Here is a 57,671-nt window from a genome sequence, read left to right as displayed (position 1 = left end):
TGCGCGAATTTAAGTAGTTGATGGCGTTTAGAGAATGAATACACAAGAACTGGCGAAACTGCGTTTAATCGTGCCCGAGATGCGTCGCGTCCGGCACATTCACTTTGTCGGCATTGGCGGTGCTGGCATGGGTGGTATTGCCGAAGTGCTGGCCAACGAAGGCTATCAGATCAGCGGTTCCGATCTGGCGCCCAATCCTGTGACGCAGCAATTAACATCCCTTGGTGCCACGATTTATTTCAACCACCGCCCGGAAAACGTCAGTGACGCCAGCGTCGTGGTAGTTTCCAGCGCGATTTCTGCCGATAACCCGGAAATCGTTGCGGCCCATGAAGCGCGCATTCCGGTGATTCGCCGCGCAGAGATGCTGGCGGAATTAATGCGTTTTCGCCACGGTATCGCGATTGCCGGCACCCATGGCAAAACCACCACTACCGCGATGGTGGCAAGTATTTACGCCGAAGCCGGGCTGGACCCGACATTTGTTAACGGCGGCCTGGTGAAAGCCGCTGGCGTGCATGCGCGCCTTGGTCACAGTCGTTATCTGATTGCCGAAGCGGACGAAAGCGATGCCTCTTTCCTGCATCTGCAGCCGATGGTCGCTATTGTGACCAATATCGAAGCCGACCATATGGATACCTACCAGGGCGACTTCGAGAATTTAAAAACGACGTTTATCAACTTCCTGCACAACCTGCCGTTTTATGGCCGTGCGGTGATGTGTGTAGACGATGCGGTGATCCGGGAACTGCTGCCGCGTGTTGGCCGCCAGATCACCACCTACGGTTTTAGTGATGATGCGGATGTCCGCGTAGAAAACTACCAGCAGGTTGGGCCACAGGGGCACTTCACGCTGGTGCGTCAGGATAAACCGGAACTGCGCGTCACGCTTAATGCGCCGGGTCGCCATAATGCTTTGAACGCGGCGGCGGCTGTGGCGGTGGCGACGGAAGAGGGGATTGAAGATGAAGCGATCCTACAAGCGCTGGAAAGCTTCCAGGGTACCGGCCGTCGTTTCGATTTCCTCGGCGAATACCCACTGGAAGAGGTGAATGGCAAAGCAGGCAGCGCGATGCTGGTTGACGACTATGGTCATCATCCAACGGAAGTGGATGCCACTATCAAAGCGGCGCGTGCGGGCTGGCCTGATAAAAATCTGGTGATGCTGTTTCAGCCGCACCGTTATACCCGTACCCGCGATCTGTATGACGATTTTGCCAACGTGTTGACCCAGGTGGACACGCTGCTGATGCTGGAAGTCTATCCGGCGGGGGAAGCAGCGATTCCGGGGGCGGACAGTCGTTCCCTGTGCCGCACGATACGCGGACGCGGCAAAATCGATCCGATTCTGGTGTCCGATCCGGCGCAGGTTGCCGCGATGCTGGCCCCGGTATTGACCGGCAACGACCTGATTCTGATTCAGGGCGCAGGTAATGTCGGCAAGATTGCGCGCAGCCTGGCGGATTGCAAATTGAAACCGCAAACCGGGGAGGAGGCGCGCCGTGGCTGAGAAAGTAGCGGTTCTGCTGGGCGGAACATCCGCCGAGCGTGACGTTTCGCTTAATTCCGGTGCAGCGGTGCTGGCAGGTTTGCGTGAAGGTGGCGTTGACGCGCACGGTATTGATCCGCGTGACGTGGACGTCACTCGCCTTAAAGAAATGGGTTTTAGTAAAGCGTTTATCGCCTTACATGGTCGTGGCGGTGAAGATGGTTCGCTGCAGGGGCTGCTGGAAACGATTTCGCTGCCCTACACCGGCAGCGGGGTGATGGCGTCGGCGATTTCAATGGATAAATTGCGCAGCAAATTGCTGTGGCAAGGCGCTGGTTTACCGGTCGCCCCGTGGGTCGCACTGTCGCGCGACGAGTTTGAATCAGGCCTAAAAAAGCATGATATTCAAAGGATTGAGTCGCTGGGCTTACCTGTTATTGTCAAACCCAGCCGGGAAGGCTCAAGCGTAGGAATGTCAAAAGTAGACAAAAATGAAGATTTGCATACGGCGTTAGTGCTTGCATTTCAACACGATGATGACATTTTGATTGAGAAATGGCTTAGTGGGCCTGAATTTACAGTCGCGTTGTTAGGAGATGAAATTTTACCGTCGATTCGTATTCAATCTGCGGGAATCTTCTATGATTATGAGGCGAAGTATCTCTCTGATGAGACGATCTATTTTTGCCCTTCAGGTCTCGAAGCGGACGATGAGGCTGCATTACAGTCATTAGTCCTTAAAGCCTGGCATATTTTAGGCTGCCGTGGTTGGGGTCGCATTGACGCCATGATGGACGATGATGGCCAGTTTTATTTGTTAGAAGCGAACACGTCGCCGGGGATGACCCGTCAGAGTCTGGTGCCGATGGCGGCGCGTCAGGCGGGGATGAGTTTCTCCCAGTCTGTTGTTCGCATCCTCGAGCTGGCGGAGTGATATGTCACAGGCTGCGCTGAACACGCGAAACCGCGAGACGGAAGCCGTAAAAGCCCCTCGCCGTAATAATGGAACGCGTCTTGCAGGGATTATGTTCCTGCTGACGGTGCTGTGCACCGTGTTAGTCAGTGGCTGGGTGGTGCTTGGCTGGATGGATGATGCGCAGCGTTTGCCATTATCGAAATTGGTATTAACGGGGGATCGCCACTACACCCGTAATGATGATATTCGTCAGTCTATTCTGGCCCTGGGCGCGCCCGGCACGTTTATGACGCAGGACGTTAACATCATTCAAAGTCAGATCGAACGTCTGCCGTGGATCAAGCAGGCGAGCGTAAGAAAACAGTGGCCGGACGAATTGAAGATTCATCTGGTTGAATATGTGCCCATAGCGCGGTGGAATGACCAGCATATGGTTGATGTCGACGGCAACGCCTTTAGCGTGCCGGCGGAACGCACCAGTAAACAGATTTTACCAATGTTATACGGTCCTGAAGGTAGCGAAAGCGAAGTATTACAAGGCTACCGCGATATGGGGCAAGTGCTAGCGAAGGATAAGTTCACGTTAAAAGAAGCGGCGATGACGGCCCGGCGGTCATGGCAGGTTACGCTGAATAACGACATCAAACTTAATCTCGGCCGCGGCGATACGATGAAACGTCTGGCGCGCTTTGTGGAGCTTTACCCGGTTCTTCAGCAGCAGGCGCAAACGGATGGCAAAGAGATAAGCTACGTGGATTTACGCTATGACTCAGGTGCGGCCGTAGGCTGGAAAGCGGCCCCTGTTCAGGAACTGAATCAGCAGCAAAATCAGGCACAACAGAATCAAGCACAGGCAGAGCGACAATGATCAAGGCGACGGACAGAAAGCTGGTAGTAGGACTGGAGATTGGCACCGCGAAGGTCGCCGCTTTAGTAGGGGAAGTTCTGCCCGACGGTATTGTGAATATCATTGGCGTAGGCAGTTGTCCGTCCCGTGGGATGGATAAAGGCGGAGTAAACGATCTTGAGTCGGTAGTGAAATGCGTACAGCGCGCTATCGACCAGGCTGAACTGATGGCTGATTGCCAAATTTCATCCGTCTACCTGGCTCTCTCGGGGAAGCATATTAGCTGCCAGAATGAAATTGGTATGGTGCCGATTTCAGAAGAAGAGGTGACGCAGGAAGATGTGGAAAACGTGGTGCATACGGCGAAATCCGTTCGCGTGCGCGATGAACACCGTGTATTGCATGTGATTCCGCAGGAGTACGCGATTGATTACCAGGAAGGGATCAAAAACCCGGTAGGCCTGTCCGGCGTGCGTATGCAGGCGAAGGTGCACTTAATTACCTGCCATAACGATATGGCGAAAAACATCGTCAAAGCCGTTGAACGATGTGGTTTGAAAGTTGACCAACTTATTTTTGCCGGACTGGCGTCAAGTTACTCAGTGTTGACCGAAGATGAACGTGAGCTGGGTGTCTGCGTGGTCGATATTGGCGGTGGTACAATGGATATGGCGGTCTATACCGGCGGCGCGCTGCGTCATACCAAAGTTATCCCTTATGCGGGGAACGTGGTTACCAGCGATATCGCTTATGCCTTTGGTACGCCGCCAAGCGATGCCGAGGCGATTAAAGTTCGTCACGGCTGTGCACTGGGTTCGCTGGTCGGTAAAGACGAAAGCGTTGAAGTCCCTAGCGTCGGCGGGCGTCCGCCGCGCAGCCTGCAGCGTCAGACGCTGGCAGATGTGATTGAGCCGCGTTATACCGAGCTGCTCAACCTGGTAAACGATGAGATTTTGCAGTTACAAGAACAGCTTCGCCAGCAGGGTGTGAAACATCACCTGGCGGCGGGGATTGTGTTGACCGGTGGCGCGGCGCAAATGGAAGGCCTGGCGGCCTGCGCCCAGCGCGTGTTCCATACGCAGGTGCGTATCGGTGCGCCGCTCAATATTACTGGTTTAACGGATTACGCCCAGGAGCCGTATTATTCAACGGCGGTGGGGTTGCTGCACTACGGGAAAGAGACCCATTTAAGTGGTGAAGCAGAAGTGGAAAAGCGCGCGTCAGTGGGTTCGTGGTTCAAACGAATCAACAGCTGGCTGCGAAAAGAGTTTTAATTTTTTTCAGAGACCGTAGAAAATTAACGGTCTCAGGCGAAAGGCACAACGGAGAGAGATCATGTTTGAACCAATGGAATTAACCAACGACGCGGTGATTAAAGTCATCGGCGTCGGTGGCGGCGGCGGTAACGCCGTAGAACATATGGTGCGCGAGCGCATCGAAGGGGTTGAGTTCTTCGCAGTCAATACCGACGCGCAGGCGTTGCGTAAAACGGCGGTGGGGCAAACCATTCAGATTGGCGGAGGCATCACCAAAGGTCTGGGCGCAGGGGCAAACCCTGAAGTCGGCCGTAACGCGGCGGAAGAAGATCGTGAAGCCCTGCGCGCTGCGCTGGAAGGTGCTGATATGGTCTTTATCGCAGCGGGTATGGGCGGCGGTACCGGTACCGGTGCGGCACCTGTTGTTGCTGAAGTGGCCAAAGATCTGGGCATTCTGACGGTAGCCGTCGTAACCAAGCCTTTCAATTTTGAAGGCAAGAAGCGTATGGCATTTGCCGAGCAGGGGATCACCGAGCTGTCGAAGCACGTTGACTCACTGATTACCATCCCGAACGACAAGCTGCTGAAAGTGCTGGGCCGCGGTATTTCGCTGCTGGATGCATTTGGCGCGGCGAACGACGTGCTTAAAGGCGCCGTTCAGGGTATCGCTGAACTGATTACCCGCCCGGGTCTGATGAACGTCGACTTTGCAGACGTGCGCACCGTGATGTCCGAAATGGGCTACGCGATGATGGGTTCCGGCGTTGCCAGCGGTGAAGATCGTGCAGAAGAAGCGGCCGAAATGGCGATTTCCAGCCCGCTGCTGGAAGATATCGACCTGTCGGGCGCGCGCGGCGTGCTGGTTAACATTACTGCGGGCTTCGACCTGCGTCTGGATGAGTTCGAAACCGTCGGTAACACCATTCGTGCATTCGCATCGGATAATGCTACCGTTGTTATCGGTACCTCTCTGGATCCTGATATGAACGACGAATTGCGCGTCACCGTTGTGGCGACCGGGATTGGTATGGACAAGCGTCCGGAAATCACCCTGGTGACCAATAAACAGGCGCAGCAGCCCGTGATGGATCGCTACCAGCAGCATGGCATGCAGCCGATGCAGCAGGAGCAAAAACCAGCGAAAGTGGTTAACGACAATACGCCGCAAACCACCAAAGAGCCTGATTATCTTGATATTCCGGCGTTCCTGCGTAAGCAGGCTGACTAAGAATTGACTGGAAGTTGGGCTTCGTCGCTCTTTGTGCTAAACTGCCCCTCCCATTGTGGTATACAATTGGGATGGATTGGTAATTAGGCGAGATTATACGATGATCAAACAAAGGACATTAAAACGTATCGTTCAGGCGACTGGCGTCGGTTTACATACCGGCAAGAAAGTCACGCTGACGTTGCGCCCTGCGCCGGCAAATACCGGGGTCATCTATCGTCGCACTGACTTGAATCCACCGGTAGATTTCCCGGCTGATGCTAAATCTGTGCGTGATACAATGCTCTGTACTTGTCTGGTGAACGAGCATGACGTACGGATTTCAACGGTTGAGCACCTTAACGCTGCTCTCGCCGGCCTGGGTATCGACAACATCGTTATCGAAGTTGACGCGCCGGAAATCCCGATTATGGACGGCAGTGCAGCACCGTTCGTTTATCTGCTGTTAGACGCAGGTATTGAAGAGCTGAACAGCGCCAAAAAATTTGTTCGCATCAAAGACACGGTACGTGTTCAGGACGGTGATAAGTGGGCTGAGTTTAAACCGCATAACGGTTTTACACTCGACTTCACCATCGACTTTAACCACCCGGCCATTGATGCCAGTACGCAACGCTATGCGATGAACTTCTCTGCCGACGCCTTTATGCGTCAGATTAGTCGTGCGCGTACTTTCGGTTTTATGCGTGATATCGAATACCTCCAGTCGCGTGGATTGTGCCTGGGCGGTAGCTTCGATTGTGCCATCGTAGTGGATGATTATCGCGTATTGAACGAAGACGGTCTGCGCTTTGAAGATGAATTCGTTCGTCACAAAATGCTGGATGCAATTGGTGACTTGTTCATGTGTGGTCACAACATTATTGGCGCGTTTACCGCCTATAAATCCGGCCATGCTTTGAACAACAAACTGTTGCAGGCAGTCCTGGCAAAACAGGAAGCCTGGGAATATGTGACGTTCGAAGACGAAGCAGAACTGCCGTTGGCGTTCAAAGCACCGTCTATGGTTCTGGCATAACGCCATAACCACTAAATCGACTGGTTTACCTGGCACTCTCTCCGGTCAGGCAAGCCAGTCGTTTTTATTTGTCTATTTCTTTAAAACATCCTGCGTAAGCACCCCTTCTAAAATCTGGCCGGGCTCTTTTCTGGCGCGACTGCTGTTTTCCTGACCAGTTTTCTCGTCTGCAACGCCCGAATACTGCTGTGGCGTGCTGGCTTTAGTGGTAAGATTTGGGGCGAAAAAAGACACATACCTACGCATTGTTATACACGCGTTATTTTTGGACGGAGCAAGTGAGCGGAATACTGACGCGCTGGCGACAAATTGGCAGACGCTATTTCTGGCCGCATCTCTTATTAGGGATGGTCGCGGCGAGTTTTGGCTTGCCTGCGCTTGCCAGTAATGCCGAAGCCTCACATCCTGCGCGCCAAACGAGCCAAAACCACAATAACGCCAGAACCGTTGATTTCACCAGTTTTGCCTTGCTGGAAGCTAAACGTCGGCCTAACTTCACCGTCGACTATTGGCATCAGCACGCCATTCGTACCGTTATCCGTCATCTTTCGTTCGTCATGGCGCCGCAAGCGCTGCCGGTGGCAACGGAAGTGCAGTTGCCGGGTCAGGCACATCATCTGGCTCTGCTTGACACCCTCAGCGCTCTGCTGACGCTGGAGAGTAAACCGCCAGCCATTGTCCGCCTGGCCGTGCCGACTCCTGTAACACCGCATACCGCGTTTCGTGTCTCCGCCTGGATAAGCCAGGTGCAAGGCATTCGCGCCGGACCTCAACGCCTGAGCTAAAAATCCCCTTTTGTTTATCCATTTTTTTAGCTCCGCAGAGCGGGGCGTTTGAGATTTTTAATATGCTTACCAATTTGTTAACGAAAGTATTCGGTAGTCGCAACGAACGCACCCTGCGTCGCATGCGTAAAACAGTTGTCCAGATCAATGCCATGGAACCGGCCATGGAAAAGCTCACGGATGATGAGCTGAAAGCGAAAACCGTAGAGTTCCGCGCGCGTCTGGAAAAAGGCGAAAGCGTGGATAGCCTGCTGCCAGAAGCTTTTGCGGTGGTGCGTGAAGCGAGTAAACGTGTCTTTGGTATGCGTCACTTCGACGTGCAGCTGCTCGGCGGTATGGTACTGAACGATCGCTGCATCGCGGAAATGCGTACCGGTGAAGGTAAAACCTTAACCGCAACCCTGCCGGCGTACCTCAATGCCCTCAGCGGTAAAGGTGTGCATGTCGTGACGGTGAACGACTATCTGGCGCAGCGTGACGCCGAAAATAACCGTCCGCTGTTTGAATTCCTCGGCCTGAGCGTGGGTATCAACCTGCCGGGTATGCCGTCTGTCGCCAAGCGCGAAGCCTATGCCGCCGATATTACTTACGGTACTAACAACGAATATGGCTTCGATTACCTGCGCGATAACATGGCGTTTAGCCCTGAAGAGCGTGTGCAGCGTAAACTTCATTACGCGCTGGTGGATGAGGTGGACTCCATCCTTATCGATGAAGCGCGTACGCCGCTGATCATCTCCGGTCCGGCGGAAGACAGCTCTGAGCTGTACAAAAAGGTCAATAAAATCATTCCGCACCTGATTCGTCAGGAGAAAGAGGACTCCGATACCTTCCAGGGCGAAGGCCACTTCTCCGTGGACGAAAAAGCGCGTCAGGTTACCCTGACCGAGCGCGGCCTGGTGCTGATTGAAGAGCTGCTGGTAAAAGAAGGCATCATGGAAGAGGGCGAGTCACTTTACTCGCCGGCAAACATTATGCTGATGCACCATGTTACCGCCGCACTGCGTGCACATGCGCTGTTTACTCGCGATGTGGACTACATCGTGAAAGACGGCGAAGTGATTATCGTCGACGAACATACCGGGCGTACCATGCAGGGCCGCCGCTGGTCCGATGGCCTGCACCAGGCCGTTGAAGCCAAAGAAGGGGTGGAGATCCAGAACGAAAACCAGACGCTGGCATCCATTACCTTCCAGAACTATTTCCGTCTGTATGAGAAACTGGCCGGGATGACCGGTACAGCCGATACGGAAGCGTTTGAATTTAGCTCGATTTACAAGCTGGATACGGTTGTCGTTCCGACGAACCGCCCGATGATCCGTAAGGATATGGCGGATCTGGTCTATATGACCGAAGCGGAAAAAATTCAGGCGATTATCGAAGACATTAAAGAGCGTACCGCAAATGGTCAGCCGGTGCTGGTCGGTACCATCTCCATTGAAAAATCCGAAGTGGTCTCCAACGAACTGACCAAAGCGGGTATCAAGCACAATGTGTTGAACGCCAAATTCCACGCTAAAGAAGCCGATATTGTTGCCCAGGCGGGTTATCCGGGAACGGTGACCATTGCGACCAACATGGCCGGTCGCGGTACGGATATCGTATTGGGCGGCAGCTGGCAGACTGAACTGGCGGAGATGGAAAATCCAACGCCGGAACAGATTGCTCAGGTTAAAGCCGACTGGCAGGTGCGCCACGATGCCGTGCTGGCCTCTGGCGGTTTGCATATCATCGGTACTGAGCGCCACGAATCACGCCGTATCGACAACCAGCTGCGTGGCCGTTCCGGTCGTCAGGGCGATGCCGGTTCTTCCCGTTTTTACCTCTCCATGGAAGATGCGCTGATGCGTATTTTCGCCTCCGATCGCGTTTCCGGCATGATGCGCAAACTGGGTATGAAGCCTGGCGAAGCGATTGAGCATCCGTGGGTAACCAAGGCCATTGCTAACGCGCAACGTAAAGTGGAAAGCCGCAACTTTGATATTCGTAAGCAGCTGCTGGAATATGACGATGTGGCTAACGATCAGCGTCGCGCGATCTACACCCAGCGTAACGAACTGCTGGATGTAACGGATGTCAGTGAGACGATTAACAGCATTCGCGAAGACGTCTTTAAAGCCACCATCGACGGCCATATTCCGCCGCAATCTCTGGAAGAGATGTGGGATATCCCGGGGCTGCAGGAGCGTCTGAAAAATGATTTCGACCTCGAGCTGCCGATTGCTGAATGGCTGGATAAAGAGCCGGATCTGCATGAAGAGACGCTGCGCGAACGTATTTTGCAAAGCGCAGTAGAAACCTATCAGCGCAAAGAAGAAGTCGTTGGCGCGGAAATGATGCGTCATTTCGAAAAAGGCGTGATGCTGCAAACCCTCGACTCCCTGTGGAAAGAGCATCTGGCGGCAATGGATTACCTGCGCCAGGGTATCCACCTGCGCGGCTATGCGCAAAAAGATCCGAAACAGGAATATAAGCGCGAATCCTTCGCCATGTTCGCCGCCATGCTGGAGTCGCTGAAATATGAAGTGATCAGCACCCTGAGCAAAGTTCAGGTCCGTATGCCGGAAGAAGTCGAAGCGATGGAGCAGCAGCGTCGTGAAGAGGCCGAACGTCTGGCGCAGATGCAGCAGCTGAGTCATCAGGATGACGCGTCAGCCGCGGCGGCAGAACTTGCCTCGCAGACGGGCGAACGCAAAGTCGGCCGTAACGATCCGTGCCCTTGCGGTTCCGGTAAAAAATACAAACAGTGCCACGGACGTCTGGCATAAAAGAGTGATAATAATGAATAAGGCGCAGATATCTGCGCCTTTTTTATGGAGTCTGCATAATGAAAATACTCAATATCGCCGTCGGGATTATCCGTAATCCGCAAGGAGAAATTTTTATTACCCGCCGCGCCGCCGATGCGCATATGGCGAATAAGCTGGAATTTCCGGGGGGTAAAATTGAAGCCGGTGAAACGCCGGAACAGGCGATGATCCGCGAATTGCAGGAAGAGGTCGGTATCACGCCCACTGACGCGACACTATTTGATAAGCTGGAATATCAGTTCCCGGATCGCCACATCACCCTTTGGTTCTGGCTGGTTGAACGCTGGGAAGGGCAGCCATGGGGCAAAGAGGGGCAATCGGGCGAGTGGATAGCGCAGGAGAAGCTGAACGCGCAGGATTTCCCCCCGGCCAACGAACCTGTTATTACCCGGCTGGCGCAGCGCTAAGCTGCACGCAGCCGTGCGGTTAGCGATTACGGCTGCTCCTCGCTCCAGTCATCGCTGTCGGTGAGATCGCCTGCGCTCGGAATGCGCTTCTCTTCCGCCGCCCATTCGCCTAAATCAATCAGCTGGCAGCGCTTGCAGCAGAACGGCCGATACGGGCTTTGTTCTCCCCAGACCACCGATTTTCCGCAGGTTGGGCAGTTAACAATTGTCGTTTCACTCATAACGGAACTCCTTAACAGCAGGCCAGTTCGAAATCCAGCCGCTCCGGTACAAGACCGTTCTCGCTGTCGAAGGGCATAAAACGAATAGCAAAGCGGCTTTTATGGCCAGAAATTTGCGGGTACAAACGATCCTTAAGGGGGATCTGCAGGCGCAGCAGATCGGCATCGTCGCCGTTATCCTGATAAAAACCGTTCAGGCTGGTCTGGCGACGAAACGGGGATGCATTGCGAATAAGATCCAGGATCAGCGACAGCGTCGCGCGCAGCGGATCCAAACTTTCAAGCCACAGGGCGATCTGCGCATCGCGTTGTTCATGGGGTAAGTGCAGCCACATATGCAGCGTCGGTAAATCGAAGCTACAGCATCCGCCAGGGATGCTGAGGCGCTGGCGCACTAAGCCAATCAGTCTGTCTTCACGCAGGTACTGACCGATGCGCGGCGCGGCCATCAATACGGCGCCGCTCTCTTTCAGCTGCTGGCGGATGGCTTCAATACGATTAAGATCAACGCCGGGCACGTCGCTCCAGCCCTGGAGTTTACGCTGCTGACGCTCCAGCTCTTTAAGTAATTCTGTGCGAATATCGCCCCGTTCAAACACATCCAGCATATCGCCCATGTTGCGGAAAAAATGCAGCGCGTCAGCGTGATCGTTTAACGGTAAATGGATCGAGAGTTGTTGCAGTAAAAACTCAACGCGCAGCCATGTACGCATCTTTTCGTTGAGCGGATGTTCAAAAAGGATGTGGGTGTGCATTATGATTTTTCCTGTGATACGGCCTGCGAAGCATAATCAAGATAAGCTGCATGCAAGCGGGCAACATCCGATGCAATCGCATCTGGTGCGCCATTATTGTCAATAACATCATCCGCGATAGCAAGTCGCGCTTCGCGTGTGGCCTGGGCCGCGAGAATTTTTTCTGCTTGTTCGCGGCTAACGCCGTCACGCTGCATGGTGCGTGCAATTTGTGTTTCAACCGGGACGTCGATAACCAGCACCCGATCGGCTCTATCATAAAGCTGGTTTTCCACCAGCAACGGAACGACCCACAGTACATAAGGTGAAGTTGCTTGCGCAATCTGGCGCTGCGTTAACTGTTGAATAAGCGGGTGGAGTAAACCGTTTAGCCAGGCTTTGTCAGCCGGGGAAGCAAAGATACGTTCACGCAACAGGCGACGATTTAATGAGCCGTCCGCGAGAAGGATATCAGCGCCGAAATGCCCGGCAATGGCGCGCAGCGCGTCGGTCCCGGGTTCCACAACCTGGCGCGCGATTATATCCGCATCGACAATATTAATGCCCTGTGCCGCAAAAGCATTTGCCACGGTGCTTTTGCCGCTGCCGATACCGCCGGTTAACGCAACCGTATAGCCCATTACACTTTGTCCTAAAGTAGCCTGCCATTATTCACATTGCGTCGTTTTTCGGCCTGCGTAACGCTTTTTCGTCCCGTTTCTGAGAGATGAAAAACGTAAAACTGCAAATTTAATTATGAGTTATTTCAATTGGTTGCAATTAAAACAAGCGACAATGAAAACATTTGACCGAAACTGACCTGTTCACCAGGTAAATTTATAGGATTGTAGCTTAAAAAAAGAGAAATTCGCAGTCTTGCGCGGTCCTTATTAGCGCGTATGATAGCGTCACTGGAGTTGTGAGTTTGTTATTTCGCCATTGACCCCAGGAATTTGCACACATGCGTATTGAAGAAGATCTGAAGTTAGGTTTTAAAGACGTTCTTATCCGCCCTAAACGTTCTACTCTTAAAAGCCGTTCCGATGTTGAGCTGGAGCGCACCTTCACCTTTAAACATTCCGGGATGAGCTGGTCTGGCGTGCCGGTTATTGCGGCCAATATGGATACGGTAGGGACTTTTGCGATGGCAAAAGCGCTGGCGTCATTCGATATTCTTACCGCGGTACACAAACACTACTCTGTTGAAGAGTGGGGCGCGTTTGTTCAGCGCGAGTCCGACGAGGTGCTGCGCCATGTGATGGTCTCTACCGGCACGTCCGACGCCGATTTCGAAAAAACCAAACAGATCCTCGCCCTGCATCCGGCGCTCAATTTTGTCTGCATCGATGTTGCTAACGGTTACTCCGAGCATTTTGTGCAATTTGTTGCCAAAGCGCGTGCCGCCTGGCCGGACAAAACCATTTGCGCCGGTAATGTCGTTACCGGGGAAATGTGTGAAGAGTTGATTCTGTCCGGTGCCGACATCGTGAAAGTGGGCATTGGCCCGGGTTCCGTCTGTACCACGCGCGTTAAAACCGGCGTCGGTTACCCGCAGCTTTCTGCGGTGATTGAGTGTGCCGATGCGGCTCACGGCCTCGGCGGCCAGATTGTCAGTGATGGCGGCTGTACCGTGCCCGGCGATGTGGCGAAAGCCTTTGGCGGCGGCGCGGATTTCGTCATGCTTGGCGGTATGCTGGCGGGTCACGAAGAGAGCGGCGGCACCGTGGTAGAAGAGAACGGTGAAAAATTTATGCTCTTCTACGGCATGAGTTCTGAATCCGCCATGAATCGCCACGTTGGCGGCGTTGCGGGTTACCGCGCGGCGGAAGGAAAAACCGTCAAGCTGATGCTGCGCGGCCCGGTGGAAAATACCGCCCGCGATATTCTTGGCGGTCTGCGTTCGGCCTGTACCTATGTCGGCGCTTCTCGCCTGAAAGAACTGACCAAACGTACGACCTTTATCCGCGTTCAGGAACAAGAAAACCGCGTTTTCAATAGCCTCTGACCGCTTTGCAGGCGCACCGCGCTGCGCCTGCGTTATCCTCCTGCGCCCATGGCATCTCCCAGATGAAAAATGGGTAGATACATCGCCACCACCAGCACACCAATCACCAGCCCGGTGATCACCAGTAATAGCGGTTCCAGCACGGCGGCCAGGCTATCGGCCAGAAGATGGGTTTGCTCGCTATGATGCTGTGCCAGATTTTCCAGCATACTGTCCAGCGCGCCCGACACTTCCCCTGTGCGAATCAGTTGAATACACAACGGTGGAAATTCGCCACTCTCCTTTAACGCCGCAGAAATGGCTTCCCCCTCGGTGATTTGCCGGTGCGCGCGTTGCAATACCGCCCGCCAGTAAGGACAGGTGAGCGTCTCTATCACGCTCTCCAGCCCTTGTAAAAAAGCGATGCCGGCACGCTGGGTCAATGCCAGCACGGTAAATATTTGGCTGAGCCGCTGACCGCGCACCAGAGGGCCTATGATCGGGCTTACCAGTATCCAGCGTTGTTTATAGCGCTGCCAGTCAGCATGATTGCGCAGCATATGCAGAGCCCCACCGGCGATGATCGCAGCTATTGCCAGCGGTAGCGCCGCACGCTGCATAATGTCGGCGCTGGCTATGACTCCCCGCGTTAAGCCGGGCAGCGGCGTGTTGAAGGTCTGATAAATAGCGGTAAATTCCGGTAATACAAGGTAGATCATCGCCACGACTACCGCCGCCGTCAGCGCCAGGATGATTGACGGATAGCGCAGCGCCTTTTTCACCTTCTGCGCCAGCTCTCGTTCAGCTTTTTGCTGCTCAGCAAGTTTAAAACAGCACTCTTCCAGCTTGCCGGTTAACTCTCCGGTGCGAATCATCGCCAGCCAGAGCGGCGGAAATACCTCCGGCCACTGGCGCAGGGCGTCACAGAAGGTTTCACCCTGTTCCAGCGCCTGCGCCAGGTGATGTAGCAGCGCGCGCCACTGCCTTGCCTCATGTTGTTCTGCCAGTAGCTCCAGCCCCTCCGGTAAGGTTAGACCGGCTCGCAGCAGGGTCGCCAGCTGATGCAACAACGGGCTGCTATATTCTGCTTTCCACAACGCGCGTCGAATTGGGCAACGCTTTAGCGAGAGCGGATGAATATGCTGCTGGTATAACAGCAAAACGGTAGCGGTGCGGTTTTCGCTCCAGTAGAGGCCGCTTTGCAGCTCACCGCTCCTTGTCAGCCCGGACCAGTGCCAGAGTTGTTTACTTGCCACCCGGGAAACCCAATATGCGTACCAGTTCTTCCAGCGTGGTGAGCCCTTGCTCCACGGCGAGGCAGCCGTGCTGAAATAAGGTGGTCATTCCATCTTCGCGCGCCAGCCGGGCGATTTCATCGGCGCTGAGATCGCTGGCGATGGCCTGGCGAACCTCCGGGCTGATGGCCAGCACTTCAAATAATGCCACCCGGCCGTAAAAACCGTGGTAGCACTGCTCGCACCCCTCGGCGCGCCAGCGAGGCAGCGGACGCGGCCATACATTACCCGGCAAGGTATTGTTTTCAATCCCCAGCTTACGGCAGTGTGGGCACAATCTTCTCACCAGCCGCTGCGCTACCACCAGCGAAAGCGCGGAGGAGATCATCCAGCGCGCCACCCCCATTTGTTGAATGCGTATCAGCGCTTCGCTGGTGGAGTTAGTGTGCAGCGTCGACAGCACCAGATGGCCGGTTTGCGCGGCCTTAATGGCTATTTCTGCCGTTTCGCCGTCGCGAATTTCGCCGACCATAATAATGTCCGGATCCTGGCGCAGTAAGGCACGGAGCACGCTCTGAAAGGTCAGCCCGGCACGGGGGTTGATCTGCGTCTGAATCAGCCCGCTCAACGGGATCTCTACCGGATCTTCGACGCTACAAATATTCACTTCTGGCTTGTTGCGCGCCTGCAGTGCGCTATACAGGGTCACGGTTTTACCGCTGCCCGTTGGCCCGGTGACCAGAATCAATCCTTGCGGCTGCGCCAGCGCTCTGTCAAACAGCGCGACCTGCGCGTCGGTCATACCGAGCGCCGCGATTTCCAGCGCCTGATTCACCTGGTGCAAAAGCCGTAACACCACTTTTTCACCGTGGCGGCAGGGCAAGGTGGCAATACGAAACGAAACGGACTGCCCGGACAACTCAACGCTAAACTGCCCATCCTGCGGGATGCGCCGTTCGGCGATATCAAGATTACCCAACACTTTTAACCGTGCCGTAAGGGTGCTGCTTAGCGTACCGGGTAGCGGTGACAGTGCATGCAGTACGCCGTCGACACGTAAGCGAATGGCATAGTCGTTTTCACCCGGTTCAAAATGGATATCGGAGGCGCGCAGTATCAGCGCTTGTTGTAGCGTGTGGTTTAAGATCTCTACCGCTGAGCCGGTATCTTCTTTTGACTCGGCCACGGTCGGCATCGCTGCCTGTGCATTTCGCTGATGATGCTTATCCATCTGCTCCGGCGTCCAGCAACGGATATCGATACGCTTTTGCAGGGAAAACTGCAGAGATTCCATTAACTCCGTGCTGGGGCTTTCCACCACCGCGAGGGTAAGAAGATCCTCTTCGCTGTTGAGTATCACCGCATTGTGGCGCTGGCAGAGCGCCAGCAGTTTATCCTCTTTCATTGCTGCTCCTTAGCGTCCGGTACGAAAAACATCTTCACAGGCCTGCTGCAAGGCGCTGTCTGCTTGCGTATTGCAGGCTCGCGTCCAGCCCAGCATGCCGTCTGCGTTACTCCACTGCGGCGTCATGACTACGCTAAGCCCGTTCAAACTCTCTTGCCCGGTTAGCGTAACGATGCCTCGTTCAACGCTGATGGCTGAAACATAACGGGTGGTGGTCGGCGCAGGAATACCGTTGCTGCTGGCGTCGCAATTGCCCGTGCCGCCGCGCTCCAGCGCGCAGAGTTCAACCGCGGTGCGATAGGGCACATACGCTTGCAGCATGTCCGTCAGGGCGGCTTTGCGCAGGTAGTTTTGATAGGCGGGAATACCGATAGCGCTCAGGATGGCAATAATGCCAATCACCACCATCAGCTCAATTAAGGTGAATCCTTGTTGTCTGTTCATCGACGGCTCCTTGTTTGAGCCATCACTTTGTCAGCACGGGTAACGCCTGGCGAGGAGGAAAAAGTGAAGCGGGATAGCGCTTTCCAGTATTAGTGAAGGTATTGCAGCGCAGAACAAAAACAATGCGAGAAGTCACACAAAAAACGGGCCAGCGGCCCGTTCAACATACGATTCAACGAAAGCGCATCGAAAGGTCGAGAGCGCGAACATGCTTGGTGAGCGCGCCGACGGAGATATAATCGACACCGGTTTCGGCAAATTCACGCAGGGTTTGCTGGGTGACGTTACCGGACACTTCCAGCCGCGCCTGGCCCTGGTTTCGCTTCACGGCCTGGCGCATTTGCTCGGTGGTGAAGTTATCCAGCATGATAATATCCGCCCCGGCTTTCAGCGCATCGTCGAGCTCTTCCAGCGTCTCCACTTCGACTTCAACGGGCACATCCGGATGCATCCAAAACGCTTTTTCCACCGCCTGGCGTACGGAGCCGGCGGCGATAATATGGTTCTCTTTAATCAAAAACGCGTCGGAAAGCCCCAGCCGGTGGTTGGCACCGCCGCCGCACAGTACCGCGTATTTAAGCGCGGTCCGCAATCCCGGCAGCGTTTTGCGCGTATCCAGCAGTTGCGTTTGCGTGCCGTTGAGCAGCTCAACGTAGCGATGCACTTCGCTGGCGACGCCGGAGAGGGTCTGCACAAAATTGAGGGCGGTGCGCTCCCCGGTCAGCAGCACGCGAGAAGGGCCATCAAGCTCGAATAAGGGCTGATCGGCCGTAATCGCATCGCCATCGGCCACATGCCAGGTCATCGTGACATCATCGCCCGCCAGCTGAAGAAAAACCTCTTCAACCCAACGTTTTCCGCAGAAGATGCCCGCTTCACGGGTAATGATCACCGCATGGGAGCGGTTTTCTGCCGGTAACAATTGCGCGGTAATGTCATTATCGACATTCACTTCTCCGCCCAGATCTTCACGCAGGGCCTGGGCCACTGCGGCAGGGATATCCCGTTCGATGCGTTCCATAAGCGCGTCACGTCGGAGGTTGGGGTTATAGCGGCGAGGCGGCATGATAGACTCCAAAAAGGGTAACGAATCACAATGTTAGGTTATGTCCTGCAGGCAACGCCATTCCGGGACACAGTCTAAACATGCTACCCTGAAGCGTGTTTCAGCACCATCCTCTATAAGGAGTTCCTTATGCAGTTACGCAAGGGCTGGCTGGTCGAGGCGCGGCACGTACCGTCTCCCCATTTTGACTGCCGCCCGGACGATGAACAGCCTTCATTACTGGTGGTGCATAATATCAGCTTACCGCCAGGACAATTTGGCGGTCCATGGATAGACGCGCTGTTCACCGGCACGCTGGATGCCAGCGCCGATCCCTTCTTCGCTGAGATTGTTCATCTGCGTGTTTCCGCACACTGCCTGATTCGTCGCGACGGTGAAATTGTGCAATATGTGCCTTTCGATAAACGCGCCTGGCATGCGGGTGTATCGTGCTGGCAGGGACGTGAGCGCTGTAATGATTTTTCGATTGGTATTGAACTGGAAGGTACCGATCATCTGCCCTATACCGATGCGCAATATCGTCAACTGGCGGCGATCGCAACAACGGTGATTGAGCTTTACCCGTCGATTGTTGACAATATGACCGGACACAGTGATATCGCCCCCGAACGGAAGACCGATCCCGGACCCGCCTTTGACTGGGCGAGATTTCGCGCGCTGGTGGCCGGTATGTCAGAAAAGGAGATGCCATGACATTATTCACCCTGCTGTTGGTATTAGCAGCGGAACGGCTGTTTAAACTGGGAGAGCACTGGCAACTGGACCATCGGCTGGAGGTGCTGTTCCGGCGTGTAAAACATTACTCGATGTTCAGAACCGTGCTAATGGCCGCGCTGGCGATGCTCATTACCTTCCTGTTCTTGCGCGCGGTGCACGGGCTCTTTTTTAATGTACCGCTGTTGATAGTGTGGATCCTGCTCGGGGTATTGTGCATTGGTGCCGGGAAAGTCCGTCTGCATTATCACGCCTATCTGAAAGCCGCGTCGCGTAACGATGCCCATGCCCATACGGCGATGGCTAACGAGCTGACGTTAATCCACGGTGTGCCGCCGGGTTGCGACGAGCGGGAATTTCTGCGCGAGCTGCAAAACGCCCTGCTGTGGATTAACTTCCGCTTTTATCTCGCGCCGCTGTTCTGGTTTATTGTTGGCGGCGCGTGGGGGCCGGTGTTGCTGGTGGGGTATGCGTTCCTTCGCGCATGGCAGTATTGGCTGGCGCGGTATAAAACGCCAAACGAGCGTCAGCAGTCGGGCATTGATGCGCTTTTACATCTGCTGGACTGGGTGCCGGTACGCCTGGCAGGCGTTGTTTATGCGCTGGTGGGGCACGGTGAAAAAGCGCTGCCCGCCTGGTTTGCTTCTCTTGCCGACCGTCACACCTCGCAGTACCACGTGCTGACGCGCCTCGCGCAGTTCTCGCTGGCGCGTGAGCCGCATACGGATAAAGTGGAGACGCCAAAAGCCGCCGTCTCCATGGCGAAGAAAACCTCGTTGGTGCTGGTTGTGGTGGTGGCATTGTTAACGATTTACGGCACGCTGATGTAATCGCGTGCCGCAATCTTATTGATTATCCGCCGCCGGGATGCCGAAGTCAGGCATCCCGTTTTCTTGCCAGCGAATGGTTTTCAGGCGGGTATGACGATTGGGATCGTAGAGCGGATCGCCTTCGATTTCGGTGTAATTTCTGGCGTGATACACCAGAACATCTTCCCCTTCCGGCGTTTGCGTAAAGCTATTGTGCCCCGGCCCGTACTGGCGGTTTTCGTAGCTGGTTTTGAATACCGGCTGCGGCGATTTATGCCAGTTTGCCGGATCCTGCGGGTTGGCCGCGATATCGATCCACAGCAGACCCATACAGTAGTTTTCGTCGGTGGCGCTGGCTGAATAGCTGATGAAAAGTTTATCGTCGTGGAACAGCACCGCCGGTCCTTCGTTGACCAGAAAACCGCGGCACTCCCAGTCAAACTCCGGTTTGCTTAACATCACCGGCTCGCCTTTCAGCGTCCAGGGATTTTCCATTTCTGCCAGATAAAGATTGGAGTTACCGGCAATATCCGGCGCTTTTTGCGCCCACAAATACCAGCGCTTGCCCTGATGCTCAAAGGTCGTTGCGTCCAGAGCAAAGGTGTCGAACGGCGTTTTCACCTGGCCTTTTTCTACCCAGCGGCCGGTGAGGGGATCGGCATCACTACACTCCAGCACGAACATGCGGTGCTGGAACATATTGAGCGCATCCAGCGCTTTGGTCCATGTAGCGGCAAAGTAGAGATACCATTTGCCATCAATATGATGCAGTTCCGGTGCCCAAATCAGTTCGCTCATTGGCCCGCTTTGCGGCTTGCGCCAGACCACCACGCCTTCGGCGCTGCGTAATCCGTCGAGCGTTGCTGCGCGGCGGATCTCCAGGCGATCGTACTCGGGCACCGAGGCCACGAAGTAGTAGTGGTTTTCATGGCGCAGAATAAACGGATCGGCGCGCTGCTCAATAAAGGGATTCGGCCAGTTACTCATTATGCATTCCTTACGTTATCGCCTGCCGGTACCGTCTTGCGTTCGCTCAGCTCATGGTAATTGACGCGGCGTTTTTCCAAATCCGCCTGAATCTGTTTCATCAGTTCACGGTCGACTTTCAGCAAGCGTACGACGCCTGCGGTAATCAGATAGCCTACGCCCGGAATAATCGTAAACAGCAGCATAATCCCGTTAATGGCGGAGGCGCTCTGCTCTTTAGCCCCGGCTTCGTAACCATACCAGGAGAGCAGGAAACCGACCATCGCACCGGCGACCGCCAGACCTACTTTCAGGAAGAACAGGTTACCGGAGAAACTGATGCCGGTAATACGTTTGCCGGTTTTCCATTCGCCGTAATCATCAACGTCCGCCATCAGCGACCAGTGCAGCGGGGAAGGGATCTGATGCAGGATGTTGAGCAGGAAGTAGAGCACGGCAATCAGCACCGTGGCGTGCGGATCGAAGAAGTAGAAAGCACAGGAGAAAATAGCCAGCGCGATATTGGTCCAGAAGAAAACCTTCAGCTTGCACCAGCGGTCGGTCAACACTTTCGCCAGCATACTGCCGATCATCATGCCCACGACGCCAAGGCTGATAAACATCGTGGCGAAATGAGTGCTTTGCCCCATTACCCAGGTGACGTAATACATGGTTGCCGCCATGCGGATAAAACCGGGGCAAACGTTGCACAGGGTCAGCAGCAGGATGCGCACCCACTGGTCGTTTTTCCACACGTCTTTCAGGTCTTTCTTCATGTCATCGTGGGTCGGCACCGCAGGGCGGACACGCTCACGCACGGTGGCGAAGCAGAACAAGAACATGCACATGCCAATAAATGCCAGCACCATCATCGCCATCTGATAGCCTTTCGCTTTATCAGCGCCGCCGAACCACTCGGCCATCGGCAACAGGGTAAGCGACAGCAGCAGCGTTGCTATCCCCACCATTACAAAGCGGTACGACTGGCAGGCGACCCGCTCTTTCGGATCGTTAGTGATAACGCCACCGAGGGAGCAGTAAGGAATGTTAATCGCCGTGTAGGTCAGCGAGAGGAGGAAATAGGTGATAAAGGCATAGATAACCTTGCTGTTATAGGTCCATTCCGGCGTGGTAAACATCAGCACGCTGAACACGGCGTACGGCAGGGCTATCCACAGCAGCCAGGGGCGAAAACGCCCATATTTGCTTTGCGTGCGATCGGCTAGCGCCCCCATTAGCGGGTCGGTTACCGCGTCAATAACGCGAATTGACAGCAGCAGTACCCCAACTAAAGCAGGGGCAAGACCGAAGATATCGGTATAAAAGTAGTTAACAAACAGCATGATAGCGCCAAATATAATATTACATCCGGCGTCGCCCATGCCGTAGCCAATCTTTTCTTTAACAGACAGTTTAGTGTTGTCCATTGCCAGTGCTCCCTGTGAGATATGCAATGAATTATTCGCCTGGAAGTTTTACTTTGCGTAGCATCATCAGGCCGCAGTGATGGACAAAATGGCTGTGACAGGAAAAGTGTGAGGAAGGTAACAGGTAGGAAACAGCCCTCTTCACGATGGAAGAGGGCAAAAAAAGTAGGGATTAATTGGCTTTCACCGCGCGGGCGTTTTTCTGCTTTAACAGGTAGCCGACGCCGAGGATGGCGATCCATACCGGGATCAGGTAGACCGAAATCGCCATACCGTCAGTCATCAACATAATGACCAGCACGGCGGCCATAAAGATCAGGCAGATCCAGTTACCCAGCGGGTAAAACAGCGCCGGGAAACGCGGCTTAACGCCTTGCTGCTGCTTAGCACGGCGAAAACGCATATGCGCCAGGCTTATCATCGCCCAGTTGATCACCAGCGCGGAAACCACCAGCGCCATCAGCAGACCAAACGCAGATTCCGGTGCCAGGTAGTTAATCAGTACGCACAGCGCAGTGAACAGTGCAGAGGTAATAATCGTATTCACCGGCACGCCGCGTTTATCGACCTGTTGCAGAATTTTCGGCGCGTTGCCCTGTTTCGCCAGGCCAAACAGCATGCGGCTGTTGCAATAGACGCAGCTGTTATAGACAGAGAGCGCTGCCGTCAACACCACAACGTTTAACGCATTCGCCACAAACGAGTCGCCCAGTTCGTGGAAGATCAGGACAAACGGGCTGGTATCGGCGGTCACCCGCGTCCACGGCATCAGGGAGAGCAGCACGGCCAGCGAACCAATATAGAAAATCAGGATGCGGTAGATAACCTGGTTGGTCGCTTTCGGAATGCTTTGCTCTGGATTGTCGGCTTCTGCGGCGGTGATCCCCACCAGCTCCAGCCCACCAAAGGAGAACATGATAATCGCCATCATCATCACCAGCCCACCGAAGCCGTGCGGCAAGAAGCCGCCCTGGTCCCAGAGGTTACGTACGGTGGCCTGCGGACCTGCGCTGTCGCTGAACAGCAGCCAGCCGCCAAAGACGATCATCGCCACAACGGCGAAAACCTTAATAATGGAAAACCAGAACTCCATCTCACCAAACACTTTTACATTGGTCAGGTTGATGGCGTTGATAATCACAAAGAAGACGGCAGCGGAGACCCAGGTGGGGATCTCCGGCCACCAGAATTGCACATATTTGCCAACGGCGGTGAGCTCCGCCATCGCCACCAGCACATACAGCACCCAGTAGTTCCAGCCGGAAGCGAAGCCTGCGAAGCTGCCCCAGTATTTATAGGCGAAGTGGCTAAACGAACCTGCTACCGGCTCTTCAACGACCATTTCGCCAAGCTGGCGCATGATCAGAAAAGCGATAAAACCGGCAATGGCATAGCCGAGAATAATGCCGGGGCCGGCGGATTGAATGACCGATGCGCTGCCCAGAAACAGCCCAGTCCCAATAGCGCCACCCAGCGCGATAAGCTGAATATGGCGGTTCTTCAGGCCGCGCTTTAGCTGATCGCCGTGCTGTTGACCTTCCATTATGAAACCTCGTGTGTGGTTGTTATGTGTACGCTTTCAAATGCGTGTAAATATTAAATTCCATTTTTTGTATTTATTAGTTTACGAAAAGATAATATGAATTTTCATCGTTCTCTTTCGTACGACTCAGAATAGTGGTAAGCGGCAGGGAATGCATCTGCTTTATGAACCTCCTGTGACGACATGGTGAAAAAGAGACCAGTTGTCACTAACCCTTCTACCTCTTCACTTCTTATTTTTAGCTTATTTAACCTAAATTTATGAATAAATATTCATTTTTTGTGCGACTGAATCGGTTCAAATGATTTGGCTGACGTTTCATTAACGTTAAATGTGCCTCTTTTGGAGTAAATGAGGCATTTGTGCAAGGTTACATTTTTGAAACGTCATTTCTGTATCATTGTTAAAATGTGCCTGGTTTCCTGATTTCAATCAAAACCTGTATGGACAGAAGGTGAATACTTTGTTACTTTACCGTCAAGAACATGCAATTGGTAAGACCAATTGACTTTGGGCGAATGGCAGAGACAGGGAATCATGGCCTACAGCAAAATCCGCCAACCAAAACTTTCCGATGTGATTGAGCAGCAACTGGAGTTTTTGATTCTCGAGGGGACATTGCGCCCCGGTGAAAAACTGCCTCCAGAACGCGAACTGGCCAAACAGTTCGATGTTTCTCGTCCTTCCCTGCGCGAGGCCATTCAGCGTCTCGAAGCGAAAGGCCTGCTCCTTCGTCGCCAGGGTGGCGGAACGTTTGTCCAGAGCAGCTTGTGGCAAAGCTTCAGCGATCCGCTGGTTGAGCTTCTTACCGATCATCCCGAATCCCAATTTGACCTGCTTGAGACCCGCCACGCGCTGGAAGGGATCGCTGCATATTACGCGGCGCTGCGCAGTACAGATGAAGACAAAACGCGGATAAGCGAGCTGCATCATGCCATTGAGCTGGCGCAGGAGTCGGGGGATTTGGACGCAGAGTCCAGTGCGGTGGTGCAGTATCAAATTGCTGTCACCGAGGCTGCACACAATGTTGTGCTGCTTCATCTGCTACGCTGCATGGAGCCGATGCTGGCGCAAAACGTTCGTCAGAACTTTGAATTGCTCTACGCGCGCCGCGAAATGCTGCCGCAGGTCAGCAACCATCGTTCAAGCATTTTTGCCGCCATCATGGCCGGCAAGCCGGAAGAGGCGCGTGAAGCATCGCACCGCCATCTGGCGTTTATTGAAGAGATTTTGCTGGACAGAAGTCGTGAGCAGAGCCGTCGTGAACGCTCGCTGCGACGGCTGGAGCAGAGAAAGAATTAGAATTTTCTGGGGCATTTTGCACCGGAAGAGTGGTAACACCAGCGCCAAACTTTAGAGCGCGGCAACTAAACGCAGAACCTGTCTTATTGCACTTTTGTGGTGGCTATGGAAAGCATGAGCATGAAAATGCAATGGGACAGGTTCCAGACAAATCAACGAATTAGATAGATAAGGAATACCCCCCATGTCAGAACGTTTCCAAAATGACGTGGATCCGATCGAAACTCGCGACTGGCTACAGGCGATCGAATCGGTCATCCGTGAAGAAGGTGTTGAGCGCGCTCAGTATCTGATTGACCAGCTCCTTTCTGAAGCCCGCAAAGGCGGTGTGAAAGTGGCAGCTGGCACAGGGGCGAGCAACTATGTAAACACTATTGCCGTTGAAGATGAGCCGGAATACCCGGGCAATCTGGAACTGGAACGCCGCATTCGTTCAGCTATCCGCTGGAACGCCATCATGACGGTGCTGCGTGCGTCCAAAAAAGACCTCGAGCTGGGCGGCCATATGGCTTCCTTCCAGTCTTCCGCGACCATTTACGAAGTTTGCTTCAACCACTTCTTCCGTGCACGCAATGAGAAAGACGGCGGCGACCTGGTCTACTTCCAGGGCCACATCTCTCCGGGCATCTACGCACGTGCATTTGTTGAAGGCCGTCTGACCGAAGAGCAGATGAACAACTTCCGTCAGGAAGTTCACGGTAAAGGTCTCTCTTCTTACCCGCACCCGAAACTGATGCCGGAATTCTGGCAGTTCCCGACCGTATCAATGGGTCTGGGTCCGATCGGTGCGATTTATCAGGCGAAATTCCTCAAATATCTGGAACACCGTGGCCTGAAAGATACCTCTGAACAGACCGTTTACGCGTTCCTCGGCGACGGTGAAATGGATGAGCCAGAATCCAAAGGTGCGATCACTATCGCTACCCGTGAGAAACTGGATAACCTCTGCTTCATCATCAACTGTAACCTGCAGCGCCTGGATGGCCCGGTCACCGGTAACGGCAAAATCATCAACGAACTGGAAGGCATCTTCAGCGGTGCTGGCTGGAACGTTATCAAGGTGATGTGGGGTTCTCGTTGGGACGAGCTGCTGCGTAAAGATACCAGCGGTAAATTGATCCAGCTGATGAACGAAACCGTTGACGGCGACTATCAGACCTTTAAATCCAAAGATGGCGCGTACGTTCGCGAACACTTCTTTGGTAAATACCCGGAAACCGCCGCGCTGGTTGCAGACTGGACTGATGAGCAGATCTGGGCCCTGAACCGTGGCGGTCACGATCCGAAGAAAATTTACGCTGCACTGAAAAAAGCGCGTGATACCAAAGGCAAAGCTACCGTTATCCTGGCGCATACCGTTAAAGGTTACGGCATGGGCGACACCGCCGAAGGTAAAAACATTGCGCACCAGGTGAAGAAAATGAACATGGACGGCGTGCGTTATATCCGCGACCGTTTCAATGTTCCTGTCACCGACGAGCAGGTTGAAAAACTCTCTTACATCACCTTCGACGAAGGTTCTGAAGAGCACAAATACCTGCACGAACGTCGCCAGGCGCTGAAAGGCTACCTGCCGTCGCGTCAGCCGAAATTCACGGAAAAACTGGAGCTGCCGCAGCTTTCCGACTTCTCTCAGCTGCTGGAAGAGCAGAACAAAGAGATCTCCACCACCATCGCTTTCGTCCGTGCCCTGAACGTGATGCTGAAGAACAAGTCCATCAAAGACAGACTGGTTCCGATCATCGCCGACGAAGCGCGTACCTTTGGTATGGAAGGTCTGTTCCGTCAGATTGGTATCTACAGCCCTAACGGTCAGCAGTACACCCCGCAGGACCGTGAGCAGGTTGCATACTACAAAGAAGACGAGAAAGGTCAGATCCTGCAGGAAGGTATTAACGAGCTGGGCGCAGGCGCATCCTGGCTGGCTGCTGCGACCTCTTACAGCACCAACAACCTGCCGATGATCCCGTTCTATATTTACTATTCCATGTTCGGGTTCCAGCGTATCGGTGACCTGTGCTGGCAGGCAGGCGATCAGCAGGCTCGCGGCTTCCTGGTCGGCGGTACCTCCGGTCGTACTACCCTGAACGGTGAAGGTCTGCAGCATGAAGATGGCCACAGCCATATTCAGTCTCTGACTATCCCGAACTGTATCTCTTACGACCCGTCTTACGCGTACGAAGTGGCTGTGATCATGCATGACGGTCTGCAGCGCATGTACGGTGAAGCGCAAGAGAACGTTTACTACTACATCACCACGCTGAACGAAAACTACCACATGCCGGCGATGCCGGAAGGTGCTGAGGAAGGTATCCGTAAAGGTATCTACAAACTCGAAACCGTTGCCGGTAGCAAAGGTAAAGTTCAGCTGCTGGGCTCCGGTTCTATCCTGCGTCACGTACGTGAAGCAGCGCAGATCCTGGCGAAAGATTACGGCGTCGGCTCTGACGTTTACAGCGTAACCTCCTTCACCGAACTGGCGCGTGATGGCCAGGATTGTGAGCGCTGGAACATGCTGCACCCGCTGGAAACTCCGCGCGTACCGTACATCGCTCAGGTGATGAACGATGCACCGGCGGTGGCTTCCACTGACTATATGAAACTGTTCGCTGAGCAGGTTCGTACTTATGTACCGGCTGATGATTACCGCGTACTGGGTACCGATGGCTTCGGTCGCTCCGACAGCCGTGAAAACCTGCGCCACCACTTCGAAGTTGATGCTTCTTATGTTGTGGTTGCTGCTCTGGGCGAACTGGCTAAACGTGGCGAAATCGACAAGAAAGTGGTGGCGGATGCGATCACCAAATTCAACATCGATGCAGAAAAAGTTAACCCGCGTCTGGCGTAAGAGGTAAAGAGATAATGGCTATCGAAATCAAAGTACCGGACATCGGGTCTGATGAAGTTGAAATCACCGAAATCCTGGTCAAAGTGGGCGACAAAGTTGAAGCTGAACAGTCGCTTATCACCGTAGAAGGCGACAAAGCCTCTATGGAAGTCCCGTCTCCTCAGGCTGGCATCGTGAAAGAGATCAAAGTCTCCGTTGGCGATAAAACTGAGACCGGCGCACTTATTATGATTTTCGATTCCGCCGACGGTGCAGCAGCCGCTGCACCTGCGCAGGAAGAGAAGAAAGAAGCCGCTCCGGCAGCCAGCGCTCCGGCCGCTGCGGGTGCAGCTAAAGAAGTGAACGTACCTGACATCGGCGGTGACGAAGTTGAAGTAACCGAGATTCTGGTAAAAGTAGGCGATACTGTTACCGCTGAGCAGTCTCTTATCACCGTTGAAGGCGATAAAGCCTCGATGGAAGTCCCGGCACCGTTCGCGGGTACCGTGAAAGAGATCAAGGTTAACACCGGTGACAAAGTCTCTACCGGCTCTCTGATCATGATCTTCGAAGTGGCGGGTGCTGCACCGGCTGCCGCGCCTGCACAGGCCGCTGCTCCGGCGGCGTCTGCTGCTCCAGCAGCCGCTGGCGGCGTGAAAGAAGTCAACGTTCCGGACATCGGCGGTGATGAAGTTGAAGTGACCGACGTGATGGTGAAAGTGGGCGATAAAGTTGCCGCTGAACAGTCACTGATCACCGTTGAAGGCGATAAAGCCTCAATGGAAGTCCCGGCACCGTTCGCCGGTACCGTGAAAGAGATCAAAATCAGCACCGGCGACAAAGTCTCTACCGGCTCTCTGATTATGGTGTTTGAAGTGGAAGGCGCTGCGCCTGCTGCTGCCCCTGCGGCTAAGCAAGAAGCGGCGGCACCGGCACCGACGGCGAAAGCTGAGAAACCGGCTGCGGCCCCTGCTGCAAAAGCAGAAGGCAAATCCGATTTCGCCGAAAACGACGCGTATATCCATGCTACCCCGCTGATTCGCCGCCTGGCGCGCGAGTTTGGCGTAAACCTGGCGAAAGTGAAGGGCACCGGTCGTAAAGGCCGTATCCTGCGCGAAGACGTCCAGGCGTATGTGAAAGATGCGGTGAAACGCGCTGAGTCTGCCCCTGCCGCTGGCGCGACCGGTGGTTCTCTGCCGGGCCTGCTGCCGTGGCCGAAAGTGGACTTCAGCAAGTTTGGTGAAATCGAAGAAGTGGAACTGGGCCGTATCCAGAAAATCTCGGGTGCTAACCTGAGCCGTAACTGGGTGATGATCCCGCACGTTACGCACTTCGACAAAACCGATATCACCGATCTGGAAGCGTTCCGTAAACAGCAGAACGCCGAAGCTGAGAAACGTAAGCTGGATGTGAAGTTCACCCCGGTGGTCTTTATCATGAAAGCCGTGGCTGCCGCTCTTGAGCAGATGCCGCGTTTCAACAGCTCGCTGTCTGAAGATGGTCAGAAACTGACGCTGAAGAAATACATCAATATCGGCGTTGCGGTTGATACCCCGAACGGTCTGGTTGTTCCGGTCTTTAAAGACGTGAACAAGAAGAGCGTCACCGAGCTGTCCCGTGAACTGACGGTCATTTCTAAGAAAGCGCGTGACGGTAAGCTGACCGCTGGCGAAATGCAGGGCGGTTGCTTCACCATCTCCAGCATCGGCGGCCTGGGTACCACCCACTTCGCACCGATTGTTAACGCGCCGGAAGTAGCTATCCTGGGCGTCTCCAAATCTGCAATGGAGCCGGTCTGGAACGGTAAAGAGTTCGTACCGCGTCTGATGATGCCGATTTCGCTCTCCTTCGACCACCGTGTGATTGACGGTGCGGATGGTGCGCGCTTTATCACCATCATCAATAACATGCTGTCCGACATTCGCCGTCTGGTGATGTAATCAGAAAAGCCGGCCTGACGGCCGGCTTTTTTCTGGTAATCTCATGTGCGTTGAGGTTATTGGGGCTTAAGGACAATTCGTTTGCCGTTTGTTGTTTCAAAATTGTTAACAATTTTGTAAACTGCGGGCGGATAGAACGTCCCGGTGGATGAAGGGCGACACGAAGTACCCCTGACCGCCGGAAATCAATAAGAGGTCATGATGAGTACTGAAATCAAAACTCAGGTCGTGGTACTTGGGGCAGGCCCGGCAGGTTACTCTGCTGCCTTCCGTTGCGCTGATTTAGGTCTGGAAACCGTCATCGTAGAACGTTACAACACCCTTGGCGGTGTGTGCCTGAACGTAGGTTGTATCCCTTCTAAAGCGCTGCTGCACGTTGCAAAAGTTATCGAAGAAGCCAAAGCGCTGGCTGAACACGGTATCGTCTTCGGCGAACCGAAAACCGATATCGACAAGATTCGTACCTGGAAAGAGAAAGTGATCACGCAGCTGACCGGCGGTCTCGCGGGTATGGCGAAAGGCCGTAAGGTGAAAGTGGTCAACGGTCTGGGTAAATTCACCGGGGCGAACACCCTGGAAGTGGAAGGTGAAAACGGCAAAACCGTTATCAACTTCGACAACGCTATCATCGCGGCGGGTTCCCGTCCGATTCAACTGCCGTTTATTCCTCATGAAGATCCGCGCGTATGGGACTCTACCGACGCACTGGAGCTGAAATCCGTTCCGAAACGTATGCTGGTTATGGGCGGCGGTATCATCGGTCTGGAGATGGGTACCGTGTATCATGCGCTGGGTTCAGAGATTGATGTGGTTGAGATGTTCGACCAGGTTATCCCGGCCGCTGATAAAGATATCGTTAAAGTCTTTACCAAACGCATCAGCAAGAAATTCAACCTGATGCTGGAAACCAAAGTGACCGCCGTTGAAGCGAAAGAAGACGGTATTTACGTTTCCATGGAAGGCAAAAAAGCCCCGGCGGAAGCGCAGCGTTATGATGCCGTGCTGGTGGCTATCGGTCGTGTGCCGAACGGTAAGAACCTCGATGCCGGTAAAGCAGGCGTGGAAGTTGATGACCGTGGCTTTATCCGCGTGGATAAACAGCTGCGCACCAACGTGCCGCACATCTTCGCAATCGGCGATATCGTCGGTCAGCCGATGCTGGCGCACAAAGGCGTGCATGAAGGCCACGTTGCCGCAGAAGTTATCGCCGGTAAGAAACACTACTTCGATCCGAAAGTTATCCCGTCTATCGCCTATACCGAGCCAGAAGTGGCATGGGTAGGTCTGACAGAGAAAGAAGCGAAAGAGAAAGGCATCAGCTACGAAACCGCCACCTTCCCGTGGGCTGCTTCTGGCCGTGCTATCGCTTCCGACTGCGCTGACGGTGTGACCAAACTGATTTTCGACAAAGAGACCCACCGTATTATCGGCGGCGCGATTGTCGGCACCAACGGCGGCGAGCTGCTGGGCGAAATCGGTCTGGCTATCGAAATGGGCTGCGATGCGGAAGATATCGCGCTGACCATTCATGCGCACCCGACCCTGCACGAATCTGTGGGTCTGGCCGCTGAAGTGTTCGAAGGCAGCATTACCGATCTGCCGAACCCGAAAGCGAAGAAAAAGTAATTTTCGTCCGTTTTCACAGGTAGTCTAAATCAGGCGAGTCAGGTTTCTGGCTCGCTTTTTCTTTTGTGTTGTGCGAAGAAACCAGCGTTATCCTCTCGTCCGTATAAAGTTTGTGCAAAAACTGCCGATGTTATGTGTCTACCATTACCGGTGCGAGAGGGAGTTTCATCGTCATGATCCGCGGACTTAATTTTGCTCTACAGCTGCCTGACGTGACGCGCGTCAGCACGTCAACAAAGGTGGGTGCGTCGTCAGCACGCGCCGCCAGCGAGAATAGCGCCGCCGATAATAATGCCTCGGCAAAAGTCATTTTCGGTAGCCAATCGTCAGACATTGCGGCGGTCTACAGCCTGTCACCGAAAAAAATGAGCGCCAATGCGGTGCAGCAGTTAAACCCGGTTATCGAAGGGCTGATGCACACCGCGCAGAGCAGCAGTTCTATCTCGTCGCTGGCGACCCTTGGCAGCACGCTATTGGGTAACCTGAAAGAGAACCGTGGCGATGTCACCCAGGCCGTCACCGGCGTGGCGGCAGAGACCGCGAGTGCAGCCAATAAATTCGCCGTTACCTTAAGCGTGGTGACAAAATCCGGCTCAACCGTGAATCTGACCATGACGCAGCAGGATGATGGTCTGGCCGTTGAGATGAAAACGGAGGGCGAAGCCTTAAGCGATGATGATGCCGCTGCGGTGGCGAGCCTCGGCGACGCGCTGAGTAAAACCCTCAACGGACTTGGGCAAATGCCGCCAAAACTCGATATCGGCGGTTTAACCAACTTTGATAATAAACTTTTGCAGTCGGTGGATCTAAAAACCGATGTGCGCAACGGAGAAGATTCACTCCAGTCGCTGAATTTCCATGCCGATGATAAAGAACGCGCCATCGCTTATCAGGATGGTGACTTCTCATTGAAGATGAGCAGCGATCTTTCGAAACCTGGCCTCGCTGGCAGCCATGCCCAGCAACAGCAGGCTCTGAAAGCCTATGATGATAAATTCGATAAAGCGCGCCTCGCGGGTAACGGCGATCGCGGCCAGATGGAGACGATGAAGTCGGTTTTCCGCGCCTTGAATAGCACCAGCGACGCAGAAAGTGCCAGTGCCTTACGCGGGCAAAATCTTATGCTCAGCGCGAACGGTGTGTCGCAATTAAGCGGGCTCAATGATTTTTCTCTGTCGTTCACGCAAGCCGAGAAATCACCTAACCCGGCCCATGAAAATGAGAAAGATCGCTTCTCCTATGCTGCTTCGCAATCCTCTGAAGTGCAGGCGCATGACGATGGTGCGAAAACCGTTAAACAGACAACGCGCAGCCATCTGAGCGCCGCCTGGCACGATGCTATCGATCCGTCGATTCCGCTGGCGTTGAACAAGATGAAATCATCGCAAAACTATCTCTATCATCTGGTGGAAAATGATGATGAGAATACCACCACGCTGAATGTTAACGGGCGCGGGATGCTGACCAGCGTTGGCCATGATGAGAAAGTTGACCACCGCTCAACGGTGAAAAAGTATGTGCTGGATAAAATGGTTGATGAAACCGTCACGCCAGAAAAATACGCCAACAGTAGCCTGCGCTCTTTTATGGCCACCGCGTAACCATCACGTAACGAAACGGCTCTGCGGAGCCGTTTTACTTTATCTGACCGCGAGCATCCTACCGCTTTAAACGATTATTGCGTCTGCATTATTTCGCCCTTAACGATTCAGCTAATATTTAATGTTGCTTTTTTGTAAACGGATTAACACCCCCTGAAAATCCTGCTATGCTGCCCGACGCGGTACCGGGCTCTTACCCTACAAACTGCTGTCTCACAGGAGCGTGAAGTGAAGATAACGCCCGTACACGAAACCTTTCACGTTGCGTCAAAGTGACAAAAGCGCGAATCCTGACTGCTTACTCGAGTAAGTGACCGGGAAAGCCTTCGCCACGAATGTTGAGGTAACGTGAAGTAAGAAAGTGTATGCCGCACTATGACAATGAGAGCGAGGAGAACCGTCGTGCTAGAAGAATACCGTAAGCACGTAGCCGAACGTGCCGCTGAGGGGATTGCGCCAAAACCATTAGATGCAACCCAAATGGCAGGGCTTGTCGAGCTGCTGAAGAATCCGCCTGCTGGCGAAGAAGAATTCCTGATTGACCTGCTTTCTAACCGTGTCCCGCCGGGCGTTGATGAAGCCGCCTATGTCAAAGCGGGTTTCCTTGCCGCTATCGCCAAAGGCGAAGCCACCTCCCCACTGGTGTCCCCTGAAAAAGCCGTTGAACTGCTGGGCACCATGCAGGGCGGGTATAACATTCATCCGCTAATTGACGCGCTGGACAATGACAAACTCGCGCCGATCGCCGCGAAAGCGCTGTCGCAAACGCTGCTGATGTTCGATAACTTCTACGACGTGGAAGAGAAAGCGAAAGCGGGTAACGCCTATGCGAAACAGGTGATGCAATCCTGGGCAGATGCCGAATGGTTCCTCAATCGCCCGGCGCTGGCGGAAAAAATCACCGTCACCGTGTTTAAAGTGACCGGCGAAACCAACACCGACGATCTCTCTCCGGCACCGGATGCCTGGTCGCGCCCGGATATCCCTCTGCACGCGCTGGCAATGCTGAAAAACGCCCGTGAAGGCATCGAGCCGGATCAGCCGGGTGCCGTTGGCCCGATCAAACAAATTGAAGCGCTGGCGAAGAAAGGTTTCCCGCTGGCCTATGTCGGTGACGTTGTCGGTACCGGTTCTTCACGTAAATCCGCCACCAACTCCGTGCTGTGGTTTATGGGTGATGACATCCCGTTTGTGCCGAACAAGCGCGGCGGTGGCCTGGTGCTGGGCGGCAAAATCGCGCCGATTTTCTTTAACACCATGGAAGATGCCGGCGCGCTGCCGATCGAAGTGGATGTTAACAGCCTGAATATGGGCGACGTGATTGATGTTTACCCATTCAAAGGCGAAGTGCGCAATCACCAAACCGGCGAACTGCTGGCGAACTTTGAGCTGAAAACTGACGTACTGATTGATGAAGTGCGCGCCGGTGGCCGTATTCCGCTGATTATTGGTCGCGGACTGACCACCAAAGCCCGCGAAGCCCTTGGTCTGCCGCACAGCGACGTATTCCGTCAGGCGAAAGATGTTGCGGTTAGCAGCCGTGGTTACTCGCTGGCGCAGAAAATGGTCGGCCGCGCCTGCGGCGTTGACGGTATTCGCCCTGGCGCTTACTGCGAACCGAAAATGACTTCTGTGGGTTCTCAGGATACCACCGGGCCGATGACCCGCGATGAGCTGAAAGACCTGGCCTGCCTGGGCTTCTCCTCGGATCTGGTGATGCAGTCCTTCTGCCATACCGCCGCCTATCCGAAGCCCGTTGACGTGACGACGCACCATACGCTGCCGGACTTTATTATGAACCGCGGCGGTGTCTCTCTGCGTCCGGGCGATGGCGTTATCCACTCGTGGCTGAACCGTATGCTGCTGCCGGATACCGTGGGTACCGGCGGTGACTCCCATACCCGTTTCCCAATCGGTATCTCCTTCCCGGCAGGTTCTGGTCTGGTGGCGTTTGCCGCCGCGACCGGCGTGATGCCGCTGGATATGCCGGAATCGGTGCTGGTGCGCTTTAAAGGCCAAATGCAGCCGGGTATTACCCTGCGCGATCTGGTGCACGCGATCCCGCTGTACGCCATCAAACAGGGTCTGCTGACCGTTGAGAAGAAAGGCAAGAAAAACATCTTCTCCGGCCGCATTCTGGAGATCGAAGGTCTGCCGGATCTGAAAGTCGAGCAGGCGTTTGAACTGACCGATGCGTCCGCTGAACGTTCTGCTGCTGGCTGTACCATTAAGCTCAACAAAGAGCCGATTATCGAGTACTTAAGCTCTAACATCGTGCTGCTGAAGTGGATGATTGCTGAAGGCTACGGCGACCGCCGTACGCTGGAGCGCCGTATCCAGGGCATGGAAAAATGGCTGGCGGATCCGCAACTGCTGGAAGCGGATGCCGACGCGGAATACGCGGCGGTGATCGAGATCGATCTGGCGGAAATCAAAGAGCCGATCCTGTGTGCGCCGAACGATCCGGACGACGCGCGTCTGCTCTCTGATGTGCAGGGTGCCGATATCGATGAAGTGTTTATCGGGTCTTGTATGACCAACATCGGTCACTTCCGTGCCGCAGGTAAACTGCTGGACAGCCACAAAGGTCAGCTGCCGACCCGCCTGTGGGTTGCGCCGCCGACGCGTATGGATGCGGCACAGCTGACGGAAGAGGGCTACTACAGCGTCTTCGGTAAGAGCGGTGCGCGTATTGAGATCCCGGGCTGCTCCCTGTGCATGGGTAACCAGGCGCGTGTAGCGGACGGCGCGACGGTGGTTTCCACCTCGACGCGTAACTTCCCGAACCGTTTAGGCACCGGCGCGAACGTCTACCTGGCCTCTGCAGAGCTGGCGGCGGTTTCGGCGCTGTTAGGTAAACTGCCCACGCCGGAAGAGTATCTCAACTTTATGTCGCAGGTGGATAAAACCGCCGTGGATACTTACCGCTATCTAAACTTCGACAAGCTTGATCAATATACCGAGAAAGCTGACGGCGTGATTTTCCAGACCGCCGTCTGACAGCGAGAGCCACCCTGCGGGGTGGCTTTTTTTTTATCCGCCTTTTGCCTGCTTACCCTCCTTTACGTCTACTTTCCCGGCGCTTTCAACAATATTTCCCTTCGCTGCCGTCTGCTGCGCTTTTTTTCTTGTATTGTGCTGCGATAATTACGGTATAGGCAGCCTTTGGCCTGCATGAGGAAGCGATTATGGATTATGAATTTTTGCGCGATGTCACCGGGGTGGTAAAGGTGCGCATGTCGATGGGCCACGAAGTGGTCGGTCACTGGTTTAATGAAGAAGTCAAAGAGAACCTGGCGCTGCTGGATGAAGTTGAGCAGGCGGCGCATACAGTGAAAGGCAGCGAGCGCTCCTGGCAGCGCGCCGGGCATGAGTACACGCTATGGCTGGATGGCGAAGAGGTGATGATTCGCGCCAATCAGCTGGAATTTACCGGCGATGAGATGGAAGAGGGGATGAACTACTACGATGAAGAGAGCCTCTCCCTGTGCGGCGTGGAGGATTTTCTTCAGGTGGTCGCCGCCTATCGGCAGTTCCTCAAACAGCGGTAATCAGGGCGCGTCCCGACGCCCTTTTGCCTTATACGGCCGGAATATTGCGGCCGTAGTAAATCTCGCGCATCTCTTTCCACAGCGCTTCGGTGATCTCTTTGCGCTCCTGCGCGGTTAACTCTTCCGGTTTGGTATGGAACATGTAGTGCTTAAGATCGAACTCCTTAAGCAGCATTTTGGTATGGAAGATATTTTCCTGATAAACGTTCACATCCACCATGTCGTACAGGGATTTAATGTCATTGGACATAAAGTTCTGAATCGAATTTATCTCATGATCGATAAAGTGTTTCATGCCGTTGACGTCGCGGGTAAAACCGCGCACGCGGTAATCGACGGTGACGATATCGGATTCGAGCTGGTGAATCAGATAGTTCAGGGCTTTTAGTGGTGAAATCACGCCGCAGGTAGAGACTTCGATATCCGCGCGGAAGGTGCACAAACCGCCTTCCGGGTGGCTTTCCGGGTAGGTATGCACGCAGATATGGCTTTTATCCAGATGCGCTACCACCGCTTCCGGCAGCGGGCCGGGATGCTCGGTTTTATCGATAAGCTGCGGGTCGACAGGCTCTTCGCTCACCAGAATCGTCACGCTTGCCCCCTGCGGCTCGTAATCCTGACGGGCGATATTCAGGATATTGGCACCAATAATATTGCAGGTCTCGGTGAGGATCTCCGTCAAGCGGTTGGCGTTATAGAGCTCATCAATATAAGCAATATAGCCATCACGCTCTTCTGCGGTCTTGGCGTAGCAGATGTCGTAGATACAAAAACTCAGGCTTTTGGTCAGGTTGTTAAAGCCGTGTAGCTTAAGCTTTTTCAAGGGTTATCACCTCCCGAGTGTTACCGTGCAGCCAGTGCGTTGAGTAAATATTGCGGCAGAGAGAAGGCTGCCGTATGGACTGCCGGGTTGTAATAGTTGCAGGTGAGGTTAGCACTGTGGAAGCGGGCGGCGATAATCTCCGTCGACAGCCGGCGCAGCGCTTCATTATCCGTGCCCCAGGCGAAGGTCATGATACCGCCGTAGTAAGTGGGCACCGCAGCCTGGTAAAAACTGACATCGCGAAAATAGGGGCTCAGCTTGCGGTAGCTGCCCACTGCTTCATCCTGCTGTAAGAAGCTCACACCATTTTGCGCAACAAATATACCGCCCTGATTGAGGCAGCGTTTACAGCCTTCATAAAAGGCAGAGGTGAACAGGCTCTCCCCGGGACCAACGGGATCGGTGCAGTCGGAGATGATCACATCAAAGGTCTGGTCAGTGTGATTAACAAAATTGACGCCGTCGTCGATCACCAGCGTAAAGCGCGGATCGTCATAGGCACCCGCGTTATGCTTCGGCAGATACTGGCGGCAGAAAGAGACCACGCCCGCATCTATTTCCACCATGGTGATGGTTTCAATGTTTTTATGCCGCGTTACTTCGCGCAGCATTGCGCCGTCGCCGCCGCCGATAATCAGCACATGTTTCGCATGACCGTGGGCCAGCAGCGGAACATGGGTCATCATTTCGTGGTAAATAAACTCGTCACGTTCGGTGGTCTGTACCACGCCATCCAGCGCCATTACGCGACCAAAGGCGGCGTTCTCGAAAATAATCAGATCCTGATGATCGGTTTTTTCGTGATACAGCACCTTATCCACGGCAAAGTATTGCCCAAAATGGTCGTGCAGCGTCTCTTGCCATACGTTGTTTTCGGCCATCGGTAGCTCCTGTGTAAACCCCAGCGAAACGGGCGCAACATCCTGGCTAACCCGGATTAGCGATGCACGGTTAAACCTTCGGCATTATTTAACGTAGGCGAGCAGGCTCAGGGAGTCGCGGGCGAGGGCTTTACACTTCTTAGCGGTTGGAATTCCAATGCCGCTCAGATCGCGGTAACTCTCTTCGCCCAGGGATTTCATATCCAGGCTGTCATAGTTACTGAGATCCCACTGGTTTTGCTGGGCAAAAAATACCAGCGCGCGGCGGATCTGCCCATTTGGCAGGTTGTTATAACCGCAGTCGTTTTTCAGAAATACAAACACAGCCGTCAGATCGGCCATGTCTTCAGCTTCGGATTCACTCAGGGCATAACTGTTAGCGGAGACAGCCAGCAGGCTGCCGAGAACAACTGTTCTGAAAAACGTCTTCATTATTTCTACCACGGTATAACGGAAATTAAACGTTAGCATAGTCCTCGTAAGGCGACGATATTTATTATTACCTCTTTTCTTGACCTTCCGGCAGGGGGAGGGTTTAAGCTCAAACGCTGACCTGCGATCAATAAGGAAATGGCTATGCAACGTCGAGATTTCTTAAAATATTCCGCTACGCTGGGGGTGATGAGCGCGCTGCCGCTCTGGAGCCGTCCGCTGTTTGCCGCCAGCCGTCCCGCCTTACCGATCCCGCCCTTACTGGAAGCCGACGCGCAAAGCCGTATCGCCTTAGCGATCCGCGCCGGAGAAACCCAGTTTGGCGATAAGCGCGCCACCACCTGGGGCTACAACGGCGCGCTGCTTGGGCCAGCCCTGAAGCTGCGCCAGGGGCGGGCGGTCACCGTCGATATCCGCAATACCCTTGCCGAGGAGACCACCGTCCACTGGCATGGCGTGGAAGTGCCCGGCAGCGTCGACGGTGGGCCGCAAGGTATTATCAAACCCGGCGCCAGCCGCACAGTCAGCTTTACGCCTACCCAACAAGCGGCGACATGCTGGTTCCATCCCCATCAGCATGGCAAAACCGGTCACCAGGTGGCGATGGGCCTGGCCGGTCTGGTGCTGATTGAAGATGAGCACAGCCGCACGCTGCGCCTGCCGCAGCAGTGGGGCATTGATGATGTGCCGGTGATCGTGCAGGACAAGAAATTCACCGCGCAAGGGCAGATTGATTACCAGCTCGATGTGATGAGCGCGGCGGTGGGCTGGTTTGGCGACACGCTGCTCGCCAACGGTGCTATCTACCCGCAGCACTCCGCTCCGCGCGGCTGGTTGCGCTTACGCTTACTCAACGGCTGCAACGCCCGTTCGTTGAAGTTTGCCACCAGCGATAATCGTCCGCTGTATGTGGTGGCGAGCGACGGCGGTTTTCTCGGTGAGCCGGTAAAAGTCAGTGAATTACCGATGCTCATGGGCGAACGCTTTGAGGTGCTGGTAGATATCAGTAACGGTAAGGCGTTCGATTTGCTTACCCTGCCGGTGGAGCAGATGGGAATGACCGTTGCCCCCTTTGACCAGCCGCAGCCGGTGCTGCGTATTCAGCCGTTACAGGTTACCGCTTCCGGTACCTTACCGGATACGCTGGCGGCACTCCCGGCGCTGCCTGCTCTTGACGGGCTTACGCAGCGCACCTTCCAGCTATCGATGGATCCGATGCTCGATATGATGGGGATGCAGGCGCTACAGAAAAAGTATGGCGACAGCGCAATGGCCGGCATGAAGCACCATGGGGAGATGGGCGATATGCATCAGGGAATGGGCAAGATGTCGATGGGGCACGGTGAGATGAACCACGACGGCGGCTTCGATTTCCATAATGCCAACCGCATCAATGGCAAAGCCTTTGAGATGGACGCGCCGCAGTTTGCCGCGCAAAAGGGGCAGTTCGAGCGCTGGGTTATTTCAGGCGAGGGCGACATGATGCTGCATCCGTTCCATATCCACGGCACCCAGTTCCGCATTCTCTCAGAGAATGGCAAACCACCGGCCGCGCATCGCGCAGGCTGGAAAGATACGGTGAATGTCTATGGGGCGCGCAGTGAAGTGTTAGTGCGTTTCCAGCATGACGCGCCGAAGGAGTTTGCCTATATGGCCCACTGCCATCTGCTCGAACATGAAGATACCGGGATGATGTTAGGCTTTACGGTGTAAAGAAAAACCCTCTTCCCAACGGGAAGAGGGTAAACGGTTTTATTTCGCCTCATCCGGCAGAGCATAAGCGACGATATAGTCACCCATCTTCGTACCAAACGAACCGTGACCGCCTGCGGAAATGACCACGTACTGCTTGCCATTTACTTCATAGGTCATCGGCGTTGCCTGGCCGCCTGCCGGCAGACGACCCTGCCACAGTTTCTCACCGTTGCTCATGTTATAAGCGCGCAGGTAATTATCGGCGGTAGCGGCGATAAACAGCACGTTACCGGCGGTAGAGATCGGACCGCCCAGCATCGGCATACCCAGATTGAACGGCACCGGGAACGGCATCGGGAACGGCATGCTGTCCTGCGGAGTACCAATACGTTTTTTCCATGCCACCTGGTTGGTTTTCAGATCCAGGGCGGAAATGTAACCCCAGGCCGGTTGTTTACACGGCAGGCCGAACGGCGAGAGGAACGGGTTCAGCGTGACGCCAAAAGGTACGCCATACTGCGGCTGAATACCGGATTCCGTACCGGTGCCTTTTGCATCTTTCGGCGGCTCCATCGGATTGCCAGGACCGCGCGGGATAAGCCGGGAGACAAACGGCAGCGCCATCGGGTTGGCAATCGCCACCTGACGGTTTGGATCAACGGAGATACCGCCCCATTCGAACATCCCCAGGTTACCCGGGAATACCAGCGTGCCCTGCTCGGAAGGTGGAGTGAAGATGCCTTCATAGCGCAGCTTGTGGAACATCACGCGGCACACCAGCTGGTCGAACATGGTGGCGCCCCACATATCTGCGCCGCTCAGGTTTTTCGTCGGACGGAAACTCAACTCGGAGAACGGCTGGGTTTTGCTGACGTAATCGCCTTTTGCAGCACCTTGTGGCACCGGTTTTTCCGGTGCGGGCACCACCAGCTTACCGTTGGTACGATCGAGGACGAAAATATTCCCGGTCTTCGCTGGCGCGTAGATCACCGGAACAGTTTTGCCATTAAGGGTAATGTCCGCCAGCGTCGGCTGGGACGGCATATCCATATCCCACAGATCGTGATGAACGGTCTGGTAACTCCAGGCGAGCTTACCGGTGGTGGCATTCAGCGCAACGATAGAGCTTGCGAAACGCTCCTGCTCCGGTGTGCGATTACCGCCCCAGATATCCGGCGTGCTCACACCCATCGGCAGATAGACCAAATCGAGTTTGGCATCGTAGGCCGCAGGTGCCCAGGAGTTAGGGGAGTTAAAGGTAAAGGTGTGCTGGTCCGACGGGATAGCGTTCGGATCTTTCGCACCCGGATCGAAGGCCCACAGCAGTTTACCGGTGTTAACGTCAAAACCACGGATAACGCCGGAAGTTTCGCGGGTAGAGAAGTTATCCGTTACCGAACCGGCAATGACGATGGTTTTGTCAGTGATGATCGGCGGCGACGTCGGTTCGTAGAGACCCGGCGTGGTGTCCGGCATATTGGTTTGCAGATTGAGAATACCTTTGTTGGCAAAGGTTTCGCACAGCTTACCGTTATCCGCATTCAGCGCAAACAGACGACCATCGTTGACCGGCAGGATAATGCGGCGCGGACAATCGGCCATCACATCAGGGCTTGCAGTTTCCGCGCGGGCTTCATGGTAAGAGACGCCGCGGCAGGTTACATGCTGGAAAGACGGGTTGCTGTTCAACTGCGGATCGAAATGCCACTTCTCTTTACCCGTTGCCGCATCAAGAGCAAACAGGCGCTGGTGCGCAGTACAGAGATAGAGTGTATCGCCCACTTTAATCGGCGTCACTTCGTTAGTCAGCTCACCCGGATCGTTCGGCATCTTCACATCACCGGTACGGAACACCCAGGCTTCTTTCAGGTTTTTCACGTTATCGGCGTTGATCTGTTTCAACGGTGAATAACGCTGACCTTCCTGGTTACGTCCATAGGCTGGCCAGTCACCGTCGGCGACCTGGGAAATCGGCGCGGCCGGCGTGGCATCGGCATTCAGGGTGCCATTGATCTCTTGCGGATCGTTAAAGCCCGCCCAGGTGAGGATCCCGCCGCTAATCAGCAGCACCACCACCAGCGCGGCTACTGCTCCGCTTGCCGGTACAATCAGGCGTCGCCAGACGAAGGGCAGGATCAGCCAGATACCGAAGAAAACGAGAATATCGCAGCGTGGCGTCAGCGCCCAGAAGTCGAAACCGACCTCCCAAACGCCCCATAACATGGTGGCAAGCAGCAGCGCGGCATACAGCCACAGCGCAGCACGCTTACGTTTCCACAGCAGCCAGGTTACGCCGAGCATCATCAGACCGGCGATGGGATAGTACCAGGAGCCACCGATGGCAACGAGCCAGACGCCACCGATGAGTAAATACAGCCCGCAAAAGGCTGCAAAGAGCGTCGTCAGCGTAACAAGTAGCCGCGACTGTTGAGTTTTTGTTTCCGCCATAAAACGCATCCATTGATTTGTTAATATTTTGATAGCAACTAATTATAGGAGTTAACAAGTGTGACCGTCATCACAAAATGAGCTTTGTCGTCAAATAACCCGCATTATTCGTTTTGCTGGTATACTGCGCGCCTTGCGTTTCAATCACTGGTTTTGTGCCGGTATTGAGTGATTTACTCTTTAAATCATATGGTTAGTAATATGAAACACACTGTTGAAGTGATGATCCCGGAAGCGGAGATCAAAGCGCGTATCGCTGAGCTGGGTCGTCAAATCACTGAGCGTTATAAAGATAGCGGCAGCGAAATGGTGCTGGTCGGCCTGCTGCGCGGCTCATTTATGTTTATGGCGGACCTGTGCCGTGAAGTTCAGGTTTCCCACGAAGTCGATTTTATGACCGCCTCCAGCTACGGCAGCGGCATGTCGACCACCCGCGATGTGAAAATCCTCAAAGATCTTGATGAAGACATTCGTGGCAAAGATGTGTTGATCGTCGAAGATATTATCGATTCCGGCAATACGCTGTCGAAAGTGCGCGAGATCCTGCGCCTGCGCGAGCCGAAGTCGCTGGCGATTTGTACCCTGCTGGATAAGCCGTCGCGCCGCGAAGTGGACGTGCCGGTGGAGTTCGTCGGTTTTGCTATCCCGGACGAGTTTGTAGTGGGCTACGGGATTGACTACGCTCAGCGCTATCGCCATTTGCCCTATGTTGGCAAAGTAGTGATGCTGGAAGAGTAAAAAAATCGGGGCCGCTGGCCCCGATGCGTTATTTATGATTGACGTGCTTCTGGGTCAGATTTGACACGCCCTGGCGATAGCGCTGTTCCAGCGTTTCGCGGTTGGTAGCGGTCACGTCCAGATTGCGCAGCAAACCATCATGAATACCGTAGGCCCAGCCGTGGATCGTCACATTCTGGCCGCGTTTCCATGCGGACTGCATAATCGTCGAGTGGCCCAGGTTATATACCTGCTCCATTACGTTCAGTTCGCACAGCGTATCGAGGCGGCGCTCCGGCGGCATTTCGCCCAACAGCGAGCTATGTTTAAACCAGATGTCGCGAATGTGCAGCAGCCAGTTATTGATTAAGCCCAGCTCCGGGTTTTCCACGGCCGCCTGTACACCGCCGCAGCCGTAGTGGCCGCAGATGATGATGTGCTCAACTTCCAGCACATCAACAGCGTACTGCACGACAGACAGGCAGTTCAAATCGGTATGGATAACCAGGTTGGCTACATTACGGTGAACAAACAGTTCGCCGGGTTCGAGGCCGGTCAGCCGTTCAGCCGGCACGCGGGAGTCGGAGCAGCCAATCCAGAGAAAGCGTGGTTTCTGTGCTTGCGCCAGCGTTTCGAAAAACCCAGGATCTTCTTCCACCAGCATTTTTGACCAAAGTGCATTGTTGCTGATGAGTGTATTTATGTCTTTCATGGAGGTTAACGACCTGTAACCAAGTAAGTGCGTTGCGCTAATATAGGTCAACTCTTTCTCTTTTTAAACCACACATCGAGTGTCAGAAAACAGGTAATCAATAATACATGACCATTGCACTGGAGCTTGAGCAGCTTAAAAAAACCTATCCGGGCGGCGTTCAGGCGCTGCGCGGCATTGATTTACAAGTCGAAGCGGGAGATTTTTACGCGCTTCTTGGGCCAAATGGCGCAGGAAAATCAACCACCATCGGTATTGTCAGTTCGTTGGTAAATAAAACTTCCGGACGGGTTAGCGTTTTTGGTTACGATCTCGAAAAAGATGTCGTCAATACGAAACGCCAGTTGGGGCTGGTGCCGCAGGAGTTCAATTTCAACCCGTTTGAAACCGTGCAGCAGATTGTCGTTAACCAGGCGGGCTACTACGGCGTCGATCGCAAAGATGCGCTGGTTCGCAGTGAAAAGTACCTTAATCAGCTCGATTTATGGGAAAAGCGTAACGAACGTGCGCGGATGCTCTCCGGCGGGATGAAGCGCCGGTTGATGATTGCCCGCGCGCTAATGCACGAGCCCAAATTACTCATTCTCGACGAGCCAACGGCGGGGGTAGATATCGAACTACGCCGCTCAATGTGGGGCTTCTTAAAAGATCTGAATGACAAAGGCACCACCATCATTCTGACCACCCACTATCTGGAAGAGGCTGAGATGCTGTGCCGTAACATCGGCATCATCCAGCGCGGCGATCTGATTGAAAACACCTCGATGAAAGCGCTGCTGTCAAAGCTGAAATCGGAAACCTTTATTCTCGATTTAGCGCCGAAAAGCCCACTACCGAAGCTGGAGGGCTATCAATACCGGCTGGTTGATACCGCCACGCTTGAAGTGGAAGTGCTGCGCGAGCAGGGCGTTAATAGCGTTTTCAGTCAGCTGAGCGCGCAAGGTGTGCAGGTATTAAGTATGCGTAATAAAGCCAACCGTCTTGAAGAGTTGTTCGTTACGTTGGTGCATGACAGAAAAGGAGAGGGCGCATGATGCAGCTGTATTGGGTGGCGCTGAAGAGTATCTGGTACAAAGAGATTCAGCGTTTTATGCGCATTTGGGTGCAAACACTGGTGCCACCGGTGATCACCATGACCCTCTACTTTATTATTTTTGGCAACCTGATTGGTTCGCGTATCGGTGAAATGCACGGCTTTACCTATATGCAGTTTATCGTGCCGGGCTTGATTATGATGGCGGTGATCACCAACGCTTATGCCAACGTGGCCTCGTCCTTCTTTAGCGCCAAGTTTCAGCGCAACATTGAAGAACTGCTGGTAGCACCCGTGCCGACCCATGTGATCATCGCGGGCTATATCGGTGGCGGCGTGGCGCGCGGGTTATGTGTCGGTATCCTGGTGACGGCGGTGTCGCTGTTTTTCGTGCCGTTTCAGGTGCACTCATGGCTGTTTATCGGCCTGACGCTGCTGTTAACTGCGGTGCTCTTTTCCCTGGCAGGGCTGTTGAATGCGGTGTTCGCCAAAACCTTTGATGACATCAGCCTGATCCCCACCTTTGTGCTGACGCCGCTAACCTACCTGGGCGGGGTATTCTACTCGCTGACGCTGCTGCCGCCGTTCTGGCAGGCGCTGTCACACCTCAACCCCATCGTCTATATGATTAGCGGCTTCCGCTTTGGTTTTCTCGGCATCTCTGACGTGCCGCTGTTTACCACCGTCGGCGTGCTGGTGGTATTTATCATCTTCTTTTACCTGCTGTGCTGGTATTTGATTAATCGCGGGCGTGGCTTACGCAGCTAGTCCAAAGCGGTGGCTCTCTTCGGGTGAAGAGAGCCAATCCCCTGGATTAGGCGTTTTTTTAGACTAACCATCGCCGTTGGTTTTGGTTAGCGGTTGCTACAATAGGCGCAGTTTTTCTATTCGGTCCGACTCATGTCTCGTTTAATAATCCTTTTGCTCTCGCTGGTCGCCTTTGGGTCATCAGCCAGTATTGTCAGTGAACAACGCATTCCCGCGCATTACATGCAAGTAACGGAAGATGCCAATATTTGGGCGCAGGTGGGAGACAAGGTGGTGACCGTCGGCAATATCCGGGCCGGACAGATCCTGGCGGTGGTGCCGGGGGCGGAAGATTATTACGCTTTTCGCTTTGGTTTCGGCACCGGTTTTATCGATCGCGGGCATCTGGGCACCCTCTCTGGCAAGGAGCGGGTAGAAGACAGTCTCGGCGATCTGAATAAACCTCTCAGTAACCAAAATCTGATCACCTGGCAAGATACGCCCCTGTACAGCGCAGCGGATAACACCAGCGAGCGGGTAGGCACGCTGGCGGAGAATTTGCGCTATCCGATAATCGATAAGCTGAAAGATCGTTTAAATCAAACCTGGTTTCAGATCCGCATCGGCAACCGTCTGGCGTGGATCAGCAGCCTGGATGCGCAAGAAGATAGCGGTATTCCGATACTCACCTATCACCACATTCTGCGTGATGAGGAAAACACCCGTTTTCGCCATACCTCGACCACCACCTCGGTGCGCGCCTTTACCAACCAGATGACCTGGTTACGTGACCAGGGTTATACCACGCTGTCGATGTATCAGCTGGAAGGGTACGTGCGTAATCGCATGAATCTACCCGCCCGTTCAGTGGTGATAACCTTTGACGATGGGCTGAAGTCGGTGCACCGCTACGCCTGGCCGATCCTGCGTGAGTACGGTTTTAAAGCGACGGCGTTTATCATCTCCTCCCGCATTAAACTGAAGCCGCAGCCCTGGGATCCGAAATTTTTGCAGTTTATGAGCGTATCGGAGCTTAATAAAATTAAAGATGTGTTTGATATTCAGTCGCATACCCATTTTCTGCATCGGGTCGATGATACATTGCATCCGATATTACTCAGCCGTAACTATCACAATATCCTCTTTGATTTTAAACGCTCGCGCCGCGCGCTGGCGCAGTTCAATCCCCATGTGCTTTATCTTTCGTACCCGTTTGGCGGTTATGACGATAAAGCGGTGCAGGCGGCGAATGACGCAGGTTTTCATCTGGCGGTAACCACGGTGCGTGGCAAAGTGAAACCGGGGGATAACCCCTTTTTACTGAAGCGGCTGTACGTATTGAGAACGGATTCGCTGGAGACTATGTCGCGGCTGATTAGCAATCAGCCGCAGGGGTAGGGCATCAGGCAACCTGAACCGGCACGGCTTTCGCGGTGCGCTTCATCTCGTTGTCGCCATCAAAATAGGCCACTTTCGGCTGCCAGCTACGGGCAACCTCATCCGGCACGGTAACGTAGCTGGCGATAATCAGGATATCGCCAACATCGGCGCAGTGCGCTGCTGCACCGTTAACCGAGATAATGCGTGAGCCGCGCTCGCCGGCAATCGCATAGGTAGAGAAGCGTTTGCCGTTGGTGACGTTATAAATATCAATGGCTTCGTATTCCAGAATACCGGCCGCCTCAAGGAAATCCTGGTCAATGGCGCAGGAACCTTCGTAGTGCAGGTCGGCCTGCGTCACTTTGACGCGGTGGAGCTTGCCTTGCAGCATTGTGCGAATCATACATTCAACCTTCGTAACTGTAATAAACCTGAAAAGGGGCGCGGCTCCGGCAATCCCCGTCTACTTGCCCCACTGCCTGCAGGCGTAAGGGCCAGCCAGCAGTGGAGTATTGCCCGATTTTTTCGCCCTGTCTAGCAGGTCAGGTCGACGACTTTATTGTCGATCAGCCGCGCCTGACCAAGCCATGCCGCCATCAAAATTACCGCGCGTTGGCTATCGCCAGAGAGCGGCAGAAGCGTATCCGCATCGCAGATCTGCACACCGTCGGCGCGTAAACCCGCGTCGCTGAGATCCAACCCGGCAACGGCAATCAGCTCTTCAACGTTACGATCGCCCGCCCGCAATTTTTCGCCTATGGCGTTCATTACTTTGCTCAGCACCGGGGCAATCTTGCGCTCATCGGCAGTGAGATAGTTGTTACGCGAACTCAGCGCCAGGCCATCCTTCGCCCGCACCGTCGGCACGCCAACAATCTCGATATCGTAGCCCATATCCGCCACCATTTTGCGGATCAACTGCAGCTGCTGGTAATCCTTCTCGCCAAAGCAGGCGATATCCGGCTGCACCAGATTAAACAGCTTACTGACGATGGTGGAGACGCCACGGAAGTGCCCCGGGCGACTGGCACCTTCAAGCATGGTGGAGAGGCCCGGAACGTCGACAAAGGTCTGGATGTCGGTGCCCTGCGGATAGATATCTGCCGGTGCGGGCGCAAAGACAAAATCGACTTTACGTTTGGTCAGTTTTTCGCAATCTTCCTGCAGGGTGCGCGGGTAGCGTACCAGGTCATCCTTTCGATCAAACTGCATCGGGTTGACGAAAATACTCACCACCACCACATCGGCGCGGCTTTTCGCTTCATCTACCAGCTTCATATGGCCTTCGTGGAGGTTGCCCATCGTTGGCACCAGCGCAACCCGTTTGCCTTCCTGACGAAGCCTGCGCATGTGTTGGCGCAGCAGCGGGAGGGTTTCAATAATCAGCACTACAAGGCTCCTTAATGGAAACTGTGTTCTTCACCCGGATAGGCTCCGGATTCGACGTCGGCAACATACTGCCTGACCGCTGCGCGCATGTCGCCTGCTTCACTGAGGAAATTTTTGGCGAATTTCGGGATATGTCCACCGGTAATGCCGAACGCGTCATGCATCACCAGAATCTGGCCGTCTGTGACATTACCTGCGCCAATGCCAATCACCGGAATGGTGAGCTCGTCGGTAATACGCTGCGCCAGCGCCACGGGTACGCACTCCAGCACCAGCAGCTGCGCACCAGCGGCTTCCAGCGCCAGTGCATCGTCCAGCAGCCCCTGCGCCGCATAGCCGCGCCCTTGTACTTTGTAGCCGCCGAAAATGTTTACCGACTGCGGCGTTAGTCCCAGGTGACCGCATACCGGTACGGCGCGCTCGGTAAGCATTTTTACCGTCGGTGCCAGCCAGCGACCGCCTTCGATTTTCACCATATTAGCGCCCGCACGCATCACCACGGCGGCGTTGTCAAACGCCTGCTCCGGCGTGGCATAGGCCATAAACGGCAGGTCGGCGAGCAGCAGGCAGCCGGGTGCGCCGCGGCGGACGGCCTGCGTGTGATAGGCGATATCGGCCACCGTCACCGGCAGGGTAGAGTCATGGCCCTGGACCGTCATGCCCAGCGAATCACCCACCAGCATTACGTTAATCCCTTCTTCGGCAAACAGCTTCGCAAAGCTGTAGTCGTAGGCGGTGATAGTGGCAAAGCGTTTTTTTTCCTGTTTGCATTTATGCAACCAGGTGATGGTGGTGGTTTTCATAATGTTTCCTGATAAACGAAAGCAAATGAGGCGCATTCTAGCAGTAACATTTATCCCGGCAATGATTTTAGCCAGGCTGTGGGAAGTGGGGCGGGGGAAAACAAAAAATTACCAGGCGTCGGGTTTGGGCGCGTCCAGCAGCGTTAAGATTTCCTGCAGTGAGGTGCCGTCCGGGAAGCATATATCGGGCGCGATTTCGAACAGCGGCCACAGCATAAAGCCACGGTTTTTCATGTCGTAGTGCGGTACCGTCAGACGTTCTGTGTTGAGACTCAGATTGCCAAACAGCATGATATCAAGATCGAGAGTGCGCGGCCCCCAGCGTTCGTCTTTACGCTCGCGGCCTTGCTGCAGTTCAATACGTTGGGTGTGGTCGAGCAGGGTTTCCGGCTCATGATCTGTTTCCAGCGCCACGGCGGCGTTGAGGTAATCCGGCTGATCCTGCGGGCCAAGGGGCGGCGTGCGGTAAAGCGAAGAGATCGTCACAATGCGGCTTTGTGGGATCTCCCCCAGGGCGGCAATCGCCGCGTTAATCTGATCGAGGGGTGACGCCAGGTTGCTGCCCAGCGCGATATACGCAAGAGTCACGCACTGCCCTCGCGGCGCGGCGCACGTTTACGCGGACGACGGTGACGACGGCGTTCCGCCGGTTCATCGCCTAAATCATTGAGCATATCTTTTTGTGCCGGCGGCGCGGAAACCTGGAACTCGCCCCACCATTTCGCCAGCCGCTGCAGTTCGCTATTATTTTCCGCTTCGGCGCGCAGCGCCAGCAGATCATAGGCGGCGCGGAATTTCGGATGCTCCATCAGCTTCCAGGCGCGTTTGCCCTGGCGACGGGACATACGCAGCTGCAGCTGCCAGATATCCCGGGTCAGCGTGGTAATGCGTTTTGGAATCGCCAGCGAACGGCAGGCTTCATCCAGCACATCGTTCATCGCCAGCGCAAAGGCGTCAAAATAGGCCAGACCGCCCTCCTGGGTAATGCGCTGGGCATCTTCCAGCAGCGGATACCAGAACATGGCGGCAAACAGAAACGCCGGATTAACGCGCATATCGTTGTGAATGCGGTTATCGGTGTTCTTCAGCACCTGTTCAATAATGCGTTCCATCGGACTGTCACCTTTTTCGGTGAAGTAGCGGGTGATGGAGGGGAACAGCGGCTGGAACAGACCGTACTCACGCAATAAACGACAGGTTTCATACCCGTAACCGGCCTGCAGTAATTTCAGCGACTCTTCAAACAGGCGCGCCGGGGGAACATCGTTAATCAGGGTGGCAAGGCGCGGAATCGGCTCGGCGGTCTCTTCGCTGATACGCATATTCAGCTTGGCGGCAAAGCGCACCGCGCGCAGCATGCGCACCGGATCTTCACGGTAGCGGGTTTCGGGATTGCCAATCAGGCGAATCACGCCCTCTTGCAGATCGCGCATACCGCCGACGTAATCGCGCACGGTAAAGTCGGCCACGCTGTAATAAAGGCTATTAATGGTGAAGTCGCGGCGCTGGGCATCTTCTTCTATTGATCCGAAGATATTGTCGCGCAGCAGCATACCGTTTTGCCCGCGCTGCGAAATAGCGCGGTCGGTTTGCTGCTCGTCGTGATGACCACGGAAGGTGGCGACTTCAATAATTTCCGGCCCGAACATCACATGCGCCAGGCGGAAACGGCGGCCGACCAGGCGGCAGTTGCGGAACAGTTTACGTACCTGATCCGGCGTGGCGCTGGTGGTCACGTCAAAATCTTTTGGTTTTTTGCCCAGCAATAAATCGCGCACGCCGCCGCCTACGAGGTAGGCTTCGTAGCCCGCTTTATTCAGACGATAGAGCACTTTGAGCGCATTTTCACTGATATCTTTGCGGGAAATAGCGTGCTGCTCACGCGGGATAACCGCCATCTGCGGTTGCGCCATAGCCTCAACGACCATGCTCTCTTCGCGGCTTAGCACCTTGCGGCAAAAATTAGCGACTCGGGTAAAAATAGTACACCTCGGTAGTGTCAAACGTCAGGACAAAAAAATAGCGGCTAATCATAGCTCAGCGCGAGCCGTTTGAGAATGCTGTATTCGCATCCGCGGCTTCAGGAACACGGCAGAGTGCCCAGTTTGCCACCGCTTTTTGCAGCAGCGCATCAATGCGCAGATCCTGCCACTCATTTGTTACATCCTGGTTCAGGAATTGTAAAGCCCTGATTATTACCGGGCGCGGATCCCCGTCAGGTAAAGCCGGGGCGTGGTTTTGTTTGGAAAGCTTATTGCCTTGTGCATTCAGCGCCAGCGGCAAATGGATGTAGCCCGGCACGGGCCAGCCAAATTGGCGATAGAGGGAAATTTGCCGCACCGTCGGTTCGATAAGATCCGCCCCGCGCACGATCTCTGTGACACCCTGAAAATGGTCATCGACCACCACCGCAAGGTTGTAGGCAAATAATCCATCACGACGGTGAATGATAAAGTCTTCCCGCGCCAGTTTTTCGTCGGCGGTTATGCGCCCGCGCAGTTTATCGTCGAAGTGCAGCACCGGATGGTGCTGAGCCAGCCGGACGGCGGCATTGGTTGGACCGTGGTTCAAAGTCCGGCAATGTCCATCGTAGATACCGCCAAGGCTTTGGATACGCGCCCGCGTACAGGTGCAGAAATAGCTCATCCCTTCACGCTGAAGATGATTAAGGGCTTCACGGTAGGCATTATGGCGCTGAGATTGCCAGACAATGTCGCCATCCCAGTGCAGCCCGTAATGTTCAAGCTGACGCAGAATGGTGCTGGCGGCACCCGGCACTTCACGCGGAGGATCAATGTCTTCAATGCGTACCAGCCAGCTGCCATGGCTGGCGCGCGCTTGCAGGTAGCTGCCGAGAGCGGCAATTAACGAACCGAAATGCAGTTCTCCGGACGGGGATGGCGCAAAGCGCCCAATATAGTCTGATTCAGGCATATCGCTGGCAAAAAAATATAGGCGGGAATAAATCCCGCCATATAGGACGTGCCGCGCCCGGCGGCACACCGTGAGACTGTCGGGGATTAGCCCGCCATCTGTTTTTCGCGGATTTCCGCCAGAGTCTTACAGTCGATGCACAGATCGGCAGTCGGACGTGCTTCCAGACGACGGATACCAATTTCAACGCCGCAGGATTCGCAGAAGCCGAAATCTTCGTCTTCGACTTTTTTCAGCGTCTTCTCGATTTTTTTAATCAACTTGCGCTCGCGATCACGGTTACGCAGTTCAAGGCTGAACTCTTCTTCCTGCGCGGCACGGTCGACCGGATCGGGGAAGTTTGCTGCTTCGTCCTGCATATGCGTGACGGTGCGATCGACTTCATCCCTGAGTTGATTGCGCCATGCTTCAAGAATACGCTTGAAGTGCGCCAGCTGGGCTTCGTTCATATACTCTTCGCCCGGTTTCTCTTGATACGGCTCCACCCCAGCGATGGCGAGAATACTCAGGGACGATGTTTTACGGTTTTGCCCTTCTTGCATGTTGCTTCTCCTTAACACGCACTATCGATCCCCGTGTGGGGGAAAAATCAGGCCGCTATAAATAGCAGATGCTTTTACGGATGGCAAATATCTAAACGCAACACTTGACAACCCTGTGAAGAAAAGCGTATTTGCGCACGCGACCAAACCACTTACTCGTCATAAGCTTGCCTTTATACCGTAAAAGGCAGTGGCAAACTAAGAGTGATATTATCGGCAGAAAGTTCCGCTTTATAAGCAATAACTTCCACCCCTCGGCAATGTGCCTCTTTCAGTAAACGCGCGTATTCCTCATCAATATGGTGTGCGGGAGAAAAATGTTCAACGGCGGAGTGCAGTACGGCAAACAGGATTACCGCGCGATCGCCGTTGGCCGCAACGCTCATCAACTCCCGTAAATGCTTCTGTCCCCGCAGGGTTACCGCATCCGGGAAGTAGCCCGACTGCTGCTCGGCGAGCGTGACCGATTTCACTTCAATATAGCAGTTGCGTCGGTCATGCGCCTGTAATAGAAAATCAATCCTGCTATTTTCCGCGCCGTATTTTACTTCGCTTTTCAGAACGCTATAGCCCCTCAGTTCTGGTAGCCGTTCAGCGACGATCGCTTCTTTTGTCAGCATATTTGCCCGCTGAGTATTGACGCAAATAAACGCCCCCTGCTGGGTTTGGGATAATTCCCACGTATGGGCATATTTACGTTTCGGATTATTCGATGTGGAATACCAAACCGTGTCCCCCGGCGTGGCGCAACCGGTCATTGCGCCGGTATTCGGGCAATGCAAAGTCAGGGTTTCCCCTTCAGGCGTGACAACATCGGCAAGGAAACGTTTATACCGCTGAATCAGGGTGGCGGATTTGAGCGGTGGGGAAAAATCCATAGAACATCCTTATGTTTGCAGCGTCCAGCGTTTCAGTTCGCTATAGCGCGTTCGGCCCTGGCTAAAGTGTGATTCATAGAGCGAAAATGCCGTTACCGGAAATGACCAGTGAAAACCCGGCGGCGGCAGCGGTACAGCATGGCTGGCGTCGCGCAGCAGCGTAATGTGCGGATGGAACGGCTGCGGGCTTTGATAACAGCCGCTGCGCGAGGCCTGCGCGCGTAGCATATCTGCCAGCTGCAGCAGCCCGCGCGGCGGCTGGCGTGAACCGAGCCACACCACCCGCGAGCGCAGCCACTGTCCGGCATCGTCCAGTGTAAGGGTAAAACCCGGCTGGCGAATACGGCCCGCCAGCGACTCAAGCGCGCGCTGTTTTTCCGTACTGATAGCCCCCAGAAACGCCAGCGTTAAGTGCAGATTCGCGGCGGCAATCGGCCGTCCGGCGTCCGCCAGGAAGTGCTGTGCGCGCCACAAAATGATCTGCTGTTGAATATCAGCAGGAAGTTCAAGGGCGAAAAACAGCCTTTTCGGTTCAGACATGGCAGGCTCGAAGTCAAAGGTTTGCGGTGATGTTATACTGCGTGCCGTCGTATGTTAACCCTCCGGAGCTTTTGTGTCGTTACTGCCAGCCGCCGCCGTTCTACCCGAGATCCTTAGCGCCTTGCGCACCGCACCCCAGGTGCTGTTAAGTGCGCCGACCGGGGCCGGGAAATCCACCTGGTTACCGTTGCAACTGCTGCAACAGGGCGACATTAACGGGCGCATTTTACTGCTCGAACCTCGTCGGCTGGCGGCGCGCAACGTGGCGCAGCGTCTGGCGGAAATGCTTGATGAACAGCCTGGCGAAACCGTCGGCTATCGTATGCGGGCGCAGACCTGCGTCGGGCCAAATACCCGGCTCGAAGTGGTCACCGAAGGGATTTTAACGCGAATGATTCAGCAGGATCCGGAGCTTGGCGGCGTGGGGCTGGTGATCCTTGATGAGTTTCACGAGCGCAGTTTGCAGGCGGACCTCGCGCTGGCGCTGCTGCTCGATGTGCAGCAAGGCTTGCGCGACGATCTCAAGCTGCTGGTGATGTCGGCCACGCTGGATAACGCGCGTTTGCAGACGCTGTTACCGGATGCGCCGGCCATTGTTTCAGCCGGACGTGCTTTTCCCGTTGAGCAGCGCTATCAGCCTTTGCCAGCTCATGTGCGCTTTGACGAGGCGGTCGCCCAGGCAACCGCAGAACTTCTGCGTCAGGAAGCGGGTTCGCTGCTGCTGTTTTTGCCCGGCGTCGCGGAAATTCAGCGCGTACAGGAGCAGCTGGCTTCCCGCGTCGGCAGCGATACGCTGCTCTGTCCGCTCTACGGCGCGCTGCCGCTGACGGAACAGCGCAAGGCGATACTGCCTGCGCCTGTGGGGCAGCGTAAAGTGGTGCTGGCAACAAATATTGCCGAAACCAGTTTAACCATTGAAGGTATTCGCCTGGTGGTTGATAGCGCGCTGGAGCGCGTCGCCCGTTTCGATGCCCGCAGCGGCTTGACCCGCCTGGTCACACAGCGCACCAGTATTGCCTCGATGACCCAGCGCGCCGGGCGAGCAGGGCGTCTGGAGCCGGGCATCTGCGTGCATCTGCTCAGTAAAGAGCAGGCGGAACGTGCGGCGGCGCAGAGTAGCCCGGAGATCCTGAACAGCGATCTCTCCGGGCTGCTGATGGAGTTATTACAGTGGGGCTGCCAGGATCCTGCCCAGTTAAACTGGCTGGATCTGCCGTTAGCGGCTAATCTCGCCGCGGCGCGTAAGCTGCTCGAACAGCTACAGGCGCTGGAAAATGGCCGGTTGACGCCGTTTGGGCAACGCATGGCGGCGTTGGGTAATGAACCCAGGCTGGCCGCGATGCTGGCGGCGGCGCAAGGCGATGATGAGATTGCCACAGCGGCTAAACTGGCGGCGATCCTTGAAGAGCCGCCGCGCGGAGCGAACAGTGATTTAAGCGCCGCCTTTTCCCGGACTCAGCCGAACTGGCAGCAACGGGCGCGCCAGCTCGCTCGCCGCTTGAAAAGCAGTAACGGCCATGAGGAGAGTCGTGCGCTGGCCCCTCTGCTGGCGAGCGCCTTTGCCGATCGTATCGCCCGTCGGCGCGGTCAGGAAGGACGTTATCAACTGGCAAACGGTATGGGGGCGATGCTGGATGTGGATGATGCCATGAATCGTCACGAATGGCTGATTGCGCCGCTGCTGTTGCAGGGTAGCCAGTCGCCGGATGCGCGCATATTGCTGGCGCTGCCGCTGGATATTGACGCTCTTATCAGCCGCTGTCCGCATTTATTACAGCCGTCGGACAGCGTCGAGTGGGACGAGGCGCAGGGCACGTTAAAAGCGTTTCGCCGTTTCCGGATAGGCCAGTTAACGCTCAAGGTCCAGCCGCTGGCGAAACCGTCAGAAGAGGAGCTGCATCAGGCGATGCTCAACGGTATTCGTGATAAAGGTTTGCGGGTATTGAACTGGACGCCGGAAGCCGAACAGCTGCGATTACGCTTGCACTGCGCAGCGAAATGGCTGCCGGAGGTTGAGTGGCCGGCCGTCGATGAGGCGTCGCTGCTGGAAAATCTCGAAACGTGGCTGTTACCGCAAATGGGTGGCGTACAATCGCTGCGTGCGCTGAAAGCGCTGGATATTGCCGGGGCGCTACAAAACGCGATGCCGTGGGCATTACGCCAACGTCTGGATAGTGAGCTGCCTGCGCATTACACTGTGCCGACGGGAAGCCGCATCGCGATTCGTTATCATGAAGATAACCCACCTGCGCTGGCAGTGCGCATGCAGGAGATGTTTGGCGAAGCGACGACGCCCACTATTGCACAAGGGCGGGTGGCGTTGGTGCTGGAGCTGCTTTCCCCTGCGCAGCGGCCGCTGCAAATCACGCGTGATTTAAGCGCTTTTTGGGCTGGCGCATACCGTGAAGTGCAAAAGGAGATGAAAGGACGCTATCCGAAGCATGTCTGGCCGGACGATCCGGCAAATACCGCGCCGACGCGGCGCACCATAAAATATTCGTCGCACTGAGGGCCGTTGCGCCAGAAACAGTGCGATAAATTGAGAGATTTCTTCTTCTGCCTGTAAGCAGAAGAGTTGAGAATCAGGCCCTTGCGCCTGAAAGTTGCGGAGAGTAAAGCATGGCGGGGAATGACCGCGAGCCAATTGGACGCAAGGGGAAACCTGCGCGTCCGGCGAAAGAGAAAATCAGCCGACGTCGACTCGAGGAAGAAGAGTACGACGAGTATGACGATGAAGATGAGGAACCGATGCCGAAAAAAGGGAGAGGCAAAGGCAAGAAGCCACGCGGCAAACGCGGCTGGTTCTGGCTATTAGTAAAAATTGCCATCATTCTGGCCGTGCTATGCGCTATTTATGGCGTTTATCTGGATCAAAAAATCCGCGCCCGTATCGACGGTAAAGTTTGGCAGCTGCCCGCCGCGGTGTATGGCCGGATGGTCAACCTCGAACCGGATATGGCCATCAGCAAAAATGAGATGGTGAAGCTGCTGGAAGCCACGCAATACCGCCAGGTGACGAAGATGACCCGTCCCGGCGAGTTTACCGTGCAGGCGAAAAGCATCGAGATGATCCGCCGTCCTTTTGATTTCCCGGACAGTAAAGAAGGGCAGGTGCGCGCGCGTCTGACCTTTGACGACAATCGTCTGGAAACCATCGAAAACATGGACAGCAACCGCCAGTTCGGCTTCTTCCGTCTCGATCCGCGTCTCATCACCATGCTCTCTTCGCCGAATGGCGAACAGCGCCTGTTCGTGCCGCGTAACGGCTTCCCGGATCTGCTGGTCGATACCCTGCTGGCAACCGAAGACCGTCACTTTTACGAACACGACGGCATCAGTTTCTACTCCATTGGTCGTGCGGTGCTGGCGAACCTGACCGCCGGGCGTACGGTGCAGGGGGCGAGTACGCTAACGCAGCAGTTAGTGAAAAACCTGTTCCTCAGCAGCGAGCGCTCCTACTGGCGTAAAGCCAACGAAGCCTATATGGCGCTAATTATGGATGCCCGCTACAGCAAGGATCGCATTCTTGAGCTGTATATGAACGAGGTCTATCTCGGTCAGAGTGG

50 protein-coding genes (1 of these 50 only partly in view) are annotated in these 57,671 nt (G+C 54.8%); 26 read left to right on the top strand and 24 right to left on the bottom strand.

Annotation, left to right across the window (positions count from 1 at the left end; translation table 11 throughout):
* Nucleotides 1-34: 34 nt before the first annotated feature.
* The 9 genes from murC to mutT all read left to right on the top strand — a co-directional run bounded on the left by murC (nt 35) and on the right by mutT (nt 10,756).
* Nucleotides 35-1,510, top strand: a complete 1,476-nt coding sequence (gene murC / locus RW65_RS14340; RefSeq protein ID WP_039057447.1) for a UDP-N-acetylmuramate--L-alanine ligase — start codon at nt 35-37, stop codon at nt 1,508-1,510.
* Nucleotides 1,503-2,423 (top strand): D-alanine--D-alanine ligase, encoded by a 921-nt coding sequence (locus tag RW65_RS14335; RefSeq protein ID WP_039057446.1) that lies wholly within the window; start codon nt 1,503-1,505, stop codon nt 2,421-2,423. The genes murC and RW65_RS14335 overlap by 8 nt, the downstream gene beginning before the upstream one ends.
* Before the next feature lies 1 nt (nt 2,424).
* Nucleotides 2,425-3,273 (top strand): cell division protein FtsQ, encoded by an 849-nt coding sequence (gene ftsQ, locus RW65_RS14330; RefSeq protein WP_039057445.1) that lies wholly within the window; start codon nt 2,425-2,427, stop codon nt 3,271-3,273.
* Nucleotides 3,270-4,526 (top strand): cell division protein FtsA, encoded by a 1,257-nt coding sequence (ftsA, locus tag RW65_RS14325; RefSeq protein ID WP_007373152.1) that lies wholly within the window; start codon nt 3,270-3,272, stop codon nt 4,524-4,526. The genes ftsQ and ftsA overlap by 4 nt, the downstream gene beginning before the upstream one ends.
* Nucleotides 4,527-4,587: 61 nt before the next feature.
* Nucleotides 4,588-5,736: a cell division protein FtsZ gene (gene ftsZ / locus RW65_RS14320; protein ID WP_007373153.1), complete on the top strand. Its 1,149-nt coding sequence runs from the start codon at nt 4,588-4,590 to the stop codon at nt 5,734-5,736.
* Nucleotides 5,737-5,836: 100 nt separating this feature from the next.
* On the top strand, nt 5,837-6,754 hold the full coding sequence (gene lpxC / locus RW65_RS14315) for a UDP-3-O-acyl-N-acetylglucosamine deacetylase (RefSeq protein ID WP_039057444.1): 918 nt from the start codon (nt 5,837-5,839) through the stop codon (nt 6,752-6,754).
* A gap of 278 nt (nt 6,755-7,032) precedes the next feature.
* Complete coding sequence (gene secM, locus RW65_RS14310; protein ID WP_039057443.1) at nt 7,033-7,539, top strand: secA translation cis-regulator SecM; 507 nt, start codon at nt 7,033-7,035, stop codon at nt 7,537-7,539.
* Nucleotides 7,540-7,601: 62 nt separating this feature from the next.
* The gene (gene secA / locus RW65_RS14305) at nt 7,602-10,307 is read left to right on the top strand and encodes a preprotein translocase subunit SecA (RefSeq protein ID WP_039057442.1); all 2,706 of its coding nucleotides are present in this window, start codon (nt 7,602-7,604) and stop codon (nt 10,305-10,307) included.
* 59 nt (nt 10,308-10,366) lie between these two features.
* Nucleotides 10,367-10,756, top strand: a complete 390-nt coding sequence (gene mutT / locus RW65_RS14300) for an 8-oxo-dGTP diphosphatase MutT (RefSeq protein ID WP_039057441.1) — start codon at nt 10,367-10,369, stop codon at nt 10,754-10,756.
* A 26-nt stretch (nt 10,757-10,782) separates the two neighbouring features.
* Here mutT and yacG read toward each other — a convergent pair whose 3' ends face one another.
* From yacG to coaE, 3 genes are read right to left on the bottom strand one after another with little or no spacing between them, the layout of a single operon-like run.
* A complete protein-coding gene (gene yacG, locus RW65_RS14295; RefSeq protein ID WP_039057440.1) occupies nt 10,783-10,977 on the bottom strand; it encodes a DNA gyrase inhibitor YacG in 195 nt (64 codons plus the stop codon).
* Between the two features lie 11 nt (nt 10,978-10,988).
* A complete protein-coding gene (gene zapD / locus RW65_RS14290; protein WP_039057439.1) occupies nt 10,989-11,732 on the bottom strand; it encodes a cell division protein ZapD in 744 nt (247 codons plus the stop codon).
* Nucleotides 11,732-12,352 (bottom strand): dephospho-CoA kinase, encoded by a 621-nt coding sequence (coaE, locus tag RW65_RS14285; protein WP_039057438.1) that lies wholly within the window; start codon nt 12,350-12,352, stop codon nt 11,732-11,734. Before coaE ends, zapD begins: the two co-directional genes overlap by 1 nt.
* A 320-nt stretch (nt 12,353-12,672) precedes the next feature.
* Between coaE and RW65_RS14280 the strand changes: the two genes are divergently transcribed.
* Nucleotides 12,673-13,716 carry a GMP reductase gene (locus RW65_RS14280; protein WP_039057437.1) on the top strand — a complete coding sequence of 348 codons (1,044 nt, stop codon included), beginning with the start codon at nt 12,673-12,675 and terminating at the stop codon, nt 13,714-13,716.
* Nucleotides 13,717-13,748: 32 nt separating this feature from the next.
* Here the strand turns inward: RW65_RS14280 and hofC are convergent, their stop codons facing one another.
* From hofC to nadC, 4 genes are all read right to left on the bottom strand, one after another.
* Nucleotides 13,749-14,951: a protein transport protein HofC gene (gene hofC, locus RW65_RS14275; protein WP_039057436.1), complete on the bottom strand. Its 1,203-nt coding sequence runs from the start codon at nt 14,949-14,951 to the stop codon at nt 13,749-13,751.
* On the bottom strand, nt 14,941-16,335 hold the full coding sequence (gspE, locus tag RW65_RS14270; protein WP_039057435.1) for a type II secretion system protein GspE: 1,395 nt from the start codon (nt 16,333-16,335) through the stop codon (nt 14,941-14,943). The genes hofC and gspE overlap by 11 nt, the downstream gene beginning before the upstream one ends.
* A 9-nt stretch (nt 16,336-16,344) precedes the next feature.
* Nucleotides 16,345-16,779 (bottom strand): prepilin peptidase-dependent pilin, encoded by a 435-nt coding sequence (ppdD, locus tag RW65_RS14265; protein WP_039057434.1) that lies wholly within the window; start codon nt 16,777-16,779, stop codon nt 16,345-16,347.
* Nucleotides 16,780-16,951: 172 nt separating this feature from the next.
* Entirely contained in the window at nt 16,952-17,845 is an 894-nt protein-coding gene (nadC, locus tag RW65_RS14260) for a carboxylating nicotinate-nucleotide diphosphorylase (protein ID WP_039057433.1), read from the bottom strand.
* Nucleotides 17,846-17,974: 129 nt separating this feature from the next.
* On the opposite strand from nadC, the gene ampD reads away from it, so the two are divergent.
* Both ampD and ampE read left to right on the top strand, forming a co-directional pair.
* The gene (gene ampD, locus RW65_RS14255) at nt 17,975-18,538 is read left to right on the top strand and encodes a 1,6-anhydro-N-acetylmuramyl-L-alanine amidase AmpD (RefSeq protein ID WP_039057432.1); all 564 of its coding nucleotides are present in this window, start codon (nt 17,975-17,977) and stop codon (nt 18,536-18,538) included.
* On the top strand, nt 18,535-19,389 hold the full coding sequence (gene ampE, locus RW65_RS14250; RefSeq protein ID WP_039057431.1) for a beta-lactamase regulator AmpE: 855 nt from the start codon (nt 18,535-18,537) through the stop codon (nt 19,387-19,389). The genes ampD and ampE overlap by 4 nt, the downstream gene beginning before the upstream one ends.
* A gap of 15 nt (nt 19,390-19,404) precedes the next feature.
* On the opposite strand, the gene RW65_RS14245 is transcribed toward ampE, so the two are convergent.
* The 3 genes from RW65_RS14245 to aroP all read right to left on the bottom strand — a co-directional run bounded on the left by RW65_RS14245 (nt 19,405) and on the right by aroP (nt 23,304).
* Nucleotides 19,405-20,355 carry a glycoside hydrolase family 43 protein gene (locus RW65_RS14245; RefSeq protein WP_039057430.1) on the bottom strand — a complete coding sequence of 317 codons (951 nt, stop codon included), beginning with the start codon at nt 20,353-20,355 and terminating at the stop codon, nt 19,405-19,407.
* Nucleotides 20,355-21,761, bottom strand: a complete 1,407-nt coding sequence (locus RW65_RS14240) for a glycoside-pentoside-hexuronide (GPH):cation symporter (protein WP_039057429.1) — start codon at nt 21,759-21,761, stop codon at nt 20,355-20,357. The genes RW65_RS14245 and RW65_RS14240 overlap by 1 nt, the downstream gene beginning before the upstream one ends.
* 172 nt (nt 21,762-21,933) lie before the next feature.
* A complete protein-coding gene (aroP, locus tag RW65_RS14235) occupies nt 21,934-23,304 on the bottom strand; it encodes an aromatic amino acid transporter AroP (protein ID WP_039057428.1) in 1,371 nt (456 codons plus the stop codon).
* Between the two features lie 537 nt (nt 23,305-23,841).
* Here aroP and pdhR point away from each other — a divergent pair.
* From pdhR to yacL, 7 genes are all read left to right on the top strand, one after another.
* Nucleotides 23,842-24,606 (top strand): pyruvate dehydrogenase complex transcriptional repressor PdhR, encoded by a 765-nt coding sequence (gene pdhR / locus RW65_RS14230; protein WP_039057427.1) that lies wholly within the window; start codon nt 23,842-23,844, stop codon nt 24,604-24,606.
* Nucleotides 24,607-24,790: 184 nt separating this feature from the next.
* On the top strand, nt 24,791-27,454 hold the full coding sequence (gene aceE / locus RW65_RS14225) for a pyruvate dehydrogenase (acetyl-transferring), homodimeric type (protein ID WP_039057426.1): 2,664 nt from the start codon (nt 24,791-24,793) through the stop codon (nt 27,452-27,454).
* A 14-nt stretch (nt 27,455-27,468) separates the two neighbouring features.
* The gene (aceF, locus tag RW65_RS14220) at nt 27,469-29,373 is read left to right on the top strand and encodes a pyruvate dehydrogenase complex dihydrolipoyllysine-residue acetyltransferase (RefSeq protein WP_039057425.1); all 1,905 of its coding nucleotides are present in this window, start codon (nt 27,469-27,471) and stop codon (nt 29,371-29,373) included.
* 201 nt (nt 29,374-29,574) lie between these two features.
* Complete coding sequence (gene lpdA, locus RW65_RS14215) at nt 29,575-30,999, top strand: dihydrolipoyl dehydrogenase (RefSeq protein ID WP_039057518.1); 1,425 nt, start codon at nt 29,575-29,577, stop codon at nt 30,997-30,999.
* 173 nt (nt 31,000-31,172) lie between these two features.
* Nucleotides 31,173-32,600 (top strand): hypothetical protein, encoded by a 1,428-nt coding sequence (locus RW65_RS14210; RefSeq protein WP_039057424.1) that lies wholly within the window; start codon nt 31,173-31,175, stop codon nt 32,598-32,600.
* A 402-nt stretch (nt 32,601-33,002) separates the two neighbouring features.
* Nucleotides 33,003-35,600, top strand: coding sequence for a bifunctional aconitate hydratase 2/2-methylisocitrate dehydratase (gene acnB, locus RW65_RS14205; RefSeq protein WP_156124005.1), 2,598 nt, complete (start codon nt 33,003-33,005; stop codon nt 35,598-35,600).
* 188 nt (nt 35,601-35,788) lie between these two features.
* A complete protein-coding gene (yacL, locus tag RW65_RS14200; RefSeq protein ID WP_039057422.1) occupies nt 35,789-36,151 on the top strand; it encodes a protein YacL in 363 nt (120 codons plus the stop codon).
* 28 nt (nt 36,152-36,179) lie between these two features.
* Here yacL and speD read toward each other — a convergent pair whose 3' ends face one another.
* The 3 genes from speD to RW65_RS14185 all read right to left on the bottom strand — a co-directional run bounded on the left by speD (nt 36,180) and on the right by RW65_RS14185 (nt 38,287).
* The gene (gene speD / locus RW65_RS14195) at nt 36,180-36,974 is read right to left on the bottom strand and encodes an adenosylmethionine decarboxylase (protein ID WP_039057421.1); all 795 of its coding nucleotides are present in this window, start codon (nt 36,972-36,974) and stop codon (nt 36,180-36,182) included.
* A 20-nt stretch (nt 36,975-36,994) separates the two neighbouring features.
* A complete protein-coding gene (gene speE, locus RW65_RS14190; RefSeq protein ID WP_039057420.1) occupies nt 36,995-37,855 on the bottom strand; it encodes a polyamine aminopropyltransferase in 861 nt (286 codons plus the stop codon).
* 84 nt (nt 37,856-37,939) lie between these two features.
* The gene (locus tag RW65_RS14185) at nt 37,940-38,287 is read right to left on the bottom strand and encodes a YacC family pilotin-like protein (RefSeq protein ID WP_039057517.1); all 348 of its coding nucleotides are present in this window, start codon (nt 38,285-38,287) and stop codon (nt 37,940-37,942) included.
* A 144-nt stretch (nt 38,288-38,431) separates the two neighbouring features.
* Here RW65_RS14185 and cueO point away from each other — a divergent pair, with 144 nt between their 5' ends.
* Nucleotides 38,432-40,000, top strand: a complete 1,569-nt coding sequence (gene cueO / locus RW65_RS14180) for a multicopper oxidase CueO (RefSeq protein ID WP_039057419.1) — start codon at nt 38,432-38,434, stop codon at nt 39,998-40,000.
* 39 nt (nt 40,001-40,039) lie between these two features.
* Here the strand turns inward: cueO and RW65_RS14175 are convergent, their stop codons facing one another.
* Entirely contained in the window at nt 40,040-42,430 is a 2,391-nt protein-coding gene (locus RW65_RS14175) for a glucose/quinate/shikimate family membrane-bound PQQ-dependent dehydrogenase (RefSeq protein WP_039057418.1), read from the bottom strand.
* Between the two features lie 201 nt (nt 42,431-42,631).
* Between RW65_RS14175 and hpt the strand changes: the two genes are divergently transcribed.
* Nucleotides 42,632-43,168, top strand: coding sequence for a hypoxanthine phosphoribosyltransferase (gene hpt / locus RW65_RS14170; protein WP_052250317.1), 537 nt, complete (start codon nt 42,632-42,634; stop codon nt 43,166-43,168).
* Between the two features lie 28 nt (nt 43,169-43,196).
* Here hpt and can read toward each other — a convergent pair whose 3' ends face one another.
* The gene (gene can, locus RW65_RS14165) at nt 43,197-43,859 is read right to left on the bottom strand and encodes a carbonate dehydratase (RefSeq protein ID WP_039057417.1); all 663 of its coding nucleotides are present in this window, start codon (nt 43,857-43,859) and stop codon (nt 43,197-43,199) included.
* A gap of 107 nt (nt 43,860-43,966) precedes the next feature.
* On the opposite strand from can, the gene RW65_RS14160 reads away from it, so the two are divergent.
* The 3 genes from RW65_RS14160 (at nt 43,967) to RW65_RS14150 (ending at nt 47,037) form a co-directional block, all read left to right on the top strand.
* Nucleotides 43,967-44,893 (top strand): ABC transporter ATP-binding protein, encoded by a 927-nt coding sequence (locus RW65_RS14160; protein WP_039057416.1) that lies wholly within the window; start codon nt 43,967-43,969, stop codon nt 44,891-44,893.
* The gene (locus RW65_RS14155; protein WP_039057415.1) at nt 44,890-45,660 is read left to right on the top strand and encodes an ABC transporter permease; all 771 of its coding nucleotides are present in this window, start codon (nt 44,890-44,892) and stop codon (nt 45,658-45,660) included. Before RW65_RS14160 ends, RW65_RS14155 begins: the two co-directional genes overlap by 4 nt.
* 132 nt (nt 45,661-45,792) lie before the next feature.
* Nucleotides 45,793-47,037: a polysaccharide deacetylase family protein gene (locus RW65_RS14150; RefSeq protein ID WP_039057414.1), complete on the top strand. Its 1,245-nt coding sequence runs from the start codon at nt 45,793-45,795 to the stop codon at nt 47,035-47,037.
* 4 nt (nt 47,038-47,041) lie between these two features.
* On the opposite strand, the gene panD is transcribed toward RW65_RS14150, so the two are convergent.
* The 9 genes from panD to thpR form a co-directional block, all read right to left on the bottom strand.
* Nucleotides 47,042-47,422 (bottom strand): aspartate 1-decarboxylase, encoded by a 381-nt coding sequence (gene panD, locus RW65_RS14145; protein WP_020456583.1) that lies wholly within the window; start codon nt 47,420-47,422, stop codon nt 47,042-47,044.
* Between the two features lie 131 nt (nt 47,423-47,553).
* Entirely contained in the window at nt 47,554-48,408 is an 855-nt protein-coding gene (panC, locus tag RW65_RS14140) for a pantoate--beta-alanine ligase (RefSeq protein WP_039057413.1), read from the bottom strand.
* Between the two features lie 11 nt (nt 48,409-48,419).
* Nucleotides 48,420-49,211, bottom strand: coding sequence for a 3-methyl-2-oxobutanoate hydroxymethyltransferase (gene panB / locus RW65_RS14135; protein WP_039057412.1), 792 nt, complete (start codon nt 49,209-49,211; stop codon nt 48,420-48,422).
* Between the two features lie 108 nt (nt 49,212-49,319).
* Nucleotides 49,320-49,799, bottom strand: coding sequence for a 2-amino-4-hydroxy-6-hydroxymethyldihydropteridine diphosphokinase (gene folK / locus RW65_RS14130; protein WP_039057411.1), 480 nt, complete (start codon nt 49,797-49,799; stop codon nt 49,320-49,322).
* The gene (pcnB, locus tag RW65_RS14125) at nt 49,796-51,193 is read right to left on the bottom strand and encodes a polynucleotide adenylyltransferase PcnB (RefSeq protein ID WP_231564393.1); all 1,398 of its coding nucleotides are present in this window, start codon (nt 51,191-51,193) and stop codon (nt 49,796-49,798) included. Before pcnB ends, folK begins: the two co-directional genes overlap by 4 nt.
* A 55-nt stretch (nt 51,194-51,248) precedes the next feature.
* Complete coding sequence (gluQRS, locus tag RW65_RS14120) at nt 51,249-52,145, bottom strand: tRNA glutamyl-Q(34) synthetase GluQRS (RefSeq protein ID WP_039057409.1); 897 nt, start codon at nt 52,143-52,145, stop codon at nt 51,249-51,251.
* An 86-nt stretch (nt 52,146-52,231) separates the two neighbouring features.
* Entirely contained in the window at nt 52,232-52,687 is a 456-nt protein-coding gene (gene dksA, locus RW65_RS14115) for an RNA polymerase-binding protein DksA (protein ID WP_007373199.1), read from the bottom strand.
* Between the two features lie 173 nt (nt 52,688-52,860).
* Nucleotides 52,861-53,565, bottom strand: coding sequence for a DNA/RNA nuclease SfsA (gene sfsA, locus RW65_RS14110; protein ID WP_039057408.1), 705 nt, complete (start codon nt 53,563-53,565; stop codon nt 52,861-52,863).
* Between the two features lie 9 nt (nt 53,566-53,574).
* Nucleotides 53,575-54,105 carry an RNA 2',3'-cyclic phosphodiesterase gene (gene thpR / locus RW65_RS14105; RefSeq protein WP_039057407.1) on the bottom strand — a complete coding sequence of 177 codons (531 nt, stop codon included), beginning with the start codon at nt 54,103-54,105 and terminating at the stop codon, nt 53,575-53,577.
* Nucleotides 54,106-54,178: 73 nt separating this feature from the next.
* On the opposite strand from thpR, the gene hrpB reads away from it, so the two are divergent.
* Nucleotides 54,179-56,614: an ATP-dependent helicase HrpB gene (gene hrpB, locus RW65_RS14100; protein ID WP_039057406.1), complete on the top strand. Its 2,436-nt coding sequence runs from the start codon at nt 54,179-54,181 to the stop codon at nt 56,612-56,614.
* 110 nt (nt 56,615-56,724) lie between these two features.
* Nucleotides 56,725-57,671, top strand: the start of a protein-coding gene (gene mrcB / locus RW65_RS14095) for a bifunctional glycosyl transferase/transpeptidase (protein ID WP_039057405.1). 1,573 nt of this gene lie beyond the right edge of the window; the window shows 947 of its 2,520 coding nt (coding positions 1-947); the start codon lies at nt 56,725-56,727; the stop codon falls past the right edge of the window.

The organism is Enterobacter sp. Bisph1, assembly GCF_000814905.1.
Lineage (GTDB): Bacteria > Pseudomonadota > Gammaproteobacteria > Enterobacterales > Enterobacteriaceae > Kosakonia.
Note: the sequence above shows the minus strand (reverse complement) of the source record. Positions and strands in the feature narration are given on the sequence as shown.

Coding starts and splice junctions, on each gene's coding strand:
- panD (WP_020456583.1), bottom strand. CDS start 47,422: ATGATTCGCACAATGCTGCAAGGCAAGCTCCACCGCGTCAAAGTGACG.
- ftsZ (WP_007373153.1), top strand. CDS start 4,588: ATGTTTGAACCAATGGAATTAACCAACGACGCGGTGATTAAAGTCATC.
- zapD (WP_039057439.1), bottom strand. CDS start 11,732: ATGCACACCCACATCCTTTTTGAACATCCGCTCAACGAAAAGATGCGT.
- yacG (WP_039057440.1), bottom strand. CDS start 10,977: ATGAGTGAAACGACAATTGTTAACTGCCCAACCTGCGGAAAATCGGTG.
- can (WP_039057417.1), bottom strand. CDS start 43,859: ATGAAAGACATAAATACACTCATCAGCAACAATGCACTTTGGTCAAAA.
- yacL (WP_039057422.1), top strand. CDS start 35,789: ATGGATTATGAATTTTTGCGCGATGTCACCGGGGTGGTAAAGGTGCGC.
- coaE (WP_039057438.1), bottom strand. CDS start 12,352: ATGGGCTATACGGTTGCGTTAACCGGCGGTATCGGCAGCGGCAAAAGC.
- RW65_RS14160 (WP_039057416.1), top strand. CDS start 43,967: ATGACCATTGCACTGGAGCTTGAGCAGCTTAAAAAAACCTATCCGGGC.
- nadC (WP_039057433.1), bottom strand. CDS start 17,845: ATGCCGCCTCGCCGCTATAACCCCAACCTCCGACGTGACGCGCTTATG.
- speE (WP_039057420.1), bottom strand. CDS start 37,855: ATGGCCGAAAACAACGTATGGCAAGAGACGCTGCACGACCATTTTGGG.
- secA (WP_039057442.1), top strand. CDS start 7,602: ATGCTTACCAATTTGTTAACGAAAGTATTCGGTAGTCGCAACGAACGC.
- RW65_RS14240 (WP_039057429.1), bottom strand. CDS start 21,761: ATGGACAACACTAAACTGTCTGTTAAAGAAAAGATTGGCTACGGCATG.
- mutT (WP_039057441.1), top strand. CDS start 10,367: ATGAAAATACTCAATATCGCCGTCGGGATTATCCGTAATCCGCAAGGA.
- aceF (WP_039057425.1), top strand. CDS start 27,469: ATGGCTATCGAAATCAAAGTACCGGACATCGGGTCTGATGAAGTTGAA.
- aceE (WP_039057426.1), top strand. CDS start 24,791: ATGTCAGAACGTTTCCAAAATGACGTGGATCCGATCGAAACTCGCGAC.
- gluQRS (WP_039057409.1), bottom strand. CDS start 52,145: ATGCCTGAATCAGACTATATTGGGCGCTTTGCGCCATCCCCGTCCGGA.
- thpR (WP_039057407.1), bottom strand. CDS start 54,105: ATGTCTGAACCGAAAAGGCTGTTTTTCGCCCTTGAACTTCCTGCTGAT.
- RW65_RS14175 (WP_039057418.1), bottom strand. CDS start 42,430: ATGGCGGAAACAAAAACTCAACAGTCGCGGCTACTTGTTACGCTGACG.
- lpdA (WP_039057518.1), top strand. CDS start 29,575: ATGAGTACTGAAATCAAAACTCAGGTCGTGGTACTTGGGGCAGGCCCG.
- ppdD (WP_039057434.1), bottom strand. CDS start 16,779: ATGAACAGACAACAAGGATTCACCTTAATTGAGCTGATGGTGGTGATT.
- RW65_RS14150 (WP_039057414.1), top strand. CDS start 45,793: ATGTCTCGTTTAATAATCCTTTTGCTCTCGCTGGTCGCCTTTGGGTCA.
- sfsA (WP_039057408.1), bottom strand. CDS start 53,565: ATGGATTTTTCCCCACCGCTCAAATCCGCCACCCTGATTCAGCGGTAT.
- ampD (WP_039057432.1), top strand. CDS start 17,975: ATGCAGTTACGCAAGGGCTGGCTGGTCGAGGCGCGGCACGTACCGTCT.
- murC (WP_039057447.1), top strand. CDS start 35: ATGAATACACAAGAACTGGCGAAACTGCGTTTAATCGTGCCCGAGATG.
- ampE (WP_039057431.1), top strand. CDS start 18,535: ATGACATTATTCACCCTGCTGTTGGTATTAGCAGCGGAACGGCTGTTT.
- ftsQ (WP_039057445.1), top strand. CDS start 2,425: ATGTCACAGGCTGCGCTGAACACGCGAAACCGCGAGACGGAAGCCGTA.
- RW65_RS14280 (WP_039057437.1), top strand. CDS start 12,673: ATGCGTATTGAAGAAGATCTGAAGTTAGGTTTTAAAGACGTTCTTATC.
- cueO (WP_039057419.1), top strand. CDS start 38,432: ATGCAACGTCGAGATTTCTTAAAATATTCCGCTACGCTGGGGGTGATG.
- gspE (WP_039057435.1), bottom strand. CDS start 16,335: ATGAAAGAGGATAAACTGCTGGCGCTCTGCCAGCGCCACAATGCGGTG.
- hpt (WP_052250317.1), top strand. CDS start 42,632: ATGAAACACACTGTTGAAGTGATGATCCCGGAAGCGGAGATCAAAGCG.
- pdhR (WP_039057427.1), top strand. CDS start 23,842: ATGGCCTACAGCAAAATCCGCCAACCAAAACTTTCCGATGTGATTGAG.
- dksA (WP_007373199.1), bottom strand. CDS start 52,687: ATGCAAGAAGGGCAAAACCGTAAAACATCGTCCCTGAGTATTCTCGCC.
- aroP (WP_039057428.1), bottom strand. CDS start 23,304: ATGGAAGGTCAACAGCACGGCGATCAGCTAAAGCGCGGCCTGAAGAAC.
- RW65_RS14210 (WP_039057424.1), top strand. CDS start 31,173: ATGATCCGCGGACTTAATTTTGCTCTACAGCTGCCTGACGTGACGCGC.
- RW65_RS14155 (WP_039057415.1), top strand. CDS start 44,890: ATGATGCAGCTGTATTGGGTGGCGCTGAAGAGTATCTGGTACAAAGAG.
- ftsA (WP_007373152.1), top strand. CDS start 3,270: ATGATCAAGGCGACGGACAGAAAGCTGGTAGTAGGACTGGAGATTGGC.
- RW65_RS14245 (WP_039057430.1), bottom strand. CDS start 20,355: ATGAGTAACTGGCCGAATCCCTTTATTGAGCAGCGCGCCGATCCGTTT.
- RW65_RS14185 (WP_039057517.1), bottom strand. CDS start 38,287: ATGAAGACGTTTTTCAGAACAGTTGTTCTCGGCAGCCTGCTGGCTGTC.
- panB (WP_039057412.1), bottom strand. CDS start 49,211: ATGAAAACCACCACCATCACCTGGTTGCATAAATGCAAACAGGAAAAA.
- lpxC (WP_039057444.1), top strand. CDS start 5,837: ATGATCAAACAAAGGACATTAAAACGTATCGTTCAGGCGACTGGCGTC.